Genomic DNA, 55,525 nt, shown 5'->3' on the forward strand with positions numbered 1-55,525 from the left:
GCCGGAGCGCTTGAGTTCCGGCGCATTGTCCGAGGCGGATTGCGCGAGACCCATGGCACCGCCCAGCAATGCACCAATGACACACAAAACCATGGTCGATTGCATGGATAGCTCCCTGAAGTGACTTTGAGTAATTGATCCAATGTAAGTAAGCAGAATCAATTTCACCATGGCATTTACGGCTTGTTACATCCGTCGCGCAACGCTGCGCTTGCTGCAGCGCGCATTGAGCGGACGGCATGCCTGTGATAATGTCCAGAGTGTCAAAACAATAAACGACGCGTCCACAAGGCATGTCTGTTTGACAGCGAAACCATCGCGCCCAAAGACACAATTTTTGGCTTGGAGACTGAATGAACGCACCTCTCGATCCGGCACAACGCCTGCTGCTGGATAACATTTCCCTAGACGACAAATTCACGCTGGAGCGCGGACGCGCTTTCATCACTGGCACTCAGGCGTTCATTCGCCTTGCAATGATGCAGCGCCAGCGCGACTTGAAAGCGGGACTCAACACCGCCGGCTTCATCACCGGCTATCGCGGATCGCCGCTCGGCAGTGTCGATCTGACCGCGATGAAGGCGAGGAAGCATCTTGACGCGCATCACGTCAAGTTCCATCCCGGCATGAACGAAGACCTCGCCGCCACCAGCGTGTGGGGCACGCAGCAGACAAACCTGTTCCCCGGCGCGAAATACGACGGCGTGTTCGGCATGTGGTACGGCAAAGGGCCGGGCGTGGATCGTTGCGGCGATGTCTTCAAGCATGCCAACATGGCCGGCACCTCGCAGCATGGCGGCGTGCTGGTGCTGGCGGGCGATGATCACGCCGCCAAGTCCTCCACCACGGCGCATCAGAGCGAACACATTCTGAAGGCGTGCGGCATCCCGGTGCTCTATCCCTCGACGGTGCAGGAGTATCTCGACTACGGCCTGCATGGCTGGGCGATGAGCCGCTACACCGGCCTGTGGGTATCGATGAAATGCGTGACCGACATCGTCGAATCCGGCGCGTCGGTCGATCTCGATCCGGATCGCGTGCAAATCGTGTTGCCGACCGATTTCGAACTGCCGCCCGACGGCTTGAACATCCGCTATCCAGATGCCGTGCTCGAGCAGGAAGCGCGGATGAACAATTTCAAGTGGTATGCCGCGCTGGCCTACGCGCGCGCCAACAAGCTGAACAAGGTCATCTGGGACAGCCCGCGCGCGAAGATCGGCATCATCACCGCCGGCAAGTCATATCTCGACACGCGTCAGGCCCTGGCAGACCTCGGCATCGATGAGAACGTTGCAAGGGAGATCGGCATCCGCCTGTACAAGATCGGCATGACTTGGCCGCTCGAAGCGGAAGGCGTGCGCCAGTTCGCGCAAGGTCTCGACGAGATTCTCGTGGTCGAGGAAAAGCGCCAGATTCTCGAATATCAGTTGAAGGAAGAGTTGTACAACTGGCGCGATGACGTGCGTCCGCGCGTGGTCGGCAAATTCGATGACACCGGCGAGTGGAGCAACGTCCATCACGGCGGACATGGCGACTGGTTGTTGCCGGCGACATACGAATTGAATCCGGCGCAGATCGCGCGCGCGATTGCGGCCCGCATTTCCAGATACTTCGCAGGTCATCCGATCGAGCAGCGCATCAAGGAGCGCGTTGCCTATCTGGAGGCGAAAGAGGCCGTGCTCAAGGTCGGCAGCACCAAGCCTGATCCGGCCAAGGATCGCATTCCGCATTTCTGCTCGGGCTGCCCGCACAACACCTCGACCAAGGTGCCGGAGGGCAGCCGCGCCCTGGCCGGCATCGGCTGCCACTACATGGTGCTGTGGATGGATCGCAGCACCTCGACCTTCACCCACATGGGGGCGGAAGGCGTGACATGGATCGGGCAGGCGCCGTTCACCGAAGAGCAGCATGTGTTTGCGAACCTCGGCGACGGCACCTATTTCCATTCGGGTTTGCTGGCGATTCGCGCGGCGGTGGCGGCGAAGGTCAACATGACCTACAAGATCCTGTACAACGACGCAGTGGCGATGACTGGCGGCCAGCATGTCGACGGCCCGCTCGACCCGGCGATGATTTCGCGCCAGATCGCGGCCGAAGGCGTGAGCCCGATCGTGGTCGTCACCGACGAACCGGACAAGTATCCGGCGGGTGTCAACTGGGCGCCGGGCGTCACGATCCGCCACCGCAATGAGCTCGACGCCGTGCAGCGCGAGTTGCGTGAAGTCAAAGGCGTATCGGCCGTCATTTATGACCAGACCTGCGCTGCGGAAAAACGCCGCCGCCGCAAAAAGAAAGAGTATCCCGACCCCGCCAAGCGCGCCGTCATCAACGAAGCGGTTTGCGAAGGTTGCGGCGATTGCAGCGTGACATCGAACTGCCTGTCGGTCGAACCGCTGGAAACGGAATTCGGACGCAAGCGGCAGATCAACCAGTCCTCGTGCAACAAGGACTTCTCCTGCGTCAACGGTTTCTGCCCGAGCTTTGTCACCGTCGAAGGCGGGCAGTTGAAGAAGCCGAAGAAGGCGACGCTCAACAACGATGCCGGCGCGAAAAAACTGCCGATCCTGCAAGGCGACAACCTGCCGCAACCGACATTGCCGACGACCGAACATCCCTTCGGCATCATCGTCACCGGCATCGGCGGCACCGGCGTGATCACGGTCGGGCAGATCCTCGCGATGGCCGCGCATGTGGAAGGCAAGGGCTGCTCGGTGCTCGACATGAGCGGCCTCGCGCAAAAGGGCGGGCCGGTGATGTCGCACGTGCGCCTGGCAGACCATCCCGACGAGATTTATTCGACGCGCGTCGGCACCGGCGCAGCGGACCTCGTGATCGGTTGCGACGTGATCGTGACCGCCAGCCGCGATGCCCTGTCCCGCATGGGCGAGGGGCGCACTTATGTGGCCGTCAATTCGACCGGCACGCCGACCGCGGCCTTCGTGAAGAACCCCGACTGGAAATATCCGGGCGCGGCGGCGGAGAGCGATATCCGCAACGCATGCGGCAGCGAGCGCGTTGATGTCGTCGACGCCGGCAAGGTGGCCACTGCGTTGATGGGCGACACCATTGCGACCAACATGTTCATGCTCGGCTACGTGTGGCAAAAGGGCTGGGTGCCGCTGTCGGAAGCGGCGATCATGAAGGCGATCGAATTGAATGCGGTCTCGGTCGAGTTCAACAAGCAAGCCTTCATCTGGGGCCGCAATGCGGCGCACGACTGGGCGGCGGTGGAGCGTCTGGCGAAACAGAACGACACGGCGGCGCAAGTGATCGAGTTCAAGCGCGCGCCGACGCTCGACGACCTCATCGCCCGGCGCGTGGAATTCCTCACGGCTTACCAGAATGCCGCGTATGCGGAACAGTACCGTGCGTTCGTCGAGCAGGTGCGCGCTGCCGAAAGCAAGCTCGTCGAGTCAGGCAAATCATTGCGCCTGACCGAAGCGGTCGCGCGCTATTACTTCAAGCTGATGGCGTACAAGGACGAGTATGAAGTTGCGCGCCTGCATTCCGACAAGGCGTTCAAGGAAAAAATCGCCGGTATGTTCGAAGGCGACTACAAGCTAAAGTTCCACCTTGCGCCGCCGCTGCTTGCCAAGCACGACGACAAGGGGCATCTGGTCAAGCAGGAATTCGGCCCGTGGATGTTGAACGCATTCGGCGTGCTGGCGAAATTCAAGTTCCTGCGCGGCACGATGCTCGATGTGTTCGGTCATACCGCCGAACGCAAGACGGAACGCGCCTTGATTGCGCAGTATCGCGATACGCTGTCGCGCTTGTTGCCGCAACTGAACGCGACGAATCTGCCGGCCGCGGTGGCGATTGCCGCCATCCCGGAAGAGATTCGCGGCTACGGCCACGTGAAGGAGCGACACCTGAAGGTGGCGAAGGAGAAGGAAGCGCGGTTGCTGCAGACATTCGCCGCACCGGGCGTGCCAGTGATCGACTCGCAACACGCAGCGTAGCGATTGGCGAGTTGAAGGTGTATGGGGCGGGCTTGAGAAAGCCCGCCCTTTTTCATTGCAACACTATTTGCTCGCCATGTATTGCCGATAGCCGCGTGCCCGTAATTCGCAGGCCGGACATGTTCCGCAGCCGTGGCCCCAGTCGTGCAATGTGCCGCGCTCACCGAGATAGCAGGTATGCGTCTCGGCGCGAATCACATCGACCAGCATGTCCCCGCCCAGCTCATGCGCAAGCCGCCATGTCGCTGCCTTGTCGATCCACATCAGCGGCGTTTCCAGTTTCAATCGCGTGGCCATGCCGAGGTTGAGTGCGACTTGCAGCGCCTTCATCGTGTCGTCGCGGCAATCGGGATAGCCGGAAAAATCCGTTTCGCACATGCCACCCACCAGCACGTCCAATCCGCGCCGATAGGCAACGGTGGCAGCGACCGTCATGAACAGCAGATTGCGTCCCGGCACGAAGGTATTGGGCAAGCCGTTTGCCTGCATCGTGATTTCCGTCTCGCGTGTCAGCGCGGTGTCGGAGATCTTGCCGATGAGCGAGAGGTCGATCATGTGGTCTTCGCCGAGTCTTGCGTTCCAGTCAGATGACAGCGCGCGCATTTTTTGCAGCAATGCGGGACGGACTTCGAGTTCGATCGCGTGGCGCTGGCCGTAGTCGAAACCGATGGTTTCCACTTTGGCATAGCGCGACAATGCCCATGCGAGGCAGGTGGCGGAATCCTGGCCGCCGCTGAAGAGGACCAATGCGCCGTTGGTGAATGTCATGTGTTTTCTTCCTGAAAAAATCCTGTTGTTTCCGTGATCGGTGGCGACTGCGCGCTCGCGCTCATTCAGCGCGATGCCTTCTTGTTGATGTGCGTCAGCGTCTGCTCGACGAAATCGTCCTTCTCTTCGCTGAAACGCAGCCGCACCGGATACCACTCCATCGACGGCGCGAGCCAGATATCGAGCTTCTGGTCGCTGGAGTCATCCGGCGGCGCGCGTGAAATATGAACGGCATTGACCGTGCCGTTTGGCGTCTCCAGCTTTTCCTGGCTGATCACCTTGAACGTCCACGGATCGCCGTCGCGATCGCCGACGACGAAGAAATGCCATTGCGTGCCGGGCTTGAATTTGGCCGGCATGGCGCGCGCCATGGAAATCAGTTGCCATACCACGCTGCTGCGATCCTGCTCGCCGCCCGTGATCCGGTAGGTCTGCTCCGATGCGCTGAAGCGGATGGCTTTCGATGCGCGATCGAATGATGAGGTCGTCGCTGCCTTGCGAAAACGCTTCTGGGTGAAGCTGGACGGAGCCAAGCCGTATTCATCGATCACGCCTTCGCTCCGGGTTTCCAGAATCTTGCCGAGCATCATGGCGCGCGTTTCGCTGACGACGGCAAACCTGTTGCCGGATGCCGACCAGCGCACCGTCGCATTGCCTTCAAGCGTCAGTCCCTTTTGCCTGGCCTTGATTGCGTAAGCGAGGTCGGCCGAGGGCGGCAGATTGATCTTGAGTTTTTTGGCGGGAACATCCTGGGCCCATGCCGGGACACTCAGCATGCCGACAGCCAGGGTGATCGACGCGACGGCGCGAACAAGAAAATCACGCATCGATGGCGCGTTGCATGTTGTCTGGGAAAGTCGGGTCATTGTGTCGCAGCGAGAGTTGTTTTCGTCACCTTGGACAGCGACATGTCGAGATAGTCGCCGTTGGTTTCCGTGAAGCGCAATTTGACCGGATACCATTCATGTTGCGGCGCGAACCAGATGTCGAGCTTCTGATCGTAACTGCCGGGGCGCGGAATGCGCAGCACGTGCCATGCCAGCATCCTGCCGGTGCCGACCTCGATTTCCTCCTGGCCGATGACGCGGATGCGCCAGGTCTCGGCGTCGCGCACGCCGGCGACCATGACCTCGATCTCCGCATCCGGCGAGAATTTTCCGGCGTCGCCGCGACCGATGCTGGCCAGCTGCCAGACGATGCTGGCGCGGTCCTGTTCGCCGCCCTGTCGCGGATACGACTGGGTGGACGCGGAAAAGCTGATCGTGTTGCGCTCGCGATGGAAGTGCGTATTGGTTTCCGGGCGGCGGAAGCGTTTTTCGGTATAGATGACCGGCGACACGCCGAACTCGTCGATCATGCCTTCGCTGCGGAAATTCAACAGGGTAATGAACAGCACGCCGGCCTCGCCATCGATGCTGTAACTGTTGCCCGCCGATGCCCAGCTGATCTTGCCGTGGCCATACGCCGTTTGGCCCTTGCTCAATGCCTGCACGTCGTACTTCAGTTCGGCCGACGGCGGCGGATCGATCTTGTAGCTTGCGGCCTGTTCGTCCTGCGGCGCGGGCGCGTCGGCCGGCGGGGCGGCCACGGCAGCAGCTGGAGCGACTTCGGCCGCTGCTTCAACACTGGTGCCGGGTGCTTCCATGCCCGCAATCGGCATGGAAGAGGGCGTTTCGGCTGCGGTTTCGGCAATCGGCGGCGAAGGCGGCGGTGGTGCGACAGGGCGCGGACGCGGCTTTGGTCTTGCCTTGGGTTTCGGTGGCTTGACTGCCGGCTTCGGCTCGGGCGGTGCGGGCGGCTTGATCTCCGGCGCGGCGCGCAATTCGGTCGTGATGATTTTCTCTTCCGGCTGAGACATCGCAGGTAAACCGATGCGGCCCCCGGCCCAATTGAAGAACAGCACATGCAGCAAGGCGGACGCGCACAGGACCACCAGCAAGCGCGCGAGGCGGTGCTTGCGGTGCGGAATGTCGTGTGCGGGAGAGCTTGCCATGGGCGTTAGTGTAACAACGGATGCGTTCGCGATGCGTAGCGTCGACCTTTCATTGCGTCAATACGGCGGCGGAGCGGGGATGGTCCCCGGATGCGTCTTTTCCCGCGCAGGTTTTGCGCGTTTTGGCATGTTGCTGGTTCCGGTTATCTGCTACGCTGAAAACTGTTTCCTCAACGGAGAATAAGCATGCCGAAACAGAATATGCCGAACGTCCCGGGAATGGGGGCGATGACGGATTCGCTGGAATTCGTCAAGAGCTTGTGGGGCGGCATGGGAATACCCGGCACAAACCTGCCTGCCGGCGGCATGAGCATGCCCGGCATGGTGATACCGACGCTGTCCGTCGAGGAAATCAGGAAGAAGATAGCCGACCTGCGCGCGGTCGAATCCTGGCTCGACCTGAACATGAACATGTTGCGCACCACGATCCAGGCGCTGGAAGTGCAGGCCGCGACGATCGCGACCCTGCAAACGATGGGCGAAGCGCTGAACGCCACCGTGCAGGCCAGCGCGAACGCCGCCGCAGGAGTCATGCCCAAACCGGCCCAGGCTCCCGCCGCCGCGTCGGCCAGGTCCGAGCACAAGACTGCGCACAAGACGTCCACGTCGCATGAGCCGAGCAGCAAGGACGAGGCCGATGCCGCCACCCTCACTGCGCCGCTGGTGAACGCGGCAGCATGGTGGAATTTGCTGCAGGATCAGTTCAAGCAGGCGGTTGCCAATGCGATGGTCGCCGAGACGCCCAAGGGGAACGGACACGATCACGCGGCTGCGACGGAAGAGAGCAATGCAAAATCCGAAGCAGCGGCAACGCCGCGCAAGCGCAAGCCGGCGAAGTAGCGTCGGGCTTGCGAGAAAACGCGGCGTACCGTGATGTCGTTGTCGCAACAGGAGACATGTCATGGTCAAAGTAGCGTTGTTCGTTCGCCTCGAAGCGAAGCCCGGCAAAGAGAAAGAGGTCGAGAGCTTCCTTGTGAGCGGTCTTCCCATTGTCAATGAGGAGCCGGCCACCACTGCCTGGTTTGGCATCCGCCTCGGACCAAGCACGTTCGGTATCTTTGATGCCTTCCCGGATGAAGCGGGCCGGCAAGCACATCTCTCTGGCAAGGTTGCCGCGGCATTGATGGCAAAGGCCGGTGAGTTGTTCTCCAGGCCGCCATCCATCGAGAATGTGGACGTGCTTGCGGCAAAGCTGCCCGGTTAGGCAAGCCGGCAAGGCGCTCCAGCGCCCAGTCCCGCTTCCGGCGGGTCTGGATTCAGCTTGCGCACTCGGCGTCACGCATGAGGCTCTGCACGTGCGAGGGTCGCGGACGCACTCTTCAATCGGCTCGCCACCACAAGACTCAACAGCCCGCACGCCACGGCAATGTAGCCAACGAGGTTGTAATGCGCGACCTGCCCGCTTGTCGTCTGCTTGATGATCAGGCCCGCGATCAATGACGCCACGCCCGACGACATCATCTGCACCGACGACACCAGGCTCATGAAGGTGCCGCGCACGGGCGGCGCTGCCGCTTCCGTGAGCATTGCCATGGCCGGAATGAAGCGCCCGGAAACCAGCACGAAAAACACGGTCGAATTGATCAGCAACAGCCACCACGGCACCGGCACCAGATGCGTCGTGACCAGCACCGGCACCAGCGAAGCCAGCGCCAGCCAGCGGAAAGTCCGCAGCTTGCCGTGCTGGTCGGCGAGGCGGCCGATCAGACGCGAGCTAAAGAAGGTCGCCGCGCCGCCGCACAGATACACGACCGTGATGAATGCATCGGAGATGCCGACATTGGCGGTGTAATACAGCGCGATATACGGGATCACGGTGAAGCCGGCCAGCGTGAGCAGCGAGATGAACACGAAGGCCTTCACGTGGTTCGGTTCCTTGGCAACCGCAACGATCTGCTGCAGCACATTGCCCTGCTTCGGCCTGTCGATGTGCGCGGTCAGGCTCGGCAACTGCCTCCACGCGAGTGCAAGAATCACCGCAGACAGCAGCACGATGAAAAAGAAGGGCGCGCGCCAGTCGAGCGCGGGGATATGCGTCGCGAGGAACAGACCGAGCGGTACGCCGGCGACGGTCGACAGCGAAAATGCTGCCATCACCGTACCCATCGCCTGTCCGCGTCGTTCGAACGGCACCACGTCGGCCACGATGGTCTGCACCATGGCTCCCAGGATGCCGCCGAATGCGCCGGCCAGCGCACGCGCAATCAGCAGGAAGGTGAAGTTGGGCGCGAGACCGCAGCACAGGGTGGCCAATGCAAACAGCACATACAGCGTCAGCAGCAGCTTGCGGCGATCGAAGCGGTCGACGTAGCTTGCGGCCAGCAGGCTCGAGGCTGCGGCAGTGAAAGTGTACGACGACAGCAGCAGGCCGAATTCATGCGTATCCATATTCAGCAGGCGCAGCAGTTGCGGCCCGAGCGGCATCATGATCATGAAGTCGAGAATATGGGTGAACTGGATTCCGGCGAGGGTCAAGAGAAGCAGGCGTTCGTTCTTGATAGGCGCTTGTGCAGGGCTGGAAGGTGTGGGTCGGCTCATGGCTGTGCCGCAGCGTGCGGCCTGACTTTCTTTTATTGACGGCTGTCGAGCCGTCCATTGTGCGGCAACTCCGCATCGCCTGCTTGCGCGCAAATCGACAACGCGCTATTCCCGATAAACCATCAACAACAGCAAGGCGATGCCGGCAAACACCGCGCCCGCCTGGAACGTTGCAGCCGGTCCCAGCCGGTCCCACAGCAATCCAGCCAGGACACTCGCGGCCAGCATCGCCAGGCCACTGCCGAGATTGAACAGGCCGAAAGCCGTGCCGCGCAAATCCGCCGGCGCGGCGTCGGCCACCATCGCCGCCAGCAGTCCCTGCGTCGCCGCCATGTGCAAGCCCCAGAACAGCAGGCCGCCGGCAACCCATGGCAGGCTGCCGCTGGCCGCCAGCAGCAGGTCGGCTGCGATCAGCGACACAATGCCGATCATCAGGAGCGTGCGGTGGCGCATGCGGTCGGCGAGTATGCCGAGCGGATATGCGCATGCGGCATACACCACGTTCATCCATACCAGCACCAGCGGCACGAGCGCCAGCGCCAGTCCTCCCTGCTGCGCGCGCAGCACCAGAAAAGCCTCGGAGAATCGCGCCAGCGTCAGCGCCGATCCGGCCGCCACCACCCACCAGTAAGCGGCTGGAAGCTGACGCAGCGCCGCCCGCGAAATCGGAAAGGCGCGGGGGCCCGATGATGCATGGCGCTGCGGTTCCTTGACGCCGAATACCAGCATCGCCACCGCGAGCATGCCGGGAATGACCGCGACCCAGAACACCGCGCGGAAATCGTTGGCCCACAGCAGCATCAAGCCCATCGCCACCAGCGGCCCGACGAATGCGCCGACCGTATCGAGCGATTGCCGCAAACCGAATGCCGCGCCGCGATTGGCGGGCACGGTGACGTCCGCGATCAGCGCGTCGCGCGGCGCGCCGCGTATGCCCTTGCCGATGCGGTCGAGGAAGCGTGCGCCCAATATCCAGCCGGCGCCGGTCGCGATGGCAAACAGCGGCTTGGTCAGCGCGCCCAGTCCGTAGCCGAGCACGGTCAGCCACTTGCGCTTGCCGACATAGTCGCTGAGAACGCCGGAAAACACCTTCACGATCAGCGCCGTCGCCTCCGCCACGCCTTCGATGATGCCGACCGTGGTGGCGCTGACTCCCAGCACGACCGTCATGAATACCGGCAGCAGGCTGTGGATCATTTCCGACGACATGTCCATCAACATGCTGACCAGGCCCAGCAACCACACGGTACGCGGGATTCGAGGAGATATTGTTGATGCCGTTACGTCACGCATGGGGAGGCCATCAGATTGAAATTGCAATGAATGCAAGTTTGTCCGGGCATGTTGCACTATTGCAAGAAAGCAACTGCGATCCAGCCGGTTTTCTTGGTAAAATCAAACACTTAACTCAATTTTTAAGGCGCATATGCTGTACCCTGAACTATTCAAGTCGCTTGAGCAAGTCCGCTGGAACATGGAAAAGGATATCGCATGGGACCAGTTCGATGCGTCCAAACTGACCGAGGAACAGGCACAAACCATTCGGATGAACGCGATCACCGAATGGTCGGCATTGCCCGCAACTGAAATGTTTTTGCGCGACAACCGTGGCGACAGCGATTTTTCCGCTTTCATGTCGGTCTGGTTTTTCGAAGAGCAAAAGCATTCGCTGGTATTGATGGAATATCTGCGCCGCTTCCGCCCGGACCTGGTGCCGACCGAGGAAGAGCTGCACAACGTGCGCTTCGAATTCGATCCCGCGCCGCCGCTGGAAACCCTGATGCTGCACTTCTGCGGCGAAATCCGCCTGAACCACTGGTATCGCTGCGCCGCCGACTGGCACACCGAGCCGGTCATCAAGCAGATTTACAAGATCATCAGCCAGGACGAGGCGCGCCACGGCGGCGCCTACCTGCGCTACATGAAAAAGGCGCTGAATGAAGCCGGCGACACCGCCCGCGCCGCGTTCGCGAAAATCGGCGTGCTGATGGCATCGGCCCGCCGCACTGACAAGCCGCTGCATCCGACCAACCTGCACGTCAACCAGGCATTGTTTCCGAATGACACCGTGCAAAGCCGCCTGCCCGATCCGGGCTGGCTGGAGCGCTGGCTCGACGGCCAGATCAAGTTCGATGGCGAATGGGAAAAGAAGGTCGTCGACCGCATTCTGCACAACCTGTCGCTGCTGTTCGACCGCACGTTTGAAACGGCGCAGGATTTGAATCGCTACCGCAAGGAAGTCACCGGCCGCCTGGCGCAGTTGAAAACCGCCTGAAACAGGCGCTTCATGCAAGCCAAGGCCGCAAGCAGGATCGCTTGCGGCTTTTTTATTTTGGTTCCGGTCGCAGCTGAAGCTGCTTGACTTGCTGCGCAGTTGACCTTCACTGAAACTTCGTTTTGCCATGCCCGAATTCGAGAAAAAAATCAGCACCCGCGCCGAGTTGCAGGCGCGCGTCGCGCAGCTTCCCAAACCGGTTGTCCTGACCAACGGCGTGTTCGACATTCTGCATCGCGGTCACGTGACCTACCTCGCGCAGGCGCGCGCGCTCGGCGCATCGCTGGTGGTCGCGGTCAACACCGACGCCTCGGTCAGAGGTCTCGGCAAGGGCGACGACCGCCCGATCAATGCCTGCGAAGACCGCATGGCAATCCTTGCCGCGCTGGAAGCGGTGAGCCTGGTCGTGTCCTTCGACGAAGATACTGCGCTTGAAGTCGTGCAGGAAGCGCGGCCGGAGATTTATGTCAAGGGCGGCGATTACGACATGAGCGCGATTCCGGAAGGGCAGGCGGTATTGGCGTACGGCGGCCGCGCGGTGGCGATCGATTTCGAGCATGACCGCTCGACCACCAGGCTGTTGTCGAAAGTCAGGAACAACGCACGATAGGAAATCGAAAGGACAACCATGAAACGACGCAACTTCATTCAGGCAATCTCGGCTGCCGTACTTGCCATGTCCGGTTTTGCGTTCAATGCCGCGGCCGCGCTGCCGGCGATCGACGTCTACAAGAGTGCAACTTGCGGTTGCTGCAGCAAGTGGATCGAGCATTTGCAGGCGAATGGATTCAAGGTCAACGCGCACGACGTGCCGAGTCCATCGGACTACCGCAGCAAGTTCGGCATGCCGCAGGAACTCGGCTCCTGCCATTCGGCGCGCGTCGACGGCTATGCGCTCGAAGGCCACGTTCCCGCCAGCGAAGTCAAGCGCCTGCTCGCCGAGCGACCGAAGGCCAAAGGCCTGGCGGTGCCCGCGATGCCGCTCGGTTCGCCTGGCATGGAAGTGGACGGGGCGCGCAGCGATCCCTATGACGTTCTGCTGGTCAAGGCAGACGGCAGTCATTCCGTGTATCGGCATTACGATGGCGCACCGGCAAAAAACGCAGCAGGCTCTGCTGCGCAAATGAAGCCCGCGATGACCGAAGGCGAGATCAAGAAAGTGGACAAGGCCGCAGGCAAGCTGACGATCAAGCATGGCCCGATTACCAATCTGGACATGCCGGGCATGACGATGGCGTTCCGCGTCAAGGAAGCCGCGATGATCGACCAGGTCAAGCCGGGCGACAAGATCCGATTCGCTGCCGACAAGACAGGCGGTGCATTGACGGTGGTGAAGATTGAAACAATGAATTGACGATTCGGCAAGCATCGCATTCCGGAGCAATTTGCCCTACAATACGCACGCTTTCTTGTCATTGGGGAGTAGCCTCCTTCTGCATTGAAGGGGATGCGTCAACAAACTTGACCCGCATTGGTCATGGCGCATCCGGCCTGTCGGCTTGGCGAGACCTTTGACATGTACATCTCCGTTTTCAAGGATTGAGCGGGAGAGATGTACGTGTCATTGGTTTTTTCTCGCTCGATCCGCCTTACCCCGAATGGAAGCTTTCTTCGTCTCTACCCTGGCCGTCACCGTCGGTGAAATCGGCGACAAGACCCAACTCCTCGCACTGTTGCTCGCGGCGCGCTTCAAGCGCCCGGTTCCGATCATTGCCGGCATTCTGGTTGCGACCGTCCTCAATCATGCATTGGCCGGCATGCTCGGCGAATGGATACGCAGCATGCTGGATCCTGCCGCGTTGCGCTGGATTCTCGGCATCTCGTTCCTGCTGATCGCGGGGTGGACGCTCATCCCGGACAAGATGGAGGAAGATGAAAAGGTGCGCGGCCGTTACGGTGTGTTCCTGATCACATGCGTCGCATTCTTCATCGCGGAAATGGGCGACAAGACGCAGCTGGCCACCGTTGCACTCGCCGCAAAATTTCCTGATCTGTTGCAGGTGGTGATGGGCTCGACCATCGGCATGATGATTGCCAATGTGCCGGCGGTGATACTGGGCAAGGTCGCGTCGCCGAACTTTCCGTTCAAGCTGGTTCGTTATATTTCCGCTGCAATATTTGCGTTGCTGGGCGTTGCGGCGCTGCTGACGATGGGGTGATGCGAGATTCCCTTGACCTTGCCACGGTGGGAACGCATACCCTGAACATGTCATCAATCAAGGAGTCTGTCATGTATGAATTGCGTGTCGAAGGAATGAGCTGCAATCACTGCGTCAGCATGGTCACCAAGTCCGTGCTCGGCATCGATCGCGCGGCAAAGGTCGATGTGGACCTGAAGCGCGGCATCGTGCGTGTCGAGTCGAAGGAGAGCATGGATGCCATCAAGGATGCTGTCAGCGAAGCCGGTTATCCGGTGATTGCAGCAAGCCTTGTGTGAAATGAGGGAAATGGAAACGGGGCAATTTTCAACGCCCCGTTTTTTCATTGCCGCTCAGTGGCTTGCATCACGCTTGTGACATGCGCCATCCGCCGCCGAAGACAGGCCGTGCAGAATGGGGCAATCCGGCCGGTGATCGCCGGCGCAGGCGTGCGCCAGATTGCTCAAGGTGTCGCGCATTTCCGTCAGTTCGAGAATGCGCCTGTCGAGATCGGTCACGTGTGCTTGCGCAATGGCTTTCACGTCCGAACTTGCACGCGCCGAGTCCTGCCACAGCGACAGCAGCTCGCGAATCTGTTCCAGCGAAAAACCGAGGGTGCGGGCGCGCTTGATGAAGCGCAGCGTGTGCAACTCCTTCTCACCGTACTTGCGATAACCGGCATCGCTGCGTTTTGTTTCCTTGATCAAGTCGATACTCTCGTAGTACCGAATCATCTTGGCCGTGACACCGGATGCGACGGCCGCTTCTCCAATATTCATCCTTCATCCCTCACTGTGACTGACGATCGCTGGAAGGCTTCCAGCGTCTTAACAGCAGCGCATTGCTGATCACGCTGACCGAGCTGAATGCCATCGCTGCGCCGGCCACCATCGGATTGAGCAATCCAAAGGCTGCCAGCGGAATGCCGACAAGATTGTAGATAAACGCCCAGAACAGATTCTGTCGGATCTTGCCGTAGGTGCGGCGCGAAATGTCGATCGCGGCGGCAACCAGGGCGGGATCGCCGCGCATCAATGTGATGCCCGCCGCATGCATCGCCACATCGGTGCCGGTGGCCATCGCCACGCCGACGTCGGCGGCGGCCAGCGCGGGGGCATCGTTGATGCCGTCGCCAACCATCGCCACCACATGTCCATCGCGCTGTAATTCCTTGACCTTGCCGGCCTTGTCGGCCGGCAGCACTTCGGCGACGACATGCCTGATGCCCAGTTGCTCGCCGACCGATCTCGCGCTGCCGCGATTGTCGCCAGTCATCAATACGGTATCGATGCCGAGCGACTGCAGCTGCCTGACCGATTGCGGCGCGTTCGACTTGATGCGATCACCGAATGCGATCAATCCAAGCAACTGGCTGGCGTCGCCGATCGACGCCAGCCATGACACGGTATGGCCGGCATGCTCCAGCGTTTCCGCATGCTGCTGCAGCGGCCCGCAATCAATACCCGCTTCGTCCATCAGACGCCGGCTGCCAAGGCGCAATTCGCGGTCGGCAACCGTCGCTGCGATGCCGCGGCCAGGCAGGGCGGTCACATTGCTTGCGGCAAGCGGTGCAATGCCGAGCCCGTTTGCAGTGTCGATGACGGCGCGGGCCAGCGGATGTTCGCTGCCGCTTTGAATCGACACGGCCAATTGCAGAAGCGCGTTGCGCTCGATGCCAAGCGATGTCATCGCGACCACTTGCGGCCTGCCTTCGGTCAGGGTGCCGGTCTTGTCGAACACGACCGCCGTGACGTCGTGTGCAATCTCCAGCGCTTCCGCATCCTTGATCAGGATGCCGTGCTTCGCAGCGATGCCGGTGCCGGCCATGATGGCAGCCGGCGTTGCCAGACCGAGCGCGCACGGGCAGGCGATCACCAGCACGGCGACCGCATTGATGATCGCGACTTCGACACCGTTGCCGTTGAACCACCACCCAGCGAAGGTCGCCAGCGCAATCAGCAACACGATGGGCACGAAGACTGCACTGACCTTGTCGACCAGATGCTGAATCGGCGCTTTCGCCGCCTGCGCATCCTCCACCATGCGGATGATGCGCGACAAGGTGGTTTCGGCGCCGATGGCATCGGTGCGCACCAGCAGCAAGCCGTCCGCATTGATCGAACCGCCGGTGACCTTGTCGCCCGCCAGCTTCGGCACCGGGAGGCTCTCGCCGGTAATGAGTGATTCGTCGATCTGGCTGCTGCCTTCGATGACGACGCCATCCACCGCCACACGCTCGCCCGGCCGGATCACCACGATATCGCCCAGGCGCACCTGCTCCAGCGGCATGTCGACATCGATCCCATCCCGTCGCACGCGCGCCGACTCGGGACGCAGCTGTTGCAATGCGCGGATGGCGGCGGTGGTCTGTTTCTTCGCGCGCGCTTCCAGCCATTTGCCCAGCAGCACGAGCGTGATCACCACTGCGGCCGCTTCGAAATACAGATGCGGCATGTGGTCCTCGCCATGGATCAGAAGTTGATACACGCTCAAGCCATATGCGGCGCTGGTGCCCAGTGCGACCAGCAAGTCCATGTTGCCGGAGCGCGCCTTCACGGCCTTCCAGCCGGCGCGATAGAAGCGCGCACCGAGCCAGAACTGCACCGGCGTTGCAAGGGTGAGCTGCAGCCAGCCCGGTAGCGCTGCCTCGATGCCGGCAAGCTCCAGTGCCATCGGGGCGGCCAGCGGCAGCGACAGCAGCGCGGCGAGCAGGACCGCCAATCCGCCTTGATGCGGAGCAGACGGCTCCGCTTTCGCGCGCTGCGGCGTGGCCTGATAGCCGGCCTTGTCTACTGCATTGAGAATGGAGTCAAGGCCGATGCCGCCTGCTGCGCGGATGCGCGCACTTTCCGTCGCCAGATTGACGCTTGCTTCAAGAACTCCATCGACCTTGCGCAATGCCTTTTCCACGCGCGCAACGCACGAGGCGCAAGTCATTCCCTTGATGTCGATGGACAGTTCTCTATGTGAATCCGCCTGGAAAGGTTGGGCGTTGCTCATGATCGGATCTCTGTCGTGAGTGGAGAATGATCACAGTGTCAGCCCTCCCATGATGGGAAGGTCAAGTGCAGGATTGGTATGTGGAGGCAACGAAACACGCACCGCAAACACGTGAAGACAAGCCGGTTTCGGTGCATGTGAAGAATGGCATTCCTGCATCAATGGCGGTGATGCGCAGTCTCTTCTTTGCCGCCGTCTTTCGCCGGCTTGTCTTCCACCCAGACCGATATCTCGACCTTGCCGGCTTTCTCGAAAGTCAGCGTCATCGGAAACTTGTCGCCCGTCTTGAGCGGCTGCTTCAAGCCGATCAGCATCAAGTGATAGCCGTCGCCCGGTCTCATCGTCGTCTTGCTTGCAGGCTTGAACTCGATGTTCGGCACTTCACGCATCCGCATGATGTTGCCGTCCATCGACATGGTATGAATTTCAACGGCCTTGGCGATGGGCGAGGCAATGCCGACCAGCTTGTCGCTCGCTGTGCCTTTGTTCTCGATCGTTATATAGGCGCCGCCGCTTGGCTGATTCGGCACGGTCGGGCGGGCATATGGATGATCGATGCGCAAATCGCCCGCCTTGTAGTCATGCGCATGCGCCAATGCACTCGCCATGAATGCGGCAGCAAGGAAGAATCGATGGAAAGAACGGAATTGCATGTTGAACCTTTGTGAAGAAAAAACGAAAAATCAATTGCCGCCGGCGAAACCGTTTTGCCGCCAGGCTTCATAGACGACAACCGCCACCGTGTTTGACAAATTCAGACTGCGATTGTCCGGACGCATCGGCAGGCGAATGCGTTGTGACGCCGGAAAGGATTCGCGCAGGGCGGGAGCGAGTCCCCGGGTTTCCGCTCCGAACACGAAGACATCGCCGGGCCGGAATGCCATGCTTGCAAACGGCGTCGAGCCATGCGTCGTCAACGCGAACATGCGCGACGGGTCGGGGGATGCGCTGGCGATGAAAGCGGCCCAGTCGCGATGCACCTTCATCGTCGCGTAATCATGATAGTCGAGGCCGGCGCGCCGCATTTTCGCATCGTCGAGCGGGAAGCCGAGCGGCTCGATCAGATGCAATTGCGCGCCGGTGTTGGCGCACAACCGAATGATGTTGCCCGTGTTGGGCGGGATTTCCGGTTCGACCAGTACTACGTGAAACAAGGACACTCTCCTGTCATTTTTGCAAGGTGCGCGCAAAGACGAAATTGGTGACGCGCGTTGCGCCGAATCGCTTCAATGTTGCCGCAATTTCATTGAGCGTTTCGCCGGTGGTGATCACGTCGTCGATCACGCCGACATGCTGGCCGCGCACGCGATCGATGGCGTGATCCGGAACGATGAATGCGCGGCGAACGTTCCTGTGCCGCTCATCGGGATGCAGCAGCGCCTGTGCTCGCGTGTCGCGCAGGCGCGATACCAGCTTCGCGTCCAGTTTAACGCCAAGCGCGCGCGACAGCGGCCGGGCAATTTCCAGCGCCTGGTTGAAGCCGCGCTCGGCCAGGCGCTGCGAGCCGAGCGGCACGGCGGTCAGGCGTGTCGGCAAGGCCGCGTCCATCGCCGTATTGTGCAGCATCCGCGCAAACAACGGCGCCAGCGCGAGCCGGTTGCCGAATTTCAGCGCCAGCACCAGTTGATCGATCGGCGGCGCATAGTCTGCGGCCACAATTGTCGCGTCGAATGCGGGCGGATTTTTCAGGCATTCGCCGCAAACTGCCGCGGAATCCGCCGTAGCTGTCGGAAGACGGCTGGCGCATTGCCGGCAACGGTGCGCACGCTTGCTGAAAAATTGCGCATGACATCCCGCGCATAGCGAGTCCGAACCGGCTTCGCCGCACAGCGCGCAGGAGCCGGGAATCAGCATGGACAGGCTGGCCGCAATGCGTTGCGGCCAATCGCGCAAACGGAAAAGCATGACGCAACAAGGCTTTCAAACGTGTAAACTTGAGCGGATTATCTCATTCCACGCATGGATTGCCCTTGCAACATCCTCCTTCCGACAGCGCCAGATTGAGTGCGCCCATTGACTTGCAGCGCGTCCGTCACTTGTTTCGCAATCCGGCGCGTGTCGCAGACTCGGACTTCTTGCGCCGCGAAATCGCGAACCGGATGCACGAGCGCCTCGCCCTGGTGAAAATCGATCCGGCGCGCGTACTCGATGCCGGTTGCGGCCAGGGCGCGGACCTCTCGGTGTTGCAAGGCAGCTTTCCGGATGCGCAGGTGCTGGGCATCGATGCATCGGCGGCAATGCCGGCTGCCGCGCGCAATGAATTCGCCAGCGCGCATTCCTCGATGAATCGCTTGTTGAGCAAATGGCTTCCCGCCAAGCTCGGCGGCGGAGCACATGCCGCGCCACGGCTGATATGCGGTGACTTCGCACAGTTGCCGCTGAACATGCATGCGGTCGATCTGATCTGGTCGAATCTGGCCTTGCACTGGCACCCGCAGCCGGATCGCGTCTTCGCGGAATGGCGGCGCGTGCTGGCAGTCGACGGTCTGTTGATGTTTTCCTGCTTCGGACCCGATACCTTCAAGGAGCTGCGCGCAGCGTTTGCAACAGTCGATGATGCCGCGGTCCATGCATTGCCTTTCGTCGATATGCATGATTTCGGCGACATGCTGATCAATGCCGGCTTTTCGACGCCGGTGATGGATATGGAAACCATCACCGTCACTTATGAAAGCGTGCACAAGTTGCTGGCCGACGTGCGCGCATGGGGCGGAAACCCTTTGGCGACCCGACGTCGAGGATTGATGGGTCGCAAGGCGTGGGCCGCCGTTGTGCATTCTCTGGAGCAGAATCGTCGTTCGGATGGGCGCATCCCGCTGACTTTCGAAATCATTTACGGCCACGCCTTCCGTCCGGCTCCCCGGACAACGGCGGCCGGCGAAGCCATTATCCGTCTGGATCTGCATAGAAAATGAAACAACGCAGGTTCGTCGGCGGCGAATCAATGTGATCAAAATATCAATGCAAAAGCACGCAAAAAGAGCGATAAAGGGCTGAAAATCAACGCGCTTGCGGGGTTTCAAAAATGTTTTTCTGCTTGATAACAAGAGTCTTTCAGACTTATACTTCCACAGTTTTGCACAGTGCTAATACTGGTCGGTTCATTGGCTGAAGTGATCAATGATGAACAGGCAAGAGTGGACCTTAAGCCGTAATTGCTCGATTTCGCCGCGTCAGCTGGCTTTGGCTTACGCGGCGTTGTGCTTCATGTCGCTGCTGGTTGCGACGATTTTCACTGTGCATGGTGCCTGGTACGTCCTCGGATTCGCGATTGTGGAAGTGTCGGCGGTGGGGTGGGCTTTTTTCATCTACGCACGCCATGCCACCGATCGTGAGCACATCGAGTTGGTCGACGATTGTCTCGTGGTGGAGTTGATTCAGATAGAGCGGATCCGGCAATACAAGCTGAATCCGCACCGGACGCTGGTCGATGTTCCCGAGTCGCCCGATGAATTGATCGGCCTGGAGGCGAACGGTACGCGCGTTGAGGTCGGCAGATTTTTGACAGAGCAGAAAAAGCACGAGTTTGCACACGAGTTACGGCGTGCGCTGGCATCGGCAAAGTAGGCAGAATTCTAATTTTGGGCTTTTGAGGAAACTATGAAACATGCGAAGCGCCTTCAATCGTTGATGCTTGGTGCGTCGCTCTTGGCGGCAGGTATCCCGTCATGGGCGGTGGTCGATAGTCCGGGCGGTCCGGCTGTGCGTCAGCTCAACTTCCACCAGCCGGTGACGAAGATTGCGGAGGAAATCTATTCCCTTCACACGCTCATGCTGGTCATCTGTCTGGTGATCTTCGTCGCGGTGTTCGGCGTCATGTTTTATTCGATCATCAAGCACCGCAAATCGGTCGGGTTCAAGCCGGCTACTTTTCATGAAAGCACTGCGGTTGAAATCGCATGGACCGTCGTGCCATTTCTGATCGTCATCGGCATGGCATTGCCGGCGACCAAGACCGTCGTGGCCATGAAGGACACCTCCAATGCCGACCTGACCATCAAGGTCACCGGCATGCAGTGGAAGTGGGGCTATGACTATCTGAAGGGCGAAGGCGAAGGCATTTCCTTCCTGTCGGCGTTGTCCACGCCGCACGAGCAAGTCGTTGATCCGACCAAGACCAAGAACGACAATTACCTGATCGAAGTGGATAATCCAGTGGTCGTGCCGGTCAACAAGAAGGTGCGTCTGGTGCTGACCGCCAATGACGTGATCCATGCATGGATGATCCCGGCATTCGGCGTGAAGCAGGATGCGATCCCCGGCTTCGTCCGCGATACCTGGTTCAAGGCTGAAAAGATCGGCGTGTATCGCGGTCAGTGCGCGGAACTGTGCGGCAAGGACCATGCATTCATGCCGATCGTCGTCAATGTGGTAAGCGACGAAGACTACAAGAAGTGGACCGAAGGCAAGAAGAAGGAAATGGCGGCCAAGGCCGACGATCCGAACAAGGTCTGGACTATCGACGAGTCGAAGCAGCGTGGCGAAAAAGTGTATGCGGCAAACTGCGTCGCCTGTCACCAGGCCAACGGCAAGGGTGTTCCGGGCGCATTCGCGGCACTGGACGGTTCCGCGATGGTAACGGGCCCGAAGGCGGCTCAAATCAATATGGTGTTGAACGGCAAGGGAGGAATGCCGCCGTGGAAGGGGGTGCTGTCGGATACCGATATCGCCGCTGTGATTACCTACACACGCAACAGCTGGTCCAACAAGGCTCAGGAAAATATTGTTCAACCGGCTGAAGTGCTGGCTGCGCGCAAGTAATTGAATTTAGGAGATTGAGATGAGCACCACCGCAGTCGATCACGCACACGATCATTCTCACGACCACGCGCACGACCATCCCCACGGCTGGCAGCGTTGGCTGTTTGCAACCAACCACAAGGACATCGGTACGCTGTACCTGTGGTTTTCCTTCGTCATGTTAATGGCAGGTGGCGTGCTGGCGCTGGGTATCCGCGCCGAGCTGTTCCAGCCCGGCCTGCAACTGGTAAAGCCTGAATTCTTCAACCAGCTGACCACGATGCACGGCCTGATCATGGTGTTCGGCGCGATCATGCCGGCCTTCGTCGGCTTCGCGAACTGGATGGTGCCGCTGCAAATCGGTGCGTCCGACATGGCATTCGCCCGGATGAACAACTTTTCATTCTGGCTGCTGCCGCCGGCTGCGTTGCTGCTGGCCGGCTCGTTCTTGGTGCCGGGTGGTGCGACTGCTGCCGGCTGGACGCTGTATGCACCGCTGTCGACCCAGATGGGTATCGGCATGGACATGGGTATCTTCGCGATGCACATCATGGGCGCATCGTCGATCATGGGTTCGATCAACATCATCGTCACCATCCTGAACATGCGCGCTCCGGGCATGACGCTGATGAAGATGCCGATGTTCTGCTGGACATGGCTGATTACCGCCTACCTGCTGATCGCCGTGATGCCGGTACTTGCAGGTGCAATCACGATGACCTTGACCGACCGTCACTTCGGCACGTCCTTCTTCAACGCCGCTGGCGGCGGTGATCCGGTGATGTACCAGCACATTTTCTGGTTCTTCGGCCACCCCGAGGTCTACATCATGATCCTGCCGGCGTTCGGCATCGTGTCGCAGATCATTCCGGCCTTCGCTCGCAAGCAACTGTTCGGCTATGCATCGATGGTGTATGCAACTGCATCGATCGCGATCCTGTCGTTCATCGTCTGGGCGCATCACATGTTCACCACGGGCATGCCGGTGACGGCGCAGTTGTTCTTCATGTACGCGACCATGCTGATCTCGGTGCCGACTGGCGTGAAAGTGTTCAACTGGATCGCGACGATGTGGAAAGGCTCGATGACCTTCGAGACGCCGATGCTGTTTGCTGTCGGCTTCATCTTCGTGTTTACGATAGGCGGTTTCACTGGTCTGATTCTCGCCGTGACGCCGATCGACATCCAGATGCAGGATACCTATTACGTGGTCGCGCACTTCCACTACGTGCTGGTCGCCGGCTCGCTGTTCGCATTGTTCGCCGGTTACTACTACTGGGGTCCGAAGTGGACCGGCTTCATGTACAACGAAACGCGCGGCAAGATCCATTTCTGGGGTTCGCTGATCACCTTCAACATCACCTTCTTCCCGATGCATTTCCTGGGGTTGGCCGGTATGCCGCGTCGCTATGCTGACTACCCGGCGCAATTCACCGATTTCAACATGATTGCGTCGATCGGTGCGTTCGGCTTCGGGTTGATGCAGGTATATTTCCTCTTCGCAGTTGTATTGCCGTCCATCAAGGGGGGCAAAAAGGCGGGCGACAAGCCGTGGGACGGTGCAGAAGGTTTGGAGTGGACTGTTCCTAGTCCGGCCCCCTTCCATACGTTTGAAGTACCGCCTACAGTGAAATGATTGGCAAGCGGGCGCAAGCCCGCCTGAATGCACTTATGTCTGATCAAAAGAAGCCGAGCAATCTCAAGACCGCCTTGATCCTGTTGATTGTTGCGTTGATGTTTTTCCTCGGCCTGTTCGTCAAGCGGCTTTGGTTGAGCTGAAATGGAATCGCGTGATCAAGACAATGGGGCTTCAATCCGCAAGCTGAATGTCCAGATGCTGGGCAAGCTGCTGGTGATTGCGGTGCTGATGTTCGGCTTCGGGTATGCACTGGTGCCGGTATATAAAAAGATATGTGAAGTCATTGGTGTCAACATCCTGACCCCGAAAGATGTGACGGTCGAGGATGTCAAGAACACGCAGATAGATAAAAGCCGCACCATCACCATTGAGTTTGATGCAAATGCGCAAGGGCCATGGCGTTTCCGTCCGACGGTCGCCAGCATGCAGGTGCATCCAGGTGAAATGGCGCAGGTGATGTACGAGGTCGTGAATACGCAAGAGCGCAACATTGATGCGCAGGCGATTCCAAGCTATGCGCCGCAGCAGGCGACACCGTATTTCAAGAAGATGGAGTGCTTCTGCTTCAAGCAACAAACGCTCGGCCCCAATGAGGCAAAGCAGATGCCGGTGGTGTTCTTTATTGATCCGGCGCTGCCGAAGGATGTGAAGACGATTACCCTGTCATATACCTTTTTTGAAATCGGCGGGCCGGGCAAGAAATCAAGCTAGATGAAGAGTTGCGCAAATGGATGATTTGAAGAAAACGGTGCAACGCAAGGCATCCTTTGGCGCGACAGTAAAAGCGGTATTCTGGTCGTTTTTCGGAGTGCGAAAGAAAAGCGATTACGAGAAGGATGCGCAGCAACTCAATCCCGTGCATGTAATTATTGCCGGTGTGATTGGAGCCATGGTTTTTATCGCGATACTGTTAATCATCGTCAACAGTGTCGTTGCAAAGTAACTATTTGAATTTTGTATCGGGAGATGGAGATGAGTTCTCAACACGCTAGTGCGCCGTACTACTTCGTACCCGGCCCATCCAAATGGCCGGTCTTGGCGGGCGTATCGCTGTTAGTCACGATGGTTGGCGCGTCGGCGTGGGTCAATGGCATCGGCTGGGCGCCAGCCGTCAACGTGATCGGTATCCTGGCACTGATCGTCGTACTGTACAAATGGTTTGGCGATGCGATTGCCGAATCCGAGGGGGGGCTGTACAGCAGCCGCATTGACGTCTCGTACCGCTGGAGCATGAGCTGGTTCATTTTCTCCGAAGTCATGTTCTTCGCCGCCTTCTTTGGTGCGTTGTTCTACGCTCGCGCCATCACCATGCCTTGGCTGGCCGATTTCGATCATAAAGTGCTGTGGCCGGATTTCGCTGCACAGTGGGGGAATACGCCGGCCGGAACTGTCGATCCGTTTGTGAAGATGGGGCCGTTCTGGGTTCCCACCATTAACACGGCCTTGTTGCTGACGTCGGGTGTCACCCTGACTATCTCGCATCATGCAATCCGTGCCGGTCAACGTGGCAAGACGGCGCTCTTTTTGTTTGCAACAATTCTGCTTGGCGCAATATTCATGGGCTTCCAAGTTTATGAATATATGCATGCCTACAGCGAATTGAATTTGAAGTTGACGTCAGGTATCTATGGTTCGACCTTCTACATGCTCACAGGTTTCCATGGCTTCCACGTGACCATGGGGGCGGTCATGCTGGCCGTCGTGCTGTACCGCGTATTGAAGGGGCATTTCACAGCCGAGCAACATTTCGCGTTTGAAGGAGCCGCCTGGTACTGGCACTTTGTCGATGTGGTCTGGCTTGGTCTGTATGTTGTCGTGTACTGGCTGTAATCCGGCGTCAATCAATAAAAAGCCGCACTTCGGTGCGGCTTTTTTACTGGCGGATTGTCTGTTGCCTATCGAATCCCGGTCGGTTGGATCCAGCCGAGTTGGTGCGCAATCAGTATCAATGCGAACAGCGCCACGGAGAATCCGACGCGGAATGCCAATGCCTTGACTGTTCGATTGCTCTTTCCTTTGTCCCGCATGAGAAACACCAAGGCGGAAGCAAGACTCGCAATAATGAGTATGAAGGCTACGGCAACAAATATTTTCATGATGGCATGCACGGTCACCGGATGGGCCAATGCCTGTGCAAAATGAGGATGTACTGTAAAGCGACATTGTAATGCGAATTAAATTCCGCTTCGGATGGGGGCCATTTGTTGCTGCCGCGATGGCGATTGCGGTCGGAGTGTCGCTGGGGCAGTGGCAGATGCGCCGCGCGGCGGACAAGGAAGCCATAGAGCGGCATTTGTCTGCACAAGAGGATGCACCTCCGATTTTGCTGGACGATGTCACAAGGACAATGGGCGCGTTGGAGTACCGGCGAGTAATTGTCCGTGGGGAATTTGTCCGGGATTGGGCGGTCTATCTGGACAATCGCCCGCACAATGGCGCAGCTGGATTTTACATGTTGATGCCGTTGAAAATTGCCGGATCTGATAGTCATGTGCTGGTGGCGCGGGGGTGGGTAAAGCGCGATCTCACAGACAGGAAGAAGCTGCCGCCGATAGTTGTTCCGCCGGGTATTGTCGAGATTCAGGGCGTGGTGCGGCGCAACGCTGGCAGGGTGCTGCAGCTCGGTACGCCGGAAGCACTTCACCCGAATGCAATTGTGCAAAATCTGGATATTCAGGCATTGGCGCAAGCGGCAAACATGCCGATCCAACCATTTATGATCGAGCAGCTGAACGACACGCATGATGGTCTGATGCGCGATTGGCCGCGGCCATCCAGCGGCATCGACAAGCATTTCGGCTACGCGTTTCAATGGTATGCGCTGGCGGCAACGGCTTTCGTATTTTTTTTGGTAACGGGATTTCGACGTGGAAGACAATAAGCAGCAAAGGACTGGACGCTGGAAGCTTTTTGCGGTGATTGCCATCTGCGCGGCACCGATGATCGCCTCCTATCTCACTTATTTCGTGATCAAGCCGGAAGGGAGGACCAATTATGGTTCGCTGCTCGACCCGCGAACGTATCCTATGCCCGCACTCGGCACGACTACTCTGGATGGCAAGGCGGTCGTGCTGGACGACTACAAAGGCAAATGGATCATGTTGCAGGTTAACGATGGCGACTGCCAGGAGCCATGCCAGACAAAGCTCTACGAGATGCGCCAGCTTCGTCTCACGCAAGGCAAGGACAAGGACCGCATTGAACGCGTCTGGCTGGTCACCGATAATCAGCCGGTGGAAACCAGGCTGATCCGCGAATATGACGGTACGCACATTCTGCGCGCCAACCCCAATGCGTTGAAGGCATGGCTGCCCGTCGACAATGGCACAACGCCCGCCGACCATATTTACATGATTGATCCATTGGGCAACCTGATGATGCGCTTCCCGAAGGATGCCGATCCCAACAAGATCAAGAAGGATCTCAACAAGCTGATGAAGGCATCGCGGATAGGATGAGGATCGCATAGCCATGCTGTTTCAACTGGCAATCAAGGGCCTGCTGGTCGCGCTCCTGGCATTCACCATCGTCTGGGTATCCGGCGACAGGAACAAGTACCGCAAACTGCTGTGGGTGACGCTGTTTCTCACCTTCGATCTGATCATGTTCGGCGCCTTCACGCGCTTGACCGACTCCGGCCTTGGCTGTCCGGATTGGCCCGGATGCTACGGCCATGCCAATCCGTTGCAGGCTCATGCCTCCATCAGTGCGGCGGAAGCGGCGCAGCCGACCGGCCCGGTCACGGTCGTCAAGGCATGGATCGAAATGACTCATCGTTATCTGGCAATGGGCGTCGGCGTGTTGATCATTGCCGCGATGGTGGTTGCATGGCGTGGCTGGATCAAGTCGCGCCGCAGCGACATGCGCTTTTCGCCCTGGTTTCCGACCATGCTGTTCGTGTTCGTCTGCATTCAGGGCGCGTTCGGCGCGTGGACGGTCACGCTGAAGCTGCAACCAGTCATCGTGACGATCCATTTGCTGCTTGGCATGGGCTTGCTTGCAATGCTGACATGGATGGCGGCGCGGCAGAGCGAGCATGCGCCGATTGACGCATCCGTCGCGAATCTGCGCATTCCCGCCGCCTTCGCATTGCTGCTGCTGCTGTTCCAGATCGCGCTCGGCGGCTGGGTCAGTACCAATTACGCCACGCTTGCCTGCATGGATTTCCCGCTCTGTCAGGGACAGGCATGGCCGAACATGGATTTTGCCAACGGCTTCACGCTATGGCGTCATTTGGGAAAAACTGCGGATGGTGACTACTTGCCGTTTCCCGCATTGACCGCAATTCACTGGACGCATCGCAGTTTTGCGTTTGTCGTGTTCGCCTTCGTCGGTTGGCTCGCGTTCCGTGCGCTGGAGGTTGGCGGATTGCAGAAGACCGCGCGCTGGTTGCTGGCAATGCTCGGCATTCAGCTTGCGACCGGCCTGCTGACCATCTATCTGAACTGGCCGCTCGCGCTTGCGGTAGCCCACAACGGCGGCGCGGCGCTCCTCGTGCTGCTGCTCGTCATGTTAAACTACAAGGCTCGAATTCCGGCGCAAACCGCTGCAAAACCAGCCGCTACGCGGTTGTCAACCGCTCAATTCAATTGAATATCCTGACCGTTCATCCCAACCGTATTGCGCAATACTGGGCGCTGACCAAGCCGCGAGTAACCCAGCTCGCGGTATTCTGCGCAGTGATCGGCATGTTCCTCGCGGTTCCCGATCTGCCGAACTGGAAAATCGTGGTGGCCGCCACGATCGGGATCTGGCTGCTGGCGGGAGCGGCGTTTGCCGTGAACTGCCTGGTCGAGCGCGAAATCGATTCCCGCATGGCGCGTACCGCCCGCCGCCCCATGGCGCGCGGCGAAATCACCGTCACGCAGACACTTGTCTTTTCCGGCGTCATCGGCGGCCTCGGCATGTGGGTGCTGTACCACTTCGTCAATCCATTGACCATGTGGCTGACCTTCGCCACCTTCGTCGGTTATGCGGTGATCTACACGATCATCTTGAAACCGGCCACGCCGCAGAATATCGTGATCGGCGGGCTGTCCGGCGCGATGCCGCCGGCGCTGGGCTGGGCGGCGGTTGCCAACGACGTGCCGATGCAGGCATGGATACTCGTTCTGATCATTTTTGTCTGGACCCCGCCGCATTTCTGGGCGTTGGCGCTCTACCGTCGCGACGACTATGCGAAATCCGGGCTGCCGATGCTGCCGGTGACGCATGGACTGAAGTTCACGCAATTTCATATCCTGCTGTACACCATTGCACTCGTCGCAACGACGATGCTGCCGTATGCGGTGCAAATGAGCGGCCTGATCTATCTCGCCAGCGCTTCCGTGCTGGGTGCGATCTTCCTGTGGTACGCATGGCAGGTGTATCGCCATTACACCGATCTCATCGCGCGCAAGACCTTTGCCTACTCGATCATCTATCTGTCGCTGCTGTTCGTCGCGCTGCTGGTCGACCACTATTTCAGGTTCTGACATCATGCATTCACGATCTTCCAGACTGGCACTGTCTCTGGCCGCGCTCCTTGCGGCGGTTTTCCTGAGCGGGTGCGACAAGCAGTCCGCAGATGGAACCCAGATGATGCTATCGCCGGTAAAGAGTCCCTTCAAGAATACCGATGTCACCGGACTCGAGTATGCAAAGGACTTCACGCTGACCGACCACAACGGCAAGCAACGCACACTGGCCGACTTCAAGGGCAAGGCGGTGGTGGTGTTCTTCGGCTATACGCATTGTCCCGACGTGTGCCCGACGACCATGGCCGAAATGTCGGCGGTGATGAAAGACCTCGGGTCGCAGGCGGACAAGGTGCAGGTCTTGTTCATTACCGTCGATCCGGAGCGGGACACGCCGGAGCTCTTGTCGAAGTATGTTCCTGCATTCGATTCGCGCTTTCTCGGTTTGAGCGGCGACAAGGCGTCGATTGACAAGGTCGCGAAGGAGTTCAAGCTCTATTATCAGAAGGTGCCGGGCAAGGAGCCGGGCAGCTACACGATGGATCATACTTCCGGCAGCTATGTGTTCGACCCGCAGGGACGCATTCGCCTGTTTGTCCGACATGGGCAGGGTGCCGAGCCGATTGCGCATGATCTGAAACTGCTGTTGTCATAACGCGCCCGGTTCCGGAAAACAATCGGGGCGGGAAAGAAAAAAGGCGCTCCGCGGAGCGCCTTTTTCATGTGCATTGCCGGTGCTTAAGCGTACGCCGCCAGTGTACCTTTCATCTTTTTCAAGGCTGAGCTTTCGATCTGGCGAATGCGTTCGGCCGATACGCCGAATTCGTCCGCCAGCTCATGCAGCGTCGCGCCGGAGCCGTCATCGTTGGCCAGCCAGCGTGCCTCGACGATGCGGCGGGACCGGGCATCCAGTTTGCCGAGTGCGGTTGCCAGGCCCTCCGACTGCATGCGGTCATACTGCTGCGCCTCCAGCGCCCGGGTCGGCTCGTTCGCATCGGACGACAGATACGCGATGGGCGCGAACTTGTCGTCTTCGTCGTCGCTTTGCGCTTCCAGCGCGATATCGCGGCCCGACATGCGGGTTTCCATCTCGATGACTTCTTCGCGCTTGACGTTCAGCGATTTCGCCAGATCATCAACCTGCGCCGGCGTCATCGCATCCAGGCTTTCCTTGTGGCTGCGCAGATTGAAGAACAGTTTGCGCTGCGCCTTCGTCGTTGCAACCTTCACGAGACGCCAGTTCTTCAGGATGTACTCATGCATCTCTGCCTTGATCCAGTGCATCGCGTAGGACACCAGGCGCACGTTTTGATCGGGATCGAAGCGCTTGACCGCCTTCATCAAGCCGATATTGCCTTCCTGGATCAGGTCGGCGTGCGGCAGGCCGTAGCCGAGATAGCCGCGGGCGATCGATACGACGAGGCGCAAATGAGACAACACCAGCTTTTGCGCGGCACCAAGATCATTCTTGTCGCGCAGGCGGCGGGCGAGAGAAACCTCTTCCTCGTGCGACAGCATCGGCAGGCGGTTGACGGCCGAGATATACGCTTCAATGTTGCCGAGGCTGCCGGAAAAACCGAGCGCCATTGCGCTATTGCCAAAAGGAACCAATGCAGCTTGTGCAGGCGATTCTTTCATTCGTTCTCCTTGCTTCGATAACTGATTCCGGTCAAAAAACTGCTGGTTCGTTACTTGGAGGACTATATTAGCACTCTCTCGGGGGGAGTGCTAATGAGCCTTTTCAATGGGCGGATAGTGTCAATCTATTGCCAAAGCGTAACTGTTATAGAGTCTTACTTTAGAGTGCACATGAGAAGAAAAGTTGTGCCAAATCAAAAAAATTGTGTGGCGCAGCGGACGAAAGACGGCATCTATGACAGCCGTGAAAGATGTTGTCGAACGGAAAGCAGTCCGCCCGACAGGCCCAGGAGGGCACTCATCGCAAGCAGCCCCGCAGTGGACACGGGATTCAAGGGAGCCAGCCGAAACTCGGAGGCGTAGAGGCGCGCAAACTCCGTTATGGCCTGGTTCAGGGGATGCAATGCCAGTGCCACCATACCCAATGCCACCACGCCGGCCAATGCTCCCAGCAATGCACCACTATAGTAAAAAGGACGGTAAATATAGCTGTCGGTGGCGCCAAACAGGCGCGACACTTCAATTTCCTCCCGCTGCGTCATGACTTGCAGCCGGATCGTGTTGAATACCACTGCCACCACCACCACGCCCAGCGTCATGGCGAGGAATGCCAGTGCCAGACGCAATACATGCATCAATGCGGCGAGGCGCTTCACCCAAGCCGAATCGACTTGCACGTACTCGACGCCCGGCAGGGCCTTCAGTCTTGCTGCAATGGCGTCGGCCTTCGTTGCATCGGATGCGTTCTGGAAACCGGCCAATTTGAGGACATAGGCATCCGGTAATGGATTTTCACCCAGGGTCGTCAAGGCATCAGACAGACCGGTTTTTGCCTTCAGCATCGTGAGCGCGCGTTCCCGCGGTACGAACTCCAGCTTGCCTGCGCTTCCCGTCTCTTGCACGACGCGCCGGATTTGCGGCGCAAGCGCCGTGACGCGTTCGCGCGCAGTATCCATTGCCATGAAAATGCTGATCTCCGGCTCGACCGCGAACTGCTCCGATACCGGGCGTACGTTTTCCAGCACGGTCAGGCCGGCGAAGGGCAGCGACAAGGCAATCGCCACGACCAGCGTGTTCAGCGCGAAACTGCCAGGCATCTTGCGCAGATGGTTCAATGCTGCCGAAAATGCGGAAAAATGCTGCCGGAGCCAAGTCCTCATGCGTTGCCCCTTTCGCCAAACGCAGCGCTCTCGCTCGCGGCGAGTTTTCCCTGGTTCAGGTAAATCACGCGTTGTGCGCCGGCCAGAATCTGTTCGTCATGCGTGGAAATGATGCAGGTGGCGCCGACGCCGTGAAACGACTTCAGCGCGTCGAGCACTTTCGTTGCGCTGGCGCGGTCGAGATTGGCGGTGGGTTCATCGGCGAGGATGACTTGCGGCTTGTTCACGATCGCGCGGGCAATTGCCACCCGCTGCTGCTCGCCACCCGACAGGCTCAGGGGGGCGAACAAGGCCTTGTCCAGCAGGCCCACCTTGTCCAGTGCGGCGCGCGCACGTTTCTCCGCGTCGGATTTCGCGGTTCCGACGACGATCAGCGGCAGCATGACATTGGTCAGCACATTGCGGTCGGACAGCAGGCGCTGCTGCTGGAAAATCAATCCAAGATTGCGTCGCAGGTAAGGCAGGCCGGACGGTTTGATGCGGCCAATGTCCTGGCCGTTGACGGTGAGAATGCCGGCACTCGGACGTTCCAGCGCAGCAATCATTTTCAGCAGGGTCGATTTGCCGGCGCCGGAAGGGCCGGACAGGAAAAACAGCTCCCCTTTCGGAATCGACAGCGTGATATCGGACAGCGCCATCGATTTGCCGGAATACTGCTTCGACACCTTTTGAAATTCAATCATCGTCGCTCAACTCAACAGTGCATCCACGAATTCTTCTGCGTTGAACGGCTGCAGGTCCTCAATCTTTTCGCCGATGCCGATGAAGTACACCGGTATCGGCCGAGCCCTCGCGATGGCCGCCAGTACGCCGCCCTTCGCGGTACCGTCGAGCTTGGTCACGATCAGGCCGGTCAGTTGGAGGGCATCGTCGAACGCCTTCACCTGCGCCAGTGCATTCTGCCCCGTATTGCCGTCGATCACGAGCAGCAGTTCATGTGGCGCGCTCTCCATGCCCTTGCCGATCACGCGCTTGACCTTCTTCAGCTCTTCCATCAAGTGCAGCTGGGTCGGCAGGCGGCCGGCGGTATCGATCATCACGACGTTGGTGCCGCGTGCCTTCGCCGATTGCACCGCGTCGAAGGCGACGGCGGCGGGGTCGCCGGATTCCTGCGCGATGACGGTCACGTTGTTGCGCTGGCCCCAGATCGCGAGCTGTTCGCGGGCTGCGGCGCGGAAGGTGTCGCCGGCGGCCAGCAATACCGACTGCTCGTAGGATTGCAGATGTCTGGCCAGTTTGCCGATGGTGGTGGTCTTGCCGGCACCGTTGACGCCGGCGATCATCATCACGAGCGGTTGATGGCGGCCAAGCACCATCGGTTTCTGCAAGGGCTTCAGCATGTCGATCAGCAAGGTCCGCAGCGCATTCTTGACTTGCTCGCTCTCGGTCAGTTTTTCGTCCTTGACCTTTTTCTTCAGCGCATTCAACAGGATCTGCGTTGCTTCGACGCCCGCATCCGCCATCAAAAGTGCGGATTCGAGCTCCTCGTACAGGTCGTCATCGATCTTTGCGCCGACAAACAGCGTTGTCAGGTTGGACGAGGTTTTCGACAGTCCCGCCTTCAGGCGGTTGAGCCAGGATTGCTTCTGCTCCGCCGGCGGTGGCGGAGCGGCGAAGATTTCTCCTTGCGGCTCGGCAGGCGCTGCCGGTGCTTCACCTCTGATGCGGTCCAGCCACGATGACTTTTGCGCGGCAGCCTCCGGCATCGCTTCGGGAACTTTTTCCTCGAACGCAGGCTCCTGTGTTTCTACAGGAACGTCTTTGGGTTTTTTTTTGAAGAAACTAAACATCAGGAGTCGGGAACAAATGCGGCCGGTGACGCCTGTCAGCGCAGGCACGGAAAGAAGATACAATCGACTCACATTTTAACAGAGCAAAGATCATGAAATTCCGGGTTGCCACAATGTTGTCGGCATGGGCGCTGGTTTTGCTGCCCCTTGCCGTGCAGGCCGAGCCTGCGCAGGAATTCGTATTGCAGAACGGCATGAAGGTGGTGGTGAAGGAAGACCGTCGCGCGCCGACGGTTGCCCACATGGTGTGGTACAAGGTCGGCTCGATGGATGAGACCAACGGAACCACCGGCGTGGCACATGTGCTGGAGCACATGATGTTCAAGGGCACCAAAACCCTGAAGCCGGGCGAATTCAGCCAGCGTGTCGCGGCTCTGGGCGGACGCGAGAATGCGTTCACCAGCAAGGATTACACCGCGTACTACCAGCAGATCGAAAAGTCGAAGCTGGAAAAGGTCATGGCGCTCGAAGCCGATCGCATGGCAAACCTGGTGCTCGACAAGGAAGAATTCGCAAAGGAAATCCGGGTCGTCATGGAGGAGCGGCGCTGGCGCACCGACGATCAGGCGATCCCGCGCGTCTATGAAGCCATGAATGCCTCCGCATTCTTCGCGCATCCCTATCGTCATCCGATCGTGGGCTGGATGAGCGATTTGCAAAGCATGACGGTGGACGATGCCAAGGCGTGGTATCAGCACTGGTATGCGCCGAACAATGCGACGCTGGTCGTGACCGGCGACGTCGATGCCAAGGCGGTGCATGCGCTGGCGGAAAAATACTACGGCCGGCTTGCCCGCAAGACCCTGCAAGTCACCAGGCCGCAGACCGAGCCGCCGCAGACTGGCATCCGACGGCTGACGGTACACGCGCCGGCGGAGAATCCCTATGTGGTACTTGCGTTCAAGGCGCCGACATTGCGCAATGTCGAGCGCGACGACGACGTGCATGCACTGGACGTGCTCGCCGCGGTTCTCGACGGTTACGACAATGCGCGCCTGAATGCGAAGCTGGTGCGCACCGACAAGCTTGCCAATTCCGTCGGTGCCGGTTATTCCAGCATCGCACGCGGCCCGGTGCTGTTCCTGCTTGACGGTTCGCCGTCCAGGGGTACGACCACCGAGCAGCTCGAAGGGCTGCTGCGCGCGGAAGTCGAACGCATCGCGAAAGAGGGCGTGTCGGAAGAAGAGTTGAAGCGCGTCAAGACGCAATTGATCGCCGGACAGATTTACAAGCGCGACTCGATCTTCGGCCAGGCGATGGAGATCGGCGTGATGGAAACCACGGGGCTGTCTCATCGCGACATCGACCGCATCATCGACAAGCTCAGGGCCGTTACCGCGCAGCAGGTGCAATCCGTTGCGCAGCGATATTTCAAGGATGAGAGCCTGACGGTGGCGACGCTGGTGCCGCTGCCCTTGTCCGAAAAGAAGCCGCCGCCAGCCAGTCTGCGGCACTGATTGACGAATGACCTTGCGTTGCCCGGGGCGGCGAGTCGTCCCGAGTCCCGATGACGCATTTGCGGTCGTAACCTTGGCTCCAATATGAAAAAACTGATAGTCGCGATTGCGCTGGTGGCCAGCGCGAGTGCACATGCCGCGCTGCAAATCCAGACGTGGACGCTGGAAAACGGCGCGCGCGTGCTTTTTGTGGAAAACCACTCGATACCGATGTTCGATGTCAGCGTCGAATTCGACGCGGGATCACGGCGGGATCCACAAGGCAAGACCGGCACGGCGTCGATCACCAATGCGATGCTGGCGCGCGGCTTGCGCGCCGTCGATGCGCCGGTTGCCGAGCCGGCAATGACGGAGGCGCAGATCTCGGATGCGCTGGCCGATACCGCTGCACAGCGTGGCGGCGGAGCCGGCATCGACCGCGCCGGCGCAAGCTTGCGGACGCTCTCCAGTCGCGCCGAGCGCGATACGGCGATTGCCTTGCTGGCGCGGCTGCTTGCGCAACCGAGCTTTCCGGAAAACCTGCTGGTGCGCGACAAGGCGCGCATCATCGCGGGCATCAGGGAAGACGACACCAAGCCCGAATCCATCGCGGGCAAGACGTTCTGGCGCGTGCTGTACGGCGCACATCCTTACGCCAGACGCGAGACGGCGGAATCGGTTGAGGCGATCACTCGCAATGACCTCGTCGATTTTCATCGCGCGCATTACGTCGCCAACCGCGCGGTGGTCGCGATGATCGGCGACGTCACGCGTGCCGATGCGGAAGCGATCGCGAGGCAATTGACGAGCCGCTTGCCGCAAGGCGCGCCGCTGCCCACGATGCCGGAAGTGCCCGCGCCGCATGGACAGGAAGAAAATATCGCGCATCCGGCGTCGCAGGCGCACATCATGATGGGCGTGCCCGCATTGGCGCGCGGCGATGCGGATTTTTTTCCGTTGACGGTCGGGAATTATGTGCTGGGCGGCGGCGGATTCGTGTCGCGTCTGACGCGAGAGGTGCGCGAAAAGCGCGGCCTGTCCTACAGTGTCTACAGCTACTTCAACCCGCTGGCGCAGGAAGGACCGTTTCAGATCGGCTTGCAGACACAGAAAGAGCAATCCGGCGAGGCGCTGAAGGTGGTGCACGACACGCTGGCGACATTCCTGCGTGACGGCCCGACGCCGCAGGAAGTGCAGGCGGCCAAGGACAACCTGATAGGCGGATTTGCGTTGCGCATCGACAATAACCGCAAGATTCTCGACAACATTGCGATGATCGGTTTTTACAATCTGCCACTCGATTACCTTGATACATGGACGGCGAATGTCGCCAAGGTCACGGCATCGGATATCAAGACGGCATTCAACCGGAAAATCGCGCCCGGCAAGCTGGCGACGGTAGTGGTGGGGAACGGGAAATAGCAGGCAGATGGCAATGCAGAAAAAAACAATCAGGAAGTCATCGCCGGCGCGCGGCGGCCATTCCAGCGTGCCGCGTCAGGTGCGGATCATCGGCGGCCAGTGGAAGCGCACGCCATTGGCGGTGTCGGAAGCGGAAGGCTTGCGGCCGACGCCCGACCGGGTGCGCGAAACGGTGTTTAACTGGATCAATCATTTGTTCGATGGCACATGGCATGATGTGTCGTGCCTGGACCTGTTCGCCGGCACCGGGGCGCTCGGATTCGAAGCCGCCAGCCGAGGCGCCGCGCGCGTCGTGATGATTGAATCGAATATGCAAGCGGTCCGGCAATTGGAGGCAACCAGGGCTAAACTGAAAGCGGAACAGATCGACATCGTGCGCGGCGACGCACTGTCAGCGGCGCAGCGACTGGCTTCCCGTGCAGGCACTGGCGGAGCGCGGTTCGACGTGATCTTCCTCGATCCACCGTATCATCAGGACTTGATCGGCAAGATGCTGCCCTTGTGCAGTCCGCTGCTGTCCGAAGGAGGTTTGGTATATGTCGAGGCAGAGGAGGCGCTGGACAGCGGAGATGTGCCGGAATGGCTTCACGGCTGGCAGGTGGTTCGCGCCGACAAGGCCGGCATGGTTTTTTATCACTTGCTGCAACGCAATACATCGCCTCATTTTGAGGCATAATGCGCTTTCTTTACGATCAGGGGAGCCGCGATGGTCACTGCCGTTTATCCGGGAACGTTCGATCCACTCACGCGAGGACACGAGGATTTGGTGCGTCGCGCGTCCGGCCTGTTCGATAAATTGATCGTCGGCGTTGCGGACAGCCAGAACAAGCGGCCGTTCTTTTCGCTGGACGAGCGCCTGTCGATCGCCGACGAGGTCCTTGGCCACTATCCGAATGTGCAGGTGGAAGGTTTCTCCGGCTTGCTGAAGGATTTTGTGCGGCGTCACGATGCTCGCGTGATCGTGCGCGGCCTGCGCGCGGTGTCCGATTTCGAATACGAGTTTCAGATGGCCGGGATGAACCGTTATCTGCTGCCGGATGTCGAAACCTTGTTTCTGACGCCTTCGGATCAATATCAATTCATATCCGGCACCATTGTGCGCGAGATCGCCACTCTGGGCGGCGATGTGTCGAAGTTTGTATTCCCGTCGGTGGAGAAATGGTTGAAGAAGAAACTTGCCGAGTCAGCGAAATAGCCGTTGGGAGCGTCATGTTGTTGGAGTTGCAGGAGGACTTATGGCATTGATGATTACGGACGAATGCATCAATTGCGATGTGTGCGAGCCGGAATGCCCGAATGACGCGATTTACATGGGGCCGGAAATCTACGAGATCGATCCCCACAAATGCACCGAATGCGTCGGTCATTTCAACGAGCCGCAATGCCAGCAAGTCTGCCCGGTGAGCTGCATTCCCTTCAATCCTGCCTGGCGCGAAACGAAGGAGCAGTTGCTGGAGAAGTATGAAAAGCTGCAGGCGGAGTTGAAAGCCTAGTGCGGGTTCTCTTGCTGCGGGTGCATGCTGACTACTGCTCCGCGATTTTTCGAATCCGGCCCCTGTCCGGGCGAACGCCCGTCAAAACACGAGGGTGACCTCAACCTCCTGCCCCACACGCAGCACCTGTCCTTCCCCTTCGAGCAATATCGCATTCATGCCGAACGTGATGCCGCCATCGACCTTCGGGTTGACGCGATAAGTCCGCAGGATGTCCAGCGGATCGGGGCCGATCACGCCGGTGGCCTGGTCGATGGAGGGAATGGGGCAGCGCGGACACGGCTTCACCGGCTTGAGCGAGGCATCGCCGAGCTTGAACGACTCGGCATAATCCTCTTCAAATGCGTCGATGCCGTTGATCACGATATTCGGCCGGAAGCGGCTCATCGGCAAGGTCGCACGTCCCTGCGCGACCAGCTTGTCATTCAGATCCGCAAGCGAAGCTTCGGAAATCACCAGCATCGGATAGCCATCCGAGAACAGCGTGGGCGCTTCAACGGCATTGGTCCACTTCTTGTTCGCACTGCGCTGCGCATGCGGATGAAAACGCACCAGCCGGCATGGCGTGCCCAGAAAGTTGGAAAACCACACCGCAGTCGTCTCGTCGCAGTCGTAGGCCTTGAGCGTATCGTTCCAGACGCGCACGTCGCGCGTCGGCGCCTGGTCCGGGTCCGGCAGGTCGAGCGGAATCTCGAGGCCGAGCATGCCGGGCGCGCGCAGCTCCAGCGTGTCGGCCTTGATGCGCGGCTTGATCAGCGCCATCCGGGGATGGTCGCGCTGCGTGAGGAATTCACCCCGGGCATCGACTACCATCCACTCACGGTCGTAGATATGCTCGCTCATCAGGCCTGCCTGCGTGAGCGTGGCTTCGCGCAAGGCGATGCCGCCGCAGGATTTGACGGGATACAGATTCAGTTCGGTGAGTATGGGCATGGTGGCTTTTCCTGGTTTGGTGCGCGAAGCGGCAGAGGCTATTTTCTCTGCGTATTCCTGACTTTTTTGCGCTCTGCCTCAAGGGAGGCCAGCGCGCTATCTATGCCATCCCAGTTCTCCGCAGCAGCATTGATGGCGTCGACCATGATTTCATTGGCCTTGTCCTGGCTGGCGTAGGTGTTTACCTGGGTGTTCATGCTGGCAAAATCGCCGGTCGCGATGCCGGTATCAAAATCGATGACCGACAGCGTTGCCCAGCCAATGGACTGGTTCGCCAGCACGGTGGCCATGGCGTTAATCTGTATGCGCGCCTTTGCACGGTTCAGCTTTGCGCATAGCGAATTGTATTTTTGTTCGGAGAACTTCCACCCGCCATGCCGCTTGAACGCGGCGGCGATATCATCACCTCTGACGCTGGTAATTCTGCATTCGGCATTCACTGACAATGCGGCCATTGAAAGTGCCGCCATCACACACAACTTCGCTTTCATCTTTATCCTTTTTTATTCATGCCGCTCATTTGGCAGCGCAAACAGTTTACACAAACGGCGCGGAACCTGCCCCGGTTCGCCTCGTGATGTTTCCACTGCCGCAAACCCGCGAAAAGAAAACCCCGCCATCTCGGTGATGGCGGGGCTTGTCGGCTTTCATGACGTCCGGAGACGTCCGAAGAATGATCAGACGTTGAACAGGAAGTTCAGCACGTCGCCATCCTTGACGACGTATTCCTTGCCTTCGGCGCGCATCTTGCCCGCTTCCTTCGCGCCCTGTTCGCCCTTGTAAGCGATGTAATCGTCGTAGGAAATGGTCTGCGCGCGGATGAAGCCGCGTTCGAAATCGGTATGGATCACGCCGGCAGCCTGCGGTGCCGTCGCGCCGACCGGAACCGTCCATGCGCGCACTTCCTTGACGCCCGCAGTGAAGTAGGTCTGCAGGCCCAGCAACTTGAACCCGGCGCGAATCAGGCGGTCCAGTCCCGGCTCTTCCATCCCCATGTCGGCAAGGAAGGCACCTTTGTCTTCGTCGTCGAGATCGGCGATTTCGGCCTCGATCGCGGCGCAGATCGCGACGATCGGTGCGCTCTGCTCCTGCGCGTAGGCGGTCAGCTGGTCCAGCAAGGGGTTGTTGCTGAAGCCGGTGTCCGATACGTTTGCGACATACATCGCCGGTTTTGCCGTGATCAGGCACATCGATTTGATCAGCGCCATTTCCTCCGCATCGAGCCCCATGGCGCGTACCGGTTTGGCGTCGTTCAGCTGCGGCAGGATGCGCTCCAGCACGGCGACCAGCTTGATCGCATCCTTGTCGCCGGATTTCGCCTTCTTGCCCTCGCGGATGATCGCCTTTTCCACGGTGCCCATGTCGGCCAGCGCGAGCTCGGTCTGGATCACGGCGATATCGTCGAGCGGGCTGACCTTGCCGGCGACGTGCACCACATTCGGATCTTCGAAGCAGCGCACGACATTGACGATGGCATCGGTTTCACGAATGTGCGCGAGGAACTGATTGCCGAGTCCCTCGCCTTTGGAGGCGCCCGCCACGAGGCCGGCGATGTCGACGAATTCCACCGTTGCGGGCAGGATGCGCTCGGGCTTGACGATTTCCGCCAGCGCATTCAGGCGCGAATCCGGCACTTCGACGATACCGACGTTGGGTTCGATCGTGCAGAAGGGATAGTTTTCCGCAGCGATGCCGGCCTTGGTCAGCGCATTGAACAGAGTGGATTTGCCGACGTTAGGCAGGCCGACGATGCCGCATTTGAGACTCATGGTGTGTGTTTCGTTAAGGTATGGAGTAACCCGCTATTTTACCGTAGGCGCTCGGATCGACCGGGTCAGATGGACTTGACCAGGCGTAAATCGGGCTTCTCGACGAAGGCCGCAAGTTCATCGCGCAGGCGCGCGCCCTCGCTGATCGCGAGTTTCCAGTTGAGGATGCGGAAGTCATCGTTCGCGCCATAGGACAGGAAATCCTTGCGATCCGGTAGTTTGCCGCGCGACAGGGTTTGCAGAAATGCACGCGACGGCGAGATCAAAATGACATTGTCGAGCCAGTTCCGGCTGCTTCCGGTGCCGGCGCGCCGCCACGGGAATTGCTTGTCGAACCAGCCGGGCACGATGCGTTCGCCGAAATGCGGATACAGCACCAGCCCGCCTTCGGGATTGCCGGCAACGCGAGAATAGGGCAGGGCAAGATGGTAATCGATCAGGCCGCCATCCCAGTAGGTGCCGACGGGGGCATGTGCGATGTGTCGCACCGGCTCCATGATGAAGGGCAGCGTGCCCGAGGCCAGCAACGCTGCCGCGATGTTGTCCGGTAACAGCGGTGCGAAATGCGTGTCGAAGGCATCGAATCGCGCCTTCAGCCAGAAGGCCGGATCCCGGGCGTCGCCGAGTACAACCCGTTCAAGGTGATGAGCCAGCTGGCTGCGCGAAATCAGATTGCCGAGTACTGCAGCGCTGAAGCCGGCCATTTCGGAGATCTTCAAGCGCGGTGCTTTCAGCAGTCTGCTGCCGCGTGATGCAAGAATGTGCAGCCGATGGTGCGGGTGTTGCGTGACTTCGGACTCATGTCCGCCCATGAAGTCGCCAAGGAGTTGCTTGCAGAATTCCGTCACCATGCGCGGCGATGTCCTGGGCGGATAGCGTTGTTCGCTATACAAATCCCCTAGGCGCTGAAATGCCGCGACGGGATCGGCATGGCAGGCCGCGGCCATCCGCCACGCACCGATCGATGCGCCGATCAGTGTTCGTTCGCGCTGCGCGGACGGCAGCCAGCGGCCGAACAGCCACTGGTCCAGCTTCTGGAAAATCAATCCCTTCGGTCCGCCGGCAGCGGCTGGAATGATCGCGATGTCCTGCGCCCGCAATCCGTGTTCGCGCAAATGCGCCAGCGCTTTCGGGCCCGCATGTATCGCGAGGGCGTTCATGGTGCTGTGCCGGATTGTCGCGCCTGGCTCATTTCGAGGTGTGAAGCTGCATCATCGCCGCCTCGAACTTTCCTTCGCACAGGAGCGGGACGACAGCGATGCTTTTTTCAATGGCTTCGTCGATCAGCGGCTGCTCTTCCTTGCGCGGGCGGTGCAGCACGAAGTCGACGACTTGCTGTTGCAGATTGAGCGCGCGCGGATGTCCGATGCCGATCCGCAAGCGCCAGTAATCCTGCGTGCCCAGCGCCGCGGTGATGTCCTTCAAGCCATTGTGTCCGCCGGACGAGCCGCCTTTCTTGATTTTCGCGGTGCCGGGCGGAAGGTCGAGTTCGTCGTGCACGACCAGGATCTCGTCCGGCGCGAACTTGTAAAAGCGCGCCAGTGCACCCACCGATTGGCCCGAGCGGTTCATGTAGGTCTGTGGTTCGAGCAGCCAGACATCCTGTCCGGCGATCGACTTTCTGGCGGCCAGCGCGTGGTAGCGCGACTCGCGTGTCAGGGCGCCGCTGGCGAGCGCATCGACCAGCCAGAATCCTGCGTTGTGGCGGGTCAGTTCGTATTCCGGGCCGGGGTTGCCGAGGCCGACTATCAGGCGTATGGGCATGACGTTTTCGACGGAGTTGTTGAATGCGAGAAAAGCAGATTATCCCGGATATGGACGGTGACCGTCCAACGCGCTCATGAATGCTTGCGGCACGCTCGGGCGCGCAGGTCAGGGGAGGGCATGCTTGCGAAAAACAAAAAAACCCGCCACGTGCGGCGGGTTTTTCGATGCTGCAGCATTGCTGCGAATGCCGGATTACTTCTTTTCTTCCGTATTCTCAGCGTCAGCGCCTTCCGCCGATACCTGGCCTGCGGGGATGCTGGCGGTAGCGATGGTCGGATTGTCCTGGCCGCCGTGCGCCACGGCAGTCACGCCCTTGGGCAGTTGAATCTCGGACAGGTGGATCGACTGGCCTGCTTCCATCTTGGACAGATCGATTTCGATGAACTCAGGCAGGTCGCCCGGCAGGCAGGACACATCCAGATCGTTCATCACGTGGCTGATGACAGCGGATGACAGTTTCACGGCCGGCGAGACTTCCGCATTGATGAAGTGCAGAGGCACCTTGGTGTGAAGCTTCTGCTTGGCATCGACGCGCTGGAAGTCGACGTGCATCACGAGTTGCTTGTATGCGTGTACCTGGAAGTCGCGCAGCAGGACTTTTTCGACCTTGCCTTCGATCTCCATGTCGAGGATCGACGAATGGAATGTTTCCTTCTTCAGTGCGTGGTACAGCGCGTTATGGTCGAGCGAGATGGCAACCGGCTCGCTGGTGCCGCCGTAGATGATGCCGGGAGTCTGGCCGGCATTGCGCAGGCGGCGGCTCGCTCCGGACCCCTGCTCTTTGCGTGGAAATGCGATTACTTTCATTTTATGGCTCCAATGTTTGCAAGGCGCTGCCTTGCGGTGCAGTCCCCCGCGACCAGGGGACGTGAAAACCTGCCTTCATTTGAAGGCAGGAAAAAACGGTTGTTAGTCCGCGAACAGCGACATCACCGAGTCGCCCTTGGTAATGCGCTTGAACGTCTCGGCCAGCAGATCCGCGCATGTCAGTTGGCGAATCTTCTCGCAGGCCCGGGCGGCCGGCGACAGGGGAATGGTGTCGGTGACGACCAGTTCGTCCAGCGGCGAATTCGTGATGCGCTCGATTGCGGGGCCGGACAGCACAGGGTGGGTACAGTAGGCGATGACCTTCTTCGCGCCGCGGTCCTTCAGGACTTCCGCAGCCTTGGTCAGGGTGCCTGCGGTATCGACCATGTCGTCCATGATCACGCAGTTGCGGCCTTCGACTTCACCGATGATGTTCATGACTTCCGACACATTCGCCTTCGGACGGCGCTTGTCGATGATCGCCAGATCGCAGTCGAGGCGCTTGGCAAGCGCGCGCGCGCGCACCACGCCGCCAACGTCCGGCGACACGACGAGCAGATCTTCGTACTTCTTGCTCACCAGATCGCTCAACAGGATCGGCGATGCATAAATGTTATCAACCGGAATATCAAAGAAGCCCTGAATCTGGTCGGCGTGCAGATCCATGATCAGCACGCGCTCGACACCGGCTTCCTGCAGCATGTTGGCAACAACCTTGGCCGAAATGGCAACACGCGCCGAACGCGGGCGGCGATCCTGACGTGCATAGCCGAAGTAGGGAATCGCGGCGGTAATGCGACCGGCGGATGCGCGCTTCAAGGCATCGACCATCAGCATGATTTCCATCAGGCTGTCGTTGGTTGGCGCGCAAGTCGATTGCAGAACGAAGACATCCTTGCCGCGCACGTTCTCGTTGATCTCGACCATGACTTCGCCGTCGGAGAATTTCGAGACAACTGCTTTGCCGAGGGGAATGCCGAGCTGCTTTGCAACGCCGGCTGCCAGTTCCGGATTGGCATTGCCGGTAAAAACCATCAGGTTCTCAAGGGCCATGGGATACCTAGTGCGATCGTGAAAGTTAAAAAGCCGCCAGTGCTTGACTGTCTCGTCTTGCAGTGGCGGCTTGATTATTGCGGTCTTGTTGCTTTTGAGTTACTGGCAGGGGAAGAAGGATTCGAACCTTCGAATGCCGGAATCAAAATCCGGTGCCTTGACCAACTTGGCGACTCCCCTACACAACCGGGTGTCTGTCGTCACACCTTTGCGCTTGCACGATGCAACGTCAAACAAATTCTTGGCTACGACTTCAGCAAATGCGAGAGCGGATGACGCTCGATCGATCTGGCCTTCCATGCTGTCCAGTTTGCCGGGCCGATTTTCAGCACTTGTTCAAGTGCCAAATCGGCTTCGTGCTCCTGCTGAAATGCACAGAAAACGCACGCTCCGGAACCAGTCATTCTTGCTTCGCCATAAGGCTTGAGCCACTCAAGGGCTTCGGCAATGGGCGGGAACAGCTTGGTTGCCACGACTTGCAGGTCGTTTTTTCCGAAGCCAATGGAGGCCTCAGGAAAGTCCGATATTCTGACGGGTTTTGAATCCCTTGTCAATTCCGGTGAGGCAAAAATTGATGCGGTCGGGACCGATACCCCCGGTTCGATCACCAGATACCAGCAATCCGGCGCCGCGACCGCCTGCAATTCTTCGCCGACGCCTTCGGCAAATGCATTCCGGCCGAATATGAAAAACGGAACATCAGCGCCCAGTTGCAGGCCTAGTTTCATCAGTTGGGCGCGACTCTGGCCGGTTTGCCACAGATGGTTCAGGACGATCAGCGTCGTCGCGGCATCGGACGAGCCGCCGCCCAAGCCACCGCCCATGGGGAGGAGCTTTTCGATGGCGATGTTGGCACCGAGCGTCGAGCCGGTTGCCGATTTGAGCAGCTGTGCGGCGCGGACGATCAGGTCGGAATCTTCCGGCACGCCGACAACGTCGGTGGTGCGGCGAATTTCCCCGTCTTCACGGACCTCGAAATGCAGCAAATCGCCGTGGTCGATCAGTTGAAAGACGGTCTGCAACAGGTGGTAGCCGTCCGGGCGACGTCCGGTTACATGGAGAAACAGATTCAGCTTGGCGGGGGCGGGGCAGTTGTTCAGGGTACGGATCATTATTGCCATGAGTCGATGACGATGCGGATGGCGACATCGCCGGCCTGTGCGGTCTGGCGCTCCAGGTCGATGCGCCTTGGGCGGCTTGGTGCCGGGGTTTCATTCTGCCAGCTTGCGTAGTGGATGCGCCAGCCGTCGCGCGTGATGACGTCGGGCGATTGCGGCGATGCGATGACGCGCATCCCGGCTGCCTCAATCGCGAATCCTTGCAGCCAGTCGCGCAAGCCGGCGATCGGCAGCGGCCATCCCAGCGTGCCCTGGACCAGTGCATCAACATCGGCTGCAGTGCGCGGCGGTTCGTTGCCTTGCTTCAGACTTGCGCCGTTTGGCGAAACATCTATCTGTGCGACTGTCTGGCCCAATGGCGAGAGCAGTGTGACGCTGGTTTGCGCCATGTTTTGCGTCCAGACGAAATTGCCGTGCAAAGCCTCGTCCTTGCCGTTGTTCTGATAGCGCACGGAAAGTCGTCCGCTGAGGGCGATCTGCTCCTGGTAGGCGCGAGTTGATCCAGGTAACGGCGCGTCACTGCCGGGAGGCGGGGTCAGGCTCGCGCAACCGGCAATCAACAGTGAGAACACAAGCGGCGCAGCAAACCGTGCCGCACCGTGTATGAAGCACCAACTCATAACTGCACGTTCAGCCGCGCCAGCGTGCTCTTGAGAGTGTCGTTTTGCGGATCCTTGATTTGCGCGTCGCGCCACAGTTTTTGCGCGTCAGCCTTCTGTCCCTTGACCCACAATACCTCGCCCAGATGCACTGCTATTTCGGCATCGGGCCGCAGTTCATACGCGCGCTGCAGCAGTGCTTCGGCCTCCTTCAGGCGACCGAGCCGGAATTGCACCCATCCCATGCTGTCCATGATGAAGGGATCATCCGGTGCCAGCTTGAGGGCTTTTTCGATCAGTGCGTAGGCTTCGTCGAGGCGGATATTGCGTTCGGCGAATGAGTAGCCAAGTGCGTTGTAAGCGTGCTGGTTGTTCGGCGCCAGTTCGATGATCTTGCGCAGCGATGCTTCCATCACATCGAGCTGATTCCGCTTTTCCGCCAGCATCGCATAGTCGTACAGCAGGTCCGTATTGTTCGGAAAGCGCTTCACGCCTGCCTGCAGGACGGTCATGGCTTCCGGCAGCCGGTTTGCGTCGCGCAGCATCTGCGCCTCGGCGATGACAACCTGCGACTGTTCGCGCTCGCCGGAGGCGTTGATTTCGTGCAGCAGCTTGCGCGCCGATGCGAGGTCGCCGCGTTTGGCGTTGAGCTGCGCGCGCTTGATCTGTGCGCTGAAATAGCCTTCTCCCGGTTCGATCTGCGCCAGCCATTTGAGCGCCGTCGCGGGGTCTTTGCGCTCTTCCGCAATCTGCGCCAGGATCAAGAGCGCCTGGGTCGGATCGCGCTCTTCATCCGGCTGGGCCGACAGCGTTTCCAGATAGGCGGTCAGGTATTTCTCCGCGGCCGGCATGTCGTTGACCTGCGCGCTCAATATTCCGAGTGCGAACAGGGTGGTCAAATCCTGCGGCTGGTCCTTCAGCAGCGTTTCGAACTCGGCGCGCGCTTTCTTGTATTGCTGTTGATCGACCAGCATGCGGGCGTAGGCGACGCGCACTTCGCGTGATTTTGGATAGCGCGCCAGAAAGTCCGCCAGCAGCTTGGTTGCGTCGCTCTTGTCCGTCGATGCTTGCGCCAGCGTCAGGATCGCGAGTTCGGAATCCGGCCTGACCTTGAGTGCGAGTTGGGCCTCCTTGCGCGCACGCTCCACATCGCCCCTGCCGATTGCGCTTTGCGCCAGAGCAAGATGCGCTTCCGGAAGATCGCCATAGGGAGCGAGCACGTCTTCCAGCAGCGCAAACGCAGCCGATTTGTCCTTGGCGCGCGACAGCAAACGCTGGATCTGAAATGCCATCAAGCCGCGCGTGTGCGGACGCGCTTCCCTGAGCCGCTCCTCCAGTATCGGTTTTGCTTCGGACAGATTGTCGCCAAGAATGATGAAGCTCAAATTGTATTGAATGGCTTCGTCAGAGTGAGGAGCAAGCGTGCGCCACAGACGCACTGCAGTGAGTGCTTCGTCGGCCCGCTTTGCCGCCAGCGCCATCTCCGCGGCACGGCGCGCAATGCGCGGATCGCGCGTTTGCTGTGCCATCGCGAGCATCGTGACGTAACCGCTCTGCCAGTCGCCGCGCTGGTACGCGATTTCCGAACTCAACAGCTTGAACATCAGGTCCTCGGTCAGTTCGAGCGACGGCAAGCTGTCTTCGGTCGCCTGTTCGCCTGCCTTGGCGTTTACCTTGCGCGACGCATTTTCACCCTGCTGCAAACTGTCTTCGGCAGTCGCGACTCGCGCAGGAGAGTCGCCCGGCGCAGTGGCCGATTGCGGAGCTGCCGCGCACGCCGCCAGCACGGCTGGCAGAGTTACAATGAGAAGAAGGTTTTTCAATGGATATTCCTTGCTGATCAAGCCGATTTTTAATTCTACGCTCAACCAGCTCGTGATGGACATGGTTACATCAAGGACTTGATCCCATCGTTCTGCGCCAGCCTGACACGAGTTTTCTGCACCAATCATGCCCGAATTGCCTGAAGTTGAAGTTACCCGGCGCGGTGTCGCGCCATACCTGGAAGGACGCATCGTCACTGGCGTCACGCTGCGTCATAGCGGCTTGCGCTGGCCGTTTCCGGTGGATTTGCCGGAGCAGTTGCTCGGTCATGCAATTCGCGCCACCGGACGACGCGGCAAGTATTTGTTGATCCAGTTCGATCACGGCACGCTGATCGTTCATCTCGGCATGTCGGGGCATTTGCGGATACTGTCCATCGGGACGCCGCCGCAAAAGCATGATCATTTCGACCTCGTGATCGGAGATCAGCTGCTGCGCATGACTGATCCGCGGCGATTCGGCGCAGTGTTATGGCACGCACAACAAGATGGTGCGATTGACAACCATATCCTGTTGCGCGGCTTGGGAGTGGAGCCGCTGGAAGAGGCGTTTTCGGCGCAGCTCTTGTACCGGAATACGCGCAAACGCAGCGCCGCAATCAAACAGGTGTTGCTCGCAGGAGACATCGTTGTCGGCGTCGGCAACATCTATGCGTCAGAGAGCCTGTTCAAGGCCGGCATCAATCCGAAAACGCCGGCGCATCGCATCGGACTGGCCCGCTATGAAAAGCTGACGCAGGCGATACGCCAAACGCTGGCCGCGGCCATAGAGCAGGGCGGCAGCACATTGCGGGATTTCATCGGAGCCGACGGGCAGTCCGGATATTTTCAACAGAGTTACTTCGTCTATGACCGGACGGGCGACCCGTGCCGCATTTGCGGAAATCTGGTGAGGCAGATCACGCAGGGCCAGCGATCCACGTTTTACTGTGCAAATTGTCAAAAGTAGGGGCGGGTGCTAGTGTTCTGAATTACTGATGCCCAGCAGCAAGAAACCGGAAAAGGCTGGGGCGCAAGGTCGCACGGACAGGACAAACGAGGATAACGTGAGCAATCTGGTTCAAAAATTCCAGGAATACAGTAACTGGCGTAGCGGCGTGGTCGCTGCGCTCGAACGCTATCGTGCGTGGGTGGGCGTCTCGGACCTGTCGGATGCGGCCAGCGATCAGCGCTTCCTCCATGCAAAGACACGGCTGGCGGATGACAAGCTGTCGATTGCGTTTGTCGCCGAGTTCTCGCGCGGCAAGTCTGAATTGATCAATGCGATATTTTTCGCCGATTACGGTCAGCGGATTCTGCCATCGTCGGCCGGCCGCACGACCATGTGCCCGACCGAATTGCTGTACGACGAAACCTTTCCGCCGTCGATACGCTTGCTGCCGATCGAGACGCGTGCCCAGTCGCACTCCACGAGCGACCTGAAGGAGCAGAGCCAGGTCTGGACCGTGCTGCCGCTCGATATTTCGTCCGCCGAAGGCATGCTGGAGGCGTTCAAGCAGGTCAGCCTGACCAAGCGCGTGCCGCTGGAAGAAGCGAAAAACTATGGCTTGTACGACGAGAGCGACCAGGATGCCGCGCTGGCGGTGGATGGAAACGGCATGGTCGAAATTTCGCAATGGCGGCATGCGATCGTCAATTTTCCGCACCCCTTGTTGAAGGAGGGGCTGGTCATCATCGATACGCCGGGATTGAATGCGATCGGCACCGAGCCGGAGCTGACGCTGAACCTGATTCCCAATGCGCATGCGGTGCTGTTCATTCTCGCGGCGGATACAGGTGTGACGAAGAGCGATATCGATGTCTGGCGCAACCACATCGGCACCGGCGCGGGGCGCATGGTGGTGTTGAACAAGATCGACAGCATGTGGGACGAATTGCGCAGCGTTGCCGAAGTGGAGCAGCAAATCAAGGGGCAGATGGCGAACGTGGCGCATACGCTGGGTCTCGACGAGCGCCAGATCTTCCCGGTGTCGGCGCAAAAAGGGCTGGTAGGCAAAGTCAATCGCGATGCGGCGCTGCTGGCGAAGAGCCGCCTGCCGGAGCTGGAGAGTGCGCTGTCCAATGAACTCATCCCGGGCAAGCAGGACATCATTCGCACCCAGCTCGAAGCGGAGATCAATGAATTGACCGCATCGAGGAAGGCGTTGCTGGCATCGCGCACGCGCAACGTCATCGAGCAGCTGGTCGAGTTGAAGAGCCTGCGCGGCAAGAACCAGAACATCATTGCGCACATGATGCAGCGCATTGACATGGAAAAGAAGGAATTCGACGGCAGTCTCCTCAAACTGCAAGGCACGCGCTCGGTATTCGCGCGGCTGTCCACCGAAGTGTTCACCAGCCTCGGCATGGATATCCTGAAGGAAGACATCCGGCAGACGCGCGACGCGATGGACAAGAGCAAGTTCTCGGCGGGCTTGCGGCAGGCGGTGAAACGCTTCTTCGAGCAGGCGCATGGCAATGTCAATTCGTCAGAACAGAAAATCGACGAAATCGCCGAGATGATGACGGTGATGTATCGCAAGTTTTCGACCGAGCACGGTCTGGCGCTTTCGACGCCGATGCCGTTTTCTCTCGACAAGTACCGTAAGGAAATCAAGCTGATCGAGGGCGTCTATCACAAGCAGTTCGGTGCTGCCGCAATCCTGACGACGCCGCAGGTTGTGCTGATGCAGAAGTTTTTCGATTCGATTGCCTCGCGCGTCAAGCAGAGTTTCCTGCAAGCCAATCGCGATGTCGAGGCATGGCTGAAGGTCGTGATGGCGCCGCTCGAAGCGCAGATCTGGGAGCATAAATCGCAGCTGAAGAAGCGCAGGCAGTCGATCGAGCGCATTCATGTCGCGACCGACAGCCTGGAAGAAAAGCTGCAACTGCTCGAGCAGATGCATACCGAGCTCGAAGGACAGAAGAAGACGCTGCATCTCCTGGAAAGCGAACTGAAAAGCGCGATCGCGGCGGAACTCGCCGCACTCAAAGCGGCAGCCTAAATGAAAAGAGCAGTACCCGGCAGGAGGGAGTCCGCCGCCGAAAACACGGCAGGACATTTCGCCGATCCGACGTTCTCCGACGCGGTCATTCATTGGCAGAAGCAGCATGGGCGGCACGCGCTGCCCTGGCAAAACACGCGCGATGCGTACCGCATCTGGCTGTCGGAAATCATGCTGCAGCAGACGCAGGTGGCTGCCGTCATTCCCTACTATCAGCGTTTCCTGGTCCGCTTTCCCGACGTGACGACGCTGGCCGATGCGCCTGCCGAAGACGTGATGGCGCACTGGAGCGGGCTTGGCTACTATTCGCGCGCGCGCAACCTGCATCAATGCGCGCAACGCGTCGTTGCGCAGCATGGCGGCACATTTCCCAGCGATCCAGATGTGCTGGCGGACTTGCCGGGCATCGGCCGCTCGACTGCGGCGGCGATATCGGCATTCGCATACGGAACACGCGCGGCCATCCTGGACGGCAATGTCAAGCGCGTGTTCGCTCGCGTGTTCGGCATCGATGGCTATCCGGGGTCAAAGCCGATCGAGGACAGGCTGTGGGAACGCGCCGTGGCCTTGCTGCCCGACCGCGATGTCGAAGCCTATACGCAGGGCTTGATGGATCTCGGCGCGACGCTTTGCTCGCGTGGCCGTCCGGCATGCGGCAGCTGCCCGCTGGCAAATCGTTGCGCGGCGCTGGCGACCGATCGCGTGGCCGAGCTGCCGATGCGCAAGCCGAAAAAGGCGGTACCGCACAAGCAGACCGCAATGCTGGTCGTCACCGATGGCGACCGGGTGCTGCTCGAACAGCGGCCCGACAGCGGCATCTGGGGCGGGCTGTTGTCGCTGCCCGAGGCCGAGCAGCTGGTTCTGCCGGAACCGGTGCCGCAGCACAGACTCGACGAGGCGCTTGCGCATGCCGTCGCGCCGTTTGGCGTCGTTGCATCATGCGAACCCTTGCAGCCGTTTTCGCACGTGTTCACGCATTTCAAGCTGCATGTGTCGCCCTACAGGATCAGACTGGCGCACCGCCTTGAGTTGGCCGGGCAAATGCGTCACGTCTGGTACCGCGCCGACAGGCTGCTCGACGCGCCGCTGCCCGCGCCGGTCAAGAAGCTCCTGCTTGCGGTATTTGACGCGCCCGACCTGTTGCGCTGAGAGCTTGCCGTTCGCCTTGCGCGTTACTGCAAGTCGATCCATTCCACCCGATTCCGTCCGAGCTGCTTGGCGCGATACAGGGCGCTATCGGCGCGCGCAATGAGATCGGCAATCTTCTCGCCTTCCCGATACTGCGCAACGCCGATCGAGAGAGAAATGTGTTTCTGCGCAAGGACTTTCTGGAAATCGAGGAAGTGCGCATAGACGCGCAGTCGCTCCGCGTGTATCACCGCCCCCTTCAGATCGGTGTGCGACAGGATCTGCAGGAACTCGTCGCCGCCGTAGCGCCCGAAAGTGTCGCTGTCGCGAATGCATTCGCGCGCGAGATGCGCGAAGTCACACAGGATCCTGTCGCCCGAGAGATGGCCGTTGCTGTCGTTGATCTGCTTGAAGTGGTCGATGTCGATCAGGCAGATGGAGAACGGCACGTCCTTCTCGTCGGCCTGCACTCGGGCCTGTTCCAGTTCCGCCTGCAGCCGTCGGCGGTTGTACAGTCCGGTCAGTTCGTCGCGGATCGATTTTTCTTCATAGTGTTCGAGCTGATAACGCGTGGCTTTCAGCAGCTGGCGCAGATTCTGGATCTGTTTTCCCAGCAGGATCATGGCGGGCAAGGTGAGGGCAAGCACGCACCACTGCATCAGATCGGCGCGAAAGCTCAGGAAATACCCGTCGTTGTGGCCCCGCATCAGGATCATCGCCAGATACATCCCGAGGCATCCGGCCGACAGCAGAATGAGCGACGGCGTCGAGAGGCGGAAGATGCCGAATGAAAATGCAATCAGCATGAACGGCACCAGCGCAATCTGGGTCGCGCGCTCCAGATATGCCACCGTCAGCATGATCAGCAACGCGGCGAGCAATTGCGGCAGCATCAGGCTGGATTCGGGAACGCGCGTATTCAGGCCGAGCCGGAACAGGCCATAGAACACGATGACGAGGCACAGCACTGCCGCTGCAGCACCGATGAAGCTCGTGCCGCTGATGAAACCCTGATGATAGAAAATGAACAGACTGAACGCATACAGCAAGGAAATCAGGCCGACCGGAGAGATCTGCTGAACGCGCGCCGGCGGCGGAATTTTGCGGCGATCAAGGTTGCCTGACCGCACGGGTTCGTGTGCTTCGTCCAGTAACATACGAAAATCAACGCTCGTCAAAATGGTGGGAATTCGCAATGAGCTGTGCGATGCAGCCCGAGTCGATAGGCGATCCAGATCGTATTTATCGTATGAATACCGTTGGTCTATCTTGCGCGGTAACAAATAAGAGATGAAAAATGCCTTTCGGCAAGCTGCCTTTGCGTCCGTGCAGGGCGAAGGCGGACTGCCGGTGCGTTGGATTCGGGCCGATCGGGAGTTGATGTTGATGATTTGACATCTATCCGGCGCGGCCGGACGCAGCATTCGCAGTCAGACGATTCGGTGCTGCTGCAAATATTGGTGGACGATTGATAGTCGGCTTTGCGCGTCGCGCAATTCCAGCAGCTTCTGACGTGCCTTGAGCGGGATGGGAAGGATTTCGCACCAGCGATTCGCAATCCACGCGGTGCTGTCCAGTTGCAGCGGACGCGCGAAGGGGCTGACGAATGCATTGCCCTCTGCCGCGACGCCGGTGGCTTCGACATCGTCGATGATCGCCTTCAGCGCGCCGGCGCAAACAAGATGGATGTCGCTGACCGGGCTGTCCGTGTCCGGTGCGATCATGTCGACCTGCGCCTCCAGCCGCTGGTCGGACAGGACGCGGGTTTCGCGTATGCGGAAACGTTCGCCGCCCTCGGTGCGCAGCAGCATCACACCCAGCGTCGGTATCTCGACTTGCGCAATGCATGCGAGACAGCCGACTGCTTCCGGTTCCGCGGCGATGCCGACTTCCTGGCCCGACTTGATCAGGACGACGCCGAAGGGCGCGTCGCGTTTCATGCAGTCGCGCACCATGTCGATGTAGCGCGTCTCGAATACCTTCAGCGGCAACACCCCGCCCGGGAACAGGACCGTCTTCAGCGGGAAGAGCGGCAGCCAGCCGTCAGCTTGCGGCATACTCGGGCGCGAGTTCGCGATGGCGCACCAGCACGCGCTCGGACGCGCGGAAGTGTCTTGCCATCTGTTCGACCATGTACACGGAACGGTGCTGCCCGCCGGTGCAGCCGATGGCGACGGTCAGATAGCTGCGGTTGTCGCTCTTGAACGACGGCAGCCATTTCTCGACGAAGCCGCGCATGTCGTTCAGCAGCTCGCCGGCCTGTGCCTGCGCATCGAGAAACGCGATCACCGGCGCATCCTTGCCGTTCAGCGGTCGCAACGTGAGGTCGTAATAGGGGTTGGGCAGGATGCGCACGTCGAACACGAGGTCGGCATCGAGCGGCACGCCGAACTTGAACGCAAACGATTCGAACAGCAGCGTGAGCGGAGTGCGCTCGGTATCGGCCAGCTCCTTGATCCAGCTGCGCAGCTTGTTGGCGGACAGGCCGGAGGTGTCGATCACGTGCCCGATGCCCTCGATAGCCGACAGCATCTCGCGTTCCTTGAGGATGCATTCGGTCAGCGTCGGCGAATCGTCGTCGATCTGGTCCGGGCGGATCCGGTGCGACAGGGGATGGCTGCGGCGGGTTTCGGAAAAGCGCGTGATCAGCGATTCGGTCTTGGCGGTCAGGAAAATCACCTTGACGTCGTGACCGTCGCGCTTGAGTTGCTCGATGTCGGCGGGCAGGCCCGCCAGCGAATCTGCGCTGCGGGAGTCCATGGCCACGGCCAGCGTCTGGCCGCCTTCTTCCATGCGGGTCGCGACCAGTTGCCGCAACAGCTTGGGCGGCAGGTTGTCGACGCAGAAATAGCCGGCGTCTTCGAGAACGTTCAGTCCGACCGATTTGCCGGAGCCGGAAATGCCGGTGATGAGGATAATGCGCATAGCGAACGATGATACCGCAATCGCAACATCGGGGCTGTCGCGGTGAATGCCGGGTTATTCGTTGCCCATGGCCTTTTGCTGGCGCTCCATGAATTCCTTGAGCGTATCGATGCCGCGCAGTTGCAGGATCGTGTTGCGCACGGCGGCTTCCAGCAGCACGGCGAGGTTGCGGCCGGCTTCGACCGGGATGATGACCTTGCGGATTTGCAGGCCAAGTACTTCTTCCGTCTGTGAGTGCAATGGCAGGCGTTCGTAGTTTTCCTCGAGCGTCTTGCGCCGTACCAGGTGCACGATCAGCTTCAGGCGCATCTTGCGCCGTACTGCCGTCTCGCCGAAGATGGTCTTGATGTCCAGCAGGCCCAGGCCGCGCACTTCCAGCAGGTTCTGCAGCAGCGGTGGGCAACGGCCTTCGATCATGTTCGGCGCGATGCGCGCAAACTCCACCGCGTCATCAGCCACCAGTCCGTGGTTGCGCGAGATCAGTTCCAGCCCCAGTTCGCTCTTGCCCAGTCCCGACTCGCCGGTGATCAGCACGCCGACGCCAAGCACGTCCATGAACACGCCGTGCATCGTGATGCGCTGCGCCAGTTCCTTGGACAGATAGACGCGCAGGTAGTCGATGACCTGTGCGGCGGGCAGCGGCGTGGAGAACAGCGGAATGTTCTTCTCGTCGCAGAACGCCAGCATGTATGGCGGCGTTTCGAGGCCTTGCGCGATGATGAAGGCAGGCGGCTCGCCGGCGATCAGTTCCTCGGTCTGGATCTTGCGCGACGCGGGCGACAGCTTGTTGTAGTAGATGATTTCCTGATGGCCGAAGACCTGGATGCGCCCCGGGTGGATCAGGTTCAGGTGGCCCACCTGGTCGGCAGCCGAGGTGGCATCGCCCGAGATGCGGCGCTCTCCGCCGGGGAACCCCGCAAACCATCCCAGCTGCAATGCTTCGCGGGTATCGTCGTACAGTTGCTGGATCGTCAGGAGCGAGGAAACGGGCATGGCGTCATCAGGATTTATGCATGCACACTGGGCTGCCATGCCGTGATGCGCGCATGGACCGATGCGGGATCGGGGTCGGTTGCAAGCAGGGTGCGAAACGCTTCATCCGAAAACATCTCCGCGACTTCCGACAGGATTTCAAGATGCTGTTGCGTGACCTGGTCGGGGATCAGCAGAA

Annotated in this window: 60 protein-coding genes, 1 tRNA gene and 1 riboswitch (2 of these 62 only partly in view); of the genes, 29 read left to right on the forward strand and 32 right to left on the reverse strand. The window is 59.7% G+C overall.

The annotated features are described in order from the left end of the window. Positions 1 to 105 carry the 5' portion of an EF-hand domain-containing protein gene (locus D3870_RS01965; protein WP_158590359.1) on the reverse strand. 192 nt of this gene lie to the left of the window's left edge, so the window shows 105 of its 297 coding nt (coding positions 1-105); the start codon lies at positions 103 to 105; its stop codon lies off the left edge, out of view. 248 nt (positions 106 to 353) lie between these two features. Here D3870_RS01965 and D3870_RS01970 point away from each other — a divergent pair, with 248 nt between their 5' ends. Beyond that, entirely contained in the window at positions 354 to 3,962 is a 3,609-nt protein-coding gene (locus D3870_RS01970) for an indolepyruvate ferredoxin oxidoreductase family protein (RefSeq protein ID WP_119736222.1), read from the forward strand. Positions 3,963 to 4,025: 63 nt separating this feature from the next. Here the strand turns inward: D3870_RS01970 and queC are convergent, their stop codons facing one another. From queC to D3870_RS01985, 3 genes are all read right to left on the reverse strand, one after another. After that, positions 4,026 to 4,730, reverse strand: a complete 705-nt coding sequence (gene queC / locus D3870_RS01975) for a 7-cyano-7-deazaguanine synthase QueC (RefSeq protein WP_119736224.1) — start codon at positions 4,728 to 4,730, stop codon at positions 4,026 to 4,028. Between the two features lie 65 nt (positions 4,731 to 4,795). Further along, positions 4,796 to 5,557, reverse strand: a complete 762-nt coding sequence (locus D3870_RS01980; protein ID WP_119736226.1) for a DUF3108 domain-containing protein — start codon at positions 5,555 to 5,557, stop codon at positions 4,796 to 4,798. Between the two features lie 35 nt (positions 5,558 to 5,592). After that, positions 5,593 to 6,723 carry a DUF3108 domain-containing protein gene (locus tag D3870_RS01985; RefSeq protein WP_119736228.1) on the reverse strand — a complete coding sequence of 377 codons (1,131 nt, stop codon included), beginning with the start codon at positions 6,721 to 6,723 and terminating at the stop codon, positions 5,593 to 5,595. A gap of 186 nt (positions 6,724 to 6,909) precedes the next feature. Here D3870_RS01985 and D3870_RS01995 point away from each other — a divergent pair, with 186 nt between their 5' ends. Next, entirely contained in the window at positions 6,910 to 7,563 is a 654-nt protein-coding gene (locus D3870_RS01995; RefSeq protein WP_242489826.1) for a PhaM family polyhydroxyalkanoate granule multifunctional regulatory protein, read from the forward strand. Positions 7,564 to 7,624: 61 nt separating this feature from the next. After that, positions 7,625 to 7,927, forward strand: a complete 303-nt coding sequence (locus D3870_RS02000; protein ID WP_119736232.1) for a putative quinol monooxygenase — start codon at positions 7,625 to 7,627, stop codon at positions 7,925 to 7,927. Positions 7,928 to 7,998: 71 nt separating this feature from the next. Here the strand turns inward: D3870_RS02000 and D3870_RS02005 are convergent, their stop codons facing one another. Then, positions 7,999 to 9,261: an MFS transporter gene (locus D3870_RS02005; RefSeq protein ID WP_119736234.1), complete on the reverse strand. Its 1,263-nt coding sequence runs from the start codon at positions 9,259 to 9,261 to the stop codon at positions 7,999 to 8,001. A 105-nt stretch (positions 9,262 to 9,366) separates the two neighbouring features. Continuing rightward, positions 9,367 to 10,554: an MFS transporter gene (locus D3870_RS02010; protein WP_119736236.1), complete on the reverse strand. Its 1,188-nt coding sequence runs from the start codon at positions 10,552 to 10,554 to the stop codon at positions 9,367 to 9,369. A gap of 133 nt (positions 10,555 to 10,687) precedes the next feature. Here D3870_RS02010 and D3870_RS02015 point away from each other — a divergent pair, with 133 nt between their 5' ends. The 5 genes from D3870_RS02015 (at position 10,688) to D3870_RS02035 (ending at position 13,973) form a co-directional block, all read left to right on the forward strand. Continuing rightward, positions 10,688 to 11,536: a ferritin family protein gene (locus tag D3870_RS02015; protein ID WP_119736238.1), complete on the forward strand. Its 849-nt coding sequence runs from the start codon at positions 10,688 to 10,690 to the stop codon at positions 11,534 to 11,536. A 127-nt stretch (positions 11,537 to 11,663) separates the two neighbouring features. Further along, positions 11,664 to 12,146: a D-glycero-beta-D-manno-heptose 1-phosphate adenylyltransferase gene (gene rfaE2 / locus D3870_RS02020; RefSeq protein ID WP_119736240.1), complete on the forward strand. Its 483-nt coding sequence runs from the start codon at positions 11,664 to 11,666 to the stop codon at positions 12,144 to 12,146. An 18-nt stretch (positions 12,147 to 12,164) separates the two neighbouring features. Beyond that, positions 12,165 to 12,890 carry a copper-binding protein gene (locus D3870_RS23160; protein WP_158590360.1) on the forward strand — a complete coding sequence of 242 codons (726 nt, stop codon included), beginning with the start codon at positions 12,165 to 12,167 and terminating at the stop codon, positions 12,888 to 12,890. Between the two features lie 51 nt (positions 12,891 to 12,941). Next, positions 12,942 to 13,127, forward strand: a riboswitch (yybP-ykoY riboswitch). A 7-nt stretch (positions 13,128 to 13,134) separates the two neighbouring features. Beyond that, entirely contained in the window at positions 13,135 to 13,695 is a 561-nt protein-coding gene (locus D3870_RS02030; RefSeq protein WP_119736242.1) for a TMEM165/GDT1 family protein, read from the forward strand. Positions 13,696 to 13,766: 71 nt separating this feature from the next. Continuing rightward, positions 13,767 to 13,973, forward strand: coding sequence for a heavy-metal-associated domain-containing protein (locus D3870_RS02035; protein WP_119736244.1), 207 nt, complete (start codon positions 13,767 to 13,769; stop codon positions 13,971 to 13,973). Positions 13,974 to 14,027: 54 nt separating this feature from the next. Here D3870_RS02035 and cueR read toward each other — a convergent pair whose 3' ends face one another. The 5 genes from cueR to D3870_RS02060 form a co-directional block, all read right to left on the reverse strand. Continuing rightward, the gene (gene cueR / locus D3870_RS02040; protein ID WP_119736246.1) at positions 14,028 to 14,453 is read right to left on the reverse strand and encodes a Cu(I)-responsive transcriptional regulator; all 426 of its coding nucleotides are present in this window, start codon (positions 14,451 to 14,453) and stop codon (positions 14,028 to 14,030) included. 10 nt (positions 14,454 to 14,463) lie between these two features. Next, on the reverse strand, positions 14,464 to 16,674 hold the full coding sequence (locus D3870_RS02045) for a heavy metal translocating P-type ATPase (RefSeq protein ID WP_242489827.1): 2,211 nt from the start codon (positions 16,672 to 16,674) through the stop codon (positions 14,464 to 14,466). 158 nt (positions 16,675 to 16,832) lie between these two features. Next, positions 16,833 to 17,327, reverse strand: a complete 495-nt coding sequence (locus tag D3870_RS02050; protein ID WP_119736248.1) for a copper chaperone PCu(A)C — start codon at positions 17,325 to 17,327, stop codon at positions 16,833 to 16,835. 30 nt (positions 17,328 to 17,357) lie between these two features. Continuing rightward, entirely contained in the window at positions 17,358 to 17,828 is a 471-nt protein-coding gene (trmL, locus tag D3870_RS02055; RefSeq protein WP_119736250.1) for a tRNA (uridine(34)/cytosine(34)/5-carboxymethylaminomethyluridine(34)-2'-O)-methyltransferase TrmL, read from the reverse strand. Positions 17,829 to 17,841: 13 nt separating this feature from the next. After that, positions 17,842 to 18,579 carry a ComF family protein gene (locus tag D3870_RS02060; RefSeq protein ID WP_119736252.1) on the reverse strand — a complete coding sequence of 246 codons (738 nt, stop codon included), beginning with the start codon at positions 18,577 to 18,579 and terminating at the stop codon, positions 17,842 to 17,844. A gap of 65 nt (positions 18,580 to 18,644) precedes the next feature. On the opposite strand from D3870_RS02060, the gene D3870_RS02065 reads away from it, so the two are divergent. The 8 genes from D3870_RS02065 to D3870_RS02095 all read left to right on the forward strand — a co-directional run bounded on the left by D3870_RS02065 (position 18,645) and on the right by D3870_RS02095 (position 24,883). Beyond that, a complete protein-coding gene (locus D3870_RS02065) occupies positions 18,645 to 19,589 on the forward strand; it encodes a methyltransferase domain-containing protein (RefSeq protein ID WP_242489828.1) in 945 nt (314 codons plus the stop codon). 205 nt (positions 19,590 to 19,794) lie between these two features. Next, positions 19,795 to 20,241 carry a DUF2244 domain-containing protein gene (locus tag D3870_RS02070; RefSeq protein WP_340638426.1) on the forward strand — a complete coding sequence of 149 codons (447 nt, stop codon included), beginning with the start codon at positions 19,795 to 19,797 and terminating at the stop codon, positions 20,239 to 20,241. A 33-nt stretch (positions 20,242 to 20,274) separates the two neighbouring features. Then, entirely contained in the window at positions 20,275 to 21,435 is a 1,161-nt protein-coding gene (gene coxB / locus D3870_RS02075) for a cytochrome c oxidase subunit II (protein ID WP_119736256.1), read from the forward strand. A 19-nt stretch (positions 21,436 to 21,454) separates the two neighbouring features. Beyond that, positions 21,455 to 23,050 carry a cytochrome c oxidase subunit I gene (gene ctaD / locus D3870_RS02080; RefSeq protein ID WP_119736258.1) on the forward strand — a complete coding sequence of 532 codons (1,596 nt, stop codon included), beginning with the start codon at positions 21,455 to 21,457 and terminating at the stop codon, positions 23,048 to 23,050. 35 nt (positions 23,051 to 23,085) lie between these two features. After that, the gene (locus D3870_RS22640; protein ID WP_242489829.1) at positions 23,086 to 23,193 is read left to right on the forward strand and encodes a cytochrome oxidase small assembly protein; all 108 of its coding nucleotides are present in this window, start codon (positions 23,086 to 23,088) and stop codon (positions 23,191 to 23,193) included. 1 nt (position 23,194) lies between these two features. Beyond that, a complete protein-coding gene (locus D3870_RS02085; RefSeq protein ID WP_119736260.1) occupies positions 23,195 to 23,764 on the forward strand; it encodes a cytochrome c oxidase assembly protein in 570 nt (189 codons plus the stop codon). Positions 23,765 to 23,780: 16 nt separating this feature from the next. Continuing rightward, positions 23,781 to 23,996: a DUF2970 domain-containing protein gene (locus D3870_RS02090; protein ID WP_119736262.1), complete on the forward strand. Its 216-nt coding sequence runs from the start codon at positions 23,781 to 23,783 to the stop codon at positions 23,994 to 23,996. 29 nt (positions 23,997 to 24,025) lie between these two features. Then, a complete protein-coding gene (locus tag D3870_RS02095) occupies positions 24,026 to 24,883 on the forward strand; it encodes a cytochrome c oxidase subunit 3 (protein ID WP_119741551.1) in 858 nt (285 codons plus the stop codon). A gap of 65 nt (positions 24,884 to 24,948) precedes the next feature. On the opposite strand, the gene D3870_RS02100 is transcribed toward D3870_RS02095, so the two are convergent. Next, positions 24,949 to 25,149: a twin transmembrane helix small protein gene (locus tag D3870_RS02100; protein ID WP_119741553.1), complete on the reverse strand. Its 201-nt coding sequence runs from the start codon at positions 25,147 to 25,149 to the stop codon at positions 24,949 to 24,951. 71 nt (positions 25,150 to 25,220) lie between these two features. Between D3870_RS02100 and D3870_RS02105 the strand changes: the two genes are divergently transcribed. From D3870_RS02105 to D3870_RS02125, 5 genes are all read left to right on the forward strand, one after another. Next, on the forward strand, positions 25,221 to 25,934 hold the full coding sequence (locus D3870_RS02105) for an SURF1 family protein (protein WP_119736264.1): 714 nt from the start codon (positions 25,221 to 25,223) through the stop codon (positions 25,932 to 25,934). Beyond that, positions 25,921 to 26,511 (forward strand): SCO family protein, encoded by a 591-nt coding sequence (locus tag D3870_RS02110; RefSeq protein WP_242489830.1) that lies wholly within the window; start codon positions 25,921 to 25,923, stop codon positions 26,509 to 26,511. The genes D3870_RS02105 and D3870_RS02110 overlap by 14 nt, the downstream gene beginning before the upstream one ends. Before the next feature lie 13 nt (positions 26,512 to 26,524). Beyond that, positions 26,525 to 27,646, forward strand: coding sequence for a COX15/CtaA family protein (locus D3870_RS02115; RefSeq protein WP_119736266.1), 1,122 nt, complete (start codon positions 26,525 to 26,527; stop codon positions 27,644 to 27,646). After that, entirely contained in the window at positions 27,643 to 28,527 is an 885-nt protein-coding gene (gene cyoE / locus D3870_RS02120) for a heme o synthase (RefSeq protein WP_119736268.1), read from the forward strand. Before D3870_RS02115 ends, cyoE begins: the two co-directional genes overlap by 4 nt. 103 nt (positions 28,528 to 28,630) lie before the next feature. Next, the gene (locus D3870_RS02125; RefSeq protein ID WP_242489831.1) at positions 28,631 to 29,164 is read left to right on the forward strand and encodes an SCO family protein; all 534 of its coding nucleotides are present in this window, start codon (positions 28,631 to 28,633) and stop codon (positions 29,162 to 29,164) included. An 83-nt stretch (positions 29,165 to 29,247) separates the two neighbouring features. On the opposite strand, the gene rpoH is transcribed toward D3870_RS02125, so the two are convergent. The 4 genes from rpoH to ftsY form a co-directional block, all read right to left on the reverse strand. Then, on the reverse strand, positions 29,248 to 30,147 hold the full coding sequence (gene rpoH, locus D3870_RS02130) for an RNA polymerase sigma factor RpoH (RefSeq protein WP_119736272.1): 900 nt from the start codon (positions 30,145 to 30,147) through the stop codon (positions 29,248 to 29,250). Between the two features lie 233 nt (positions 30,148 to 30,380). Next, on the reverse strand, positions 30,381 to 31,307 hold the full coding sequence (locus tag D3870_RS02135) for a cell division protein FtsX (protein WP_119736273.1): 927 nt from the start codon (positions 31,305 to 31,307) through the stop codon (positions 30,381 to 30,383). After that, entirely contained in the window at positions 31,304 to 31,990 is a 687-nt protein-coding gene (locus D3870_RS02140) for a cell division ATP-binding protein FtsE (RefSeq protein ID WP_119736275.1), read from the reverse strand. The genes D3870_RS02135 and D3870_RS02140 overlap by 4 nt, the downstream gene beginning before the upstream one ends. Before the next feature lie 6 nt (positions 31,991 to 31,996). Next, on the reverse strand, positions 31,997 to 33,097 hold the full coding sequence (ftsY, locus tag D3870_RS02145) for a signal recognition particle-docking protein FtsY (RefSeq protein ID WP_119736277.1): 1,101 nt from the start codon (positions 33,095 to 33,097) through the stop codon (positions 31,997 to 31,999). 92 nt (positions 33,098 to 33,189) lie between these two features. Between ftsY and D3870_RS02150 the strand changes: the two genes are divergently transcribed. The 5 genes from D3870_RS02150 (at position 33,190) to D3870_RS02170 (ending at position 37,448) form a co-directional block, all read left to right on the forward strand. Next, complete coding sequence (locus tag D3870_RS02150; protein WP_119736279.1) at positions 33,190 to 34,554, forward strand: M16 family metallopeptidase; 1,365 nt, start codon at positions 33,190 to 33,192, stop codon at positions 34,552 to 34,554. Between the two features lie 84 nt (positions 34,555 to 34,638). Further along, entirely contained in the window at positions 34,639 to 35,955 is a 1,317-nt protein-coding gene (locus D3870_RS02155) for a M16 family metallopeptidase (protein WP_119736281.1), read from the forward strand. Between the two features lie 13 nt (positions 35,956 to 35,968). Then, positions 35,969 to 36,631: a 16S rRNA (guanine(966)-N(2))-methyltransferase RsmD gene (gene rsmD, locus D3870_RS02160; RefSeq protein WP_119736282.1), complete on the forward strand. Its 663-nt coding sequence runs from the start codon at positions 35,969 to 35,971 to the stop codon at positions 36,629 to 36,631. A gap of 30 nt (positions 36,632 to 36,661) precedes the next feature. Next, positions 36,662 to 37,150 (forward strand): pantetheine-phosphate adenylyltransferase, encoded by a 489-nt coding sequence (gene coaD, locus D3870_RS02165; protein ID WP_119736284.1) that lies wholly within the window; start codon positions 36,662 to 36,664, stop codon positions 37,148 to 37,150. A 40-nt stretch (positions 37,151 to 37,190) separates the two neighbouring features. Next, positions 37,191 to 37,448, forward strand: a complete 258-nt coding sequence (locus tag D3870_RS02170) for a YfhL family 4Fe-4S dicluster ferredoxin (protein ID WP_119736286.1) — start codon at positions 37,191 to 37,193, stop codon at positions 37,446 to 37,448. Positions 37,449 to 37,529: 81 nt separating this feature from the next. Here the strand turns inward: D3870_RS02170 and D3870_RS02175 are convergent, their stop codons facing one another. From D3870_RS02175 to D3870_RS02225, 11 genes are all read right to left on the reverse strand, one after another. Then, positions 37,530 to 38,381 (reverse strand): MOSC domain-containing protein, encoded by an 852-nt coding sequence (locus D3870_RS02175; RefSeq protein WP_119736288.1) that lies wholly within the window; start codon positions 38,379 to 38,381, stop codon positions 37,530 to 37,532. Positions 38,382 to 38,419: 38 nt separating this feature from the next. Beyond that, complete coding sequence (locus tag D3870_RS02180) at positions 38,420 to 38,872, reverse strand: hypothetical protein (protein WP_147375685.1); 453 nt, start codon at positions 38,870 to 38,872, stop codon at positions 38,420 to 38,422. A gap of 186 nt (positions 38,873 to 39,058) precedes the next feature. Then, entirely contained in the window at positions 39,059 to 40,150 is a 1,092-nt protein-coding gene (ychF, locus tag D3870_RS02185) for a redox-regulated ATPase YchF (protein ID WP_119736291.1), read from the reverse strand. A gap of 65 nt (positions 40,151 to 40,215) precedes the next feature. Next, the gene (locus D3870_RS02190) at positions 40,216 to 41,310 is read right to left on the reverse strand and encodes a patatin-like phospholipase family protein (RefSeq protein ID WP_119736293.1); all 1,095 of its coding nucleotides are present in this window, start codon (positions 41,308 to 41,310) and stop codon (positions 40,216 to 40,218) included. A 28-nt stretch (positions 41,311 to 41,338) separates the two neighbouring features. Then, positions 41,339 to 41,914: an aminoacyl-tRNA hydrolase gene (gene pth / locus D3870_RS02195; protein ID WP_119736295.1), complete on the reverse strand. Its 576-nt coding sequence runs from the start codon at positions 41,912 to 41,914 to the stop codon at positions 41,339 to 41,341. 195 nt (positions 41,915 to 42,109) lie between these two features. After that, entirely contained in the window at positions 42,110 to 42,724 is a 615-nt protein-coding gene (locus D3870_RS02200) for a 50S ribosomal protein L25/general stress protein Ctc (RefSeq protein WP_119736297.1), read from the reverse strand. 102 nt (positions 42,725 to 42,826) lie between these two features. After that, positions 42,827 to 43,777, reverse strand: coding sequence for a ribose-phosphate pyrophosphokinase (locus tag D3870_RS02205; protein ID WP_119736298.1), 951 nt, complete (start codon positions 43,775 to 43,777; stop codon positions 42,827 to 42,829). A gap of 103 nt (positions 43,778 to 43,880) precedes the next feature. Next, positions 43,881 to 43,957 (reverse strand) — tRNA-Gln (locus tag D3870_RS02210). A 65-nt stretch (positions 43,958 to 44,022) separates the two neighbouring features. Continuing rightward, a complete protein-coding gene (ispE, locus tag D3870_RS02215; RefSeq protein WP_119736300.1) occupies positions 44,023 to 44,889 on the reverse strand; it encodes a 4-(cytidine 5'-diphospho)-2-C-methyl-D-erythritol kinase in 867 nt (288 codons plus the stop codon). Continuing rightward, positions 44,889 to 45,467, reverse strand: coding sequence for a lipoprotein insertase outer membrane protein LolB (gene lolB / locus D3870_RS02220; RefSeq protein WP_242489833.1), 579 nt, complete (start codon positions 45,465 to 45,467; stop codon positions 44,889 to 44,891). The genes ispE and lolB overlap by 1 nt, the downstream gene beginning before the upstream one ends. Positions 45,468 to 45,511: 44 nt before the next feature. After that, positions 45,512 to 47,317, reverse strand: a complete 1,806-nt coding sequence (locus D3870_RS02225; protein WP_242489834.1) for a tetratricopeptide repeat protein — start codon at positions 47,315 to 47,317, stop codon at positions 45,512 to 45,514. Between the two features lie 127 nt (positions 47,318 to 47,444). On the opposite strand from D3870_RS02225, the gene mutM reads away from it, so the two are divergent. From mutM to mutY, 3 genes are all read left to right on the forward strand, one after another. Continuing rightward, on the forward strand, positions 47,445 to 48,266 hold the full coding sequence (gene mutM / locus D3870_RS02230) for a bifunctional DNA-formamidopyrimidine glycosylase/DNA-(apurinic or apyrimidinic site) lyase (RefSeq protein WP_119736305.1): 822 nt from the start codon (positions 47,445 to 47,447) through the stop codon (positions 48,264 to 48,266). Between the two features lie 97 nt (positions 48,267 to 48,363). Further along, positions 48,364 to 50,301, forward strand: coding sequence for a dynamin family protein (locus D3870_RS02235; protein ID WP_199710486.1), 1,938 nt, complete (start codon positions 48,364 to 48,366; stop codon positions 50,299 to 50,301). Next, the gene (gene mutY, locus D3870_RS02240; RefSeq protein ID WP_119736307.1) at positions 50,302 to 51,450 is read left to right on the forward strand and encodes an A/G-specific adenine glycosylase; all 1,149 of its coding nucleotides are present in this window, start codon (positions 50,302 to 50,304) and stop codon (positions 51,448 to 51,450) included. Positions 51,451 to 51,473: 23 nt separating this feature from the next. Here mutY and D3870_RS02245 read toward each other — a convergent pair whose 3' ends face one another. The 5 genes from D3870_RS02245 to D3870_RS02265 form a co-directional block, all read right to left on the reverse strand. Beyond that, entirely contained in the window at positions 51,474 to 52,586 is a 1,113-nt protein-coding gene (locus D3870_RS02245; RefSeq protein WP_119736309.1) for a GGDEF domain-containing protein, read from the reverse strand. Between the two features lie 273 nt (positions 52,587 to 52,859). Continuing rightward, entirely contained in the window at positions 52,860 to 53,486 is a 627-nt protein-coding gene (locus D3870_RS02250; RefSeq protein ID WP_119736311.1) for an LON peptidase substrate-binding domain-containing protein, read from the reverse strand. Beyond that, complete coding sequence (rapZ, locus tag D3870_RS02255; RefSeq protein ID WP_119736313.1) at positions 53,473 to 54,354, reverse strand: RNase adapter RapZ; 882 nt, start codon at positions 54,352 to 54,354, stop codon at positions 53,473 to 53,475. The genes D3870_RS02250 and rapZ overlap by 14 nt, the downstream gene beginning before the upstream one ends. A gap of 54 nt (positions 54,355 to 54,408) precedes the next feature. Beyond that, a complete protein-coding gene (hprK, locus tag D3870_RS02260) occupies positions 54,409 to 55,347 on the reverse strand; it encodes an HPr(Ser) kinase/phosphatase (protein WP_119736315.1) in 939 nt (312 codons plus the stop codon). Between the two features lie 14 nt (positions 55,348 to 55,361). Next, positions 55,362 to 55,525, reverse strand: the 3' end of a protein-coding gene (locus D3870_RS02265; protein ID WP_119736317.1) for a PTS sugar transporter subunit IIA. The gene runs 304 nt beyond the window's last position; the window shows 164 of its 468 coding nt (coding positions 305-468); its start codon lies beyond the right edge, outside the window; its stop codon occupies positions 55,362 to 55,364.

Source organism: Noviherbaspirillum cavernae, assembly GCF_003590875.1.
Classification (GTDB): domain Bacteria; phylum Pseudomonadota; class Gammaproteobacteria; order Burkholderiales; family Burkholderiaceae_D; genus Noviherbaspirillum; species Noviherbaspirillum cavernae.

Excerpts from the sequence above, each read along its gene's own strand:
- D3870_RS23160 (WP_158590360.1), top strand. The coding sequence starts at position 12,165 with ATGAAACGACGCAACTTCATTCAGGCAATCTCGGCTGCCGTACTTGCC.
- D3870_RS02115 (WP_119736266.1), top strand. The coding sequence starts at position 26,525 with ATGCTGTTTCAACTGGCAATCAAGGGCCTGCTGGTCGCGCTCCTGGCA.
- D3870_RS02205 (WP_119736298.1), bottom strand. The coding sequence starts at position 43,777 with ATGGCCCTTGAGAACCTGATGGTTTTTACCGGCAATGCCAATCCGGAA.
- D3870_RS22640 (WP_242489829.1), top strand. The coding sequence starts at position 23,086 with ATGTCTGATCAAAAGAAGCCGAGCAATCTCAAGACCGCCTTGATCCTG.
- hprK (WP_119736315.1), bottom strand. The coding sequence starts at position 55,347 with ATGCCCGTTTCCTCGCTCCTGACGATCCAGCAACTGTACGACGATACC.
- D3870_RS02155 (WP_119736281.1), top strand. The coding sequence starts at position 34,639 with ATGAAAAAACTGATAGTCGCGATTGCGCTGGTGGCCAGCGCGAGTGCA.
- coxB (WP_119736256.1), top strand. The coding sequence starts at position 20,275 with ATGAAACATGCGAAGCGCCTTCAATCGTTGATGCTTGGTGCGTCGCTC.
- D3870_RS02030 (WP_119736242.1), top strand. The coding sequence starts at position 13,135 with ATGGAAGCTTTCTTCGTCTCTACCCTGGCCGTCACCGTCGGTGAAATC.
- coaD (WP_119736284.1), top strand. The coding sequence starts at position 36,662 with ATGGTCACTGCCGTTTATCCGGGAACGTTCGATCCACTCACGCGAGGA.
- D3870_RS02070 (WP_340638426.1), top strand. The coding sequence starts at position 19,795 with ATGATGAACAGGCAAGAGTGGACCTTAAGCCGTAATTGCTCGATTTCG.
- D3870_RS02090 (WP_119736262.1), top strand. The coding sequence starts at position 23,781 with ATGGATGATTTGAAGAAAACGGTGCAACGCAAGGCATCCTTTGGCGCG.
- D3870_RS02135 (WP_119736273.1), bottom strand. The coding sequence starts at position 31,307 with ATGAGGACTTGGCTCCGGCAGCATTTTTCCGCATTTTCGGCAGCATTG.
- D3870_RS02010 (WP_119736236.1), bottom strand. The coding sequence starts at position 10,554 with ATGCGTGACGTAACGGCATCAACAATATCTCCTCGAATCCCGCGTACC.
- mutY (WP_119736307.1), top strand. The coding sequence starts at position 50,302 with ATGAAAAGAGCAGTACCCGGCAGGAGGGAGTCCGCCGCCGAAAACACG.
- D3870_RS01980 (WP_119736226.1), bottom strand. The coding sequence starts at position 5,557 with ATGCGTGATTTTCTTGTTCGCGCCGTCGCGTCGATCACCCTGGCTGTC.
- ftsY (WP_119736277.1), bottom strand. The coding sequence starts at position 33,097 with ATGTTTAGTTTCTTCAAAAAAAAACCCAAAGACGTTCCTGTAGAAACA.
- ychF (WP_119736291.1), bottom strand. The coding sequence starts at position 40,150 with ATGAGTCTCAAATGCGGCATCGTCGGCCTGCCTAACGTCGGCAAATCC.
- pth (WP_119736295.1), bottom strand. The coding sequence starts at position 41,914 with ATGCCCATACGCCTGATAGTCGGCCTCGGCAACCCCGGCCCGGAATAC.
- D3870_RS02100 (WP_119741553.1), bottom strand. The coding sequence starts at position 25,149 with ATGAAAATATTTGTTGCCGTAGCCTTCATACTCATTATTGCGAGTCTT.
- D3870_RS01995 (WP_242489826.1), top strand. The coding sequence starts at position 6,910 with ATGCCGAAACAGAATATGCCGAACGTCCCGGGAATGGGGGCGATGACG.
- mutM (WP_119736305.1), top strand. The coding sequence starts at position 47,445 with ATGCCCGAATTGCCTGAAGTTGAAGTTACCCGGCGCGGTGTCGCGCCA.
- rfaE2 (WP_119736240.1), top strand. The coding sequence starts at position 11,664 with ATGCCCGAATTCGAGAAAAAAATCAGCACCCGCGCCGAGTTGCAGGCG.
- rapZ (WP_119736313.1), bottom strand. The coding sequence starts at position 54,354 with ATGCGCATTATCCTCATCACCGGCATTTCCGGCTCCGGCAAATCGGTC.
- rpoH (WP_119736272.1), bottom strand. The coding sequence starts at position 30,147 with ATGAAAGAATCGCCTGCACAAGCTGCATTGGTTCCTTTTGGCAATAGC.
- ispE (WP_119736300.1), bottom strand. The coding sequence starts at position 44,889 with ATGATCCGTACCCTGAACAACTGCCCCGCCCCCGCCAAGCTGAATCTG.
- D3870_RS02085 (WP_119736260.1), top strand. The coding sequence starts at position 23,195 with ATGGAATCGCGTGATCAAGACAATGGGGCTTCAATCCGCAAGCTGAAT.
- D3870_RS02150 (WP_119736279.1), top strand. The coding sequence starts at position 33,190 with ATGAAATTCCGGGTTGCCACAATGTTGTCGGCATGGGCGCTGGTTTTG.
- D3870_RS02060 (WP_119736252.1), bottom strand. The coding sequence starts at position 18,579 with ATGCTTTTCCGTTTGCGCGATTGGCCGCAACGCATTGCGGCCAGCCTG.
- D3870_RS02005 (WP_119736234.1), bottom strand. The coding sequence starts at position 9,261 with ATGAGCCGACCCACACCTTCCAGCCCTGCACAAGCGCCTATCAAGAAC.
- D3870_RS02050 (WP_119736248.1), bottom strand. The coding sequence starts at position 17,327 with ATGCAATTCCGTTCTTTCCATCGATTCTTCCTTGCTGCCGCATTCATG.
- D3870_RS01985 (WP_119736228.1), bottom strand. The coding sequence starts at position 6,723 with ATGGCAAGCTCTCCCGCACACGACATTCCGCACCGCAAGCACCGCCTC.
- queC (WP_119736224.1), bottom strand. The coding sequence starts at position 4,730 with ATGACATTCACCAACGGCGCATTGGTCCTCTTCAGCGGCGGCCAGGAT.
- D3870_RS02200 (WP_119736297.1), bottom strand. The coding sequence starts at position 42,724 with ATGAAAGTAATCGCATTTCCACGCAAAGAGCAGGGGTCCGGAGCGAGC.
- D3870_RS01970 (WP_119736222.1), top strand. The coding sequence starts at position 354 with ATGAACGCACCTCTCGATCCGGCACAACGCCTGCTGCTGGATAACATT.
- D3870_RS02035 (WP_119736244.1), top strand. The coding sequence starts at position 13,767 with ATGTATGAATTGCGTGTCGAAGGAATGAGCTGCAATCACTGCGTCAGC.
- D3870_RS02175 (WP_119736288.1), bottom strand. The coding sequence starts at position 38,381 with ATGCCCATACTCACCGAACTGAATCTGTATCCCGTCAAATCCTGCGGC.
- D3870_RS02140 (WP_119736275.1), bottom strand. The coding sequence starts at position 31,990 with ATGATTGAATTTCAAAAGGTGTCGAAGCAGTATTCCGGCAAATCGATG.
- D3870_RS02105 (WP_119736264.1), top strand. The coding sequence starts at position 25,221 with ATGCGAATTAAATTCCGCTTCGGATGGGGGCCATTTGTTGCTGCCGCG.
- D3870_RS02095 (WP_119741551.1), top strand. The coding sequence starts at position 24,026 with ATGAGTTCTCAACACGCTAGTGCGCCGTACTACTTCGTACCCGGCCCA.
- D3870_RS02125 (WP_242489831.1), top strand. The coding sequence starts at position 28,631 with ATGATGCTATCGCCGGTAAAGAGTCCCTTCAAGAATACCGATGTCACC.
- D3870_RS02190 (WP_119736293.1), bottom strand. The coding sequence starts at position 41,310 with ATGAACGCCCTCGCGATACATGCGGGCCCGAAAGCGCTGGCGCATTTG.
- rsmD (WP_119736282.1), top strand. The coding sequence starts at position 35,969 with ATGCAGAAAAAAACAATCAGGAAGTCATCGCCGGCGCGCGGCGGCCAT.
- D3870_RS02000 (WP_119736232.1), top strand. The coding sequence starts at position 7,625 with ATGGTCAAAGTAGCGTTGTTCGTTCGCCTCGAAGCGAAGCCCGGCAAA.
- D3870_RS02245 (WP_119736309.1), bottom strand. The coding sequence starts at position 52,586 with ATGTTACTGGACGAAGCACACGAACCCGTGCGGTCAGGCAACCTTGAT.
- D3870_RS02170 (WP_119736286.1), top strand. The coding sequence starts at position 37,191 with ATGGCATTGATGATTACGGACGAATGCATCAATTGCGATGTGTGCGAG.
- D3870_RS02045 (WP_242489827.1), bottom strand. The coding sequence starts at position 16,674 with ATGAGCAACGCCCAACCTTTCCAGGCGGATTCACATAGAGAACTGTCC.
- D3870_RS02180 (WP_147375685.1), bottom strand. The coding sequence starts at position 38,872 with ATGAAAGCGAAGTTGTGTGTGATGGCGGCACTTTCAATGGCCGCATTG.
- ctaD (WP_119736258.1), top strand. The coding sequence starts at position 21,455 with ATGAGCACCACCGCAGTCGATCACGCACACGATCATTCTCACGACCAC.
- cueR (WP_119736246.1), bottom strand. The coding sequence starts at position 14,453 with ATGAATATTGGAGAAGCGGCCGTCGCATCCGGTGTCACGGCCAAGATG.
- D3870_RS02015 (WP_119736238.1), top strand. The coding sequence starts at position 10,688 with ATGCTGTACCCTGAACTATTCAAGTCGCTTGAGCAAGTCCGCTGGAAC.
- D3870_RS02250 (WP_119736311.1), bottom strand. The coding sequence starts at position 53,486 with ATGCCGCAAGCTGACGGCTGGCTGCCGCTCTTCCCGCTGAAGACGGTC.